At 36.0% G+C, this 57,671-nt stretch carries 31 protein-coding genes and 2 pseudogenes (1 of these 33 running past the window's edge); 11 read left to right on the forward strand and 22 right to left on the reverse strand.

All coding sequences use genetic code 11. The annotated features are described in order from the left end of the window. Positions 1-324: 324 nt before the first annotated feature. Positions 325-1,728 (reverse strand): helix-turn-helix domain-containing protein, encoded by a 1,404-nt coding sequence (locus VKJ25_RS13360; protein WP_324237123.1) that lies wholly within the window; start codon positions 1,726-1,728, stop codon positions 325-327. 816 nt (positions 1,729-2,544) lie between these two features. Here VKJ25_RS13360 and VKJ25_RS13365 point away from each other — a divergent pair. From VKJ25_RS13365 to VKJ25_RS13370, 3 genes and pseudogenes are all read left to right on the forward strand, one after another. After that, positions 2,545-3,624 (forward strand): DUF4347 domain-containing protein, encoded by a 1,080-nt coding sequence (locus VKJ25_RS13365; RefSeq protein ID WP_324237124.1) that lies wholly within the window; start codon positions 2,545-2,547, stop codon positions 3,622-3,624. Positions 3,625-3,644: 20 nt separating this feature from the next. Then, a pseudogene (locus VKJ25_RS24640) lies at positions 3,645-3,731 on the forward strand (hypothetical protein); the annotation flags it as partial. A gap of 15 nt (positions 3,732-3,746) precedes the next feature. Beyond that, positions 3,747-4,862: an FG-GAP-like repeat-containing protein gene (locus VKJ25_RS13370; protein ID WP_324237125.1), complete on the forward strand. Its 1,116-nt coding sequence runs from the start codon at positions 3,747-3,749 to the stop codon at positions 4,860-4,862. A gap of 425 nt (positions 4,863-5,287) precedes the next feature. Here VKJ25_RS13370 and VKJ25_RS13375 read toward each other — a convergent pair whose 3' ends face one another. Both VKJ25_RS13375 and VKJ25_RS13380 read right to left on the reverse strand, forming a co-directional pair. Further along, positions 5,288-6,166, reverse strand: a complete 879-nt coding sequence (locus VKJ25_RS13375; RefSeq protein ID WP_324237126.1) for a hypothetical protein — start codon at positions 6,164-6,166, stop codon at positions 5,288-5,290. A 440-nt stretch (positions 6,167-6,606) separates the two neighbouring features. Then, positions 6,607-6,981 (reverse strand): SH3 domain-containing protein, encoded by a 375-nt coding sequence (locus VKJ25_RS13380; protein WP_324237127.1) that lies wholly within the window; start codon positions 6,979-6,981, stop codon positions 6,607-6,609. 409 nt (positions 6,982-7,390) lie between these two features. Here VKJ25_RS13380 and purC point away from each other — a divergent pair, with 409 nt between their 5' ends. Together purC and VKJ25_RS13390 are read left to right on the forward strand one after the other, a co-directional pair. Further along, positions 7,391-8,131: a phosphoribosylaminoimidazolesuccinocarboxamide synthase gene (purC, locus tag VKJ25_RS13385; RefSeq protein ID WP_324237128.1), complete on the forward strand. Its 741-nt coding sequence runs from the start codon at positions 7,391-7,393 to the stop codon at positions 8,129-8,131. A gap of 66 nt (positions 8,132-8,197) precedes the next feature. Further along, complete coding sequence (locus VKJ25_RS13390; RefSeq protein ID WP_324237129.1) at positions 8,198-10,735, forward strand: BamA/TamA family outer membrane protein; 2,538 nt, start codon at positions 8,198-8,200, stop codon at positions 10,733-10,735. Between the two features lie 1,324 nt (positions 10,736-12,059). On the opposite strand, the gene VKJ25_RS13395 is transcribed toward VKJ25_RS13390, so the two are convergent. The 3 genes from VKJ25_RS13395 to surE form a co-directional block, all read right to left on the reverse strand. Continuing rightward, complete coding sequence (locus VKJ25_RS13395; protein WP_324237130.1) at positions 12,060-12,290, reverse strand: hypothetical protein; 231 nt, start codon at positions 12,288-12,290, stop codon at positions 12,060-12,062. Positions 12,291-13,001: 711 nt separating this feature from the next. Next, entirely contained in the window at positions 13,002-13,208 is a 207-nt protein-coding gene (locus VKJ25_RS13400; RefSeq protein WP_324237131.1) for a hypothetical protein, read from the reverse strand. Positions 13,209-13,750: 542 nt separating this feature from the next. Then, positions 13,751-14,455, reverse strand: coding sequence for a 5'/3'-nucleotidase SurE (surE, locus tag VKJ25_RS13405; RefSeq protein ID WP_324237132.1), 705 nt, complete (start codon positions 14,453-14,455; stop codon positions 13,751-13,753). Between the two features lie 656 nt (positions 14,456-15,111). Here surE and VKJ25_RS13410 point away from each other — a divergent pair. Beyond that, a complete protein-coding gene (locus tag VKJ25_RS13410) occupies positions 15,112-19,485 on the forward strand; it encodes a tetratricopeptide repeat protein (RefSeq protein WP_324237133.1) in 4,374 nt (1,457 codons plus the stop codon). Between the two features lie 162 nt (positions 19,486-19,647). On the opposite strand, the gene VKJ25_RS13415 is transcribed toward VKJ25_RS13410, so the two are convergent. The 4 genes from VKJ25_RS13415 to VKJ25_RS13430 all read right to left on the reverse strand — a co-directional run bounded on the left by VKJ25_RS13415 (position 19,648) and on the right by VKJ25_RS13430 (position 28,208). Continuing rightward, positions 19,648-22,620: an RNaseH domain-containing protein gene (locus VKJ25_RS13415; protein WP_324237134.1), complete on the reverse strand. Its 2,973-nt coding sequence runs from the start codon at positions 22,618-22,620 to the stop codon at positions 19,648-19,650. A 480-nt stretch (positions 22,621-23,100) separates the two neighbouring features. Next, positions 23,101-26,556: a pPIWI_RE_Z domain-containing protein gene (locus tag VKJ25_RS13420; RefSeq protein ID WP_324237135.1), complete on the reverse strand. Its 3,456-nt coding sequence runs from the start codon at positions 26,554-26,556 to the stop codon at positions 23,101-23,103. Further along, on the reverse strand, positions 26,549-27,676 hold the full coding sequence (locus tag VKJ25_RS13425; RefSeq protein ID WP_324237136.1) for a restriction endonuclease-related protein: 1,128 nt from the start codon (positions 27,674-27,676) through the stop codon (positions 26,549-26,551). The genes VKJ25_RS13420 and VKJ25_RS13425 overlap by 8 nt, the downstream gene beginning before the upstream one ends. Beyond that, the gene (locus tag VKJ25_RS13430) at positions 27,660-28,208 is read right to left on the reverse strand and encodes a hypothetical protein (RefSeq protein WP_324237137.1); all 549 of its coding nucleotides are present in this window, start codon (positions 28,206-28,208) and stop codon (positions 27,660-27,662) included. Before VKJ25_RS13430 ends, VKJ25_RS13425 begins: the two co-directional genes overlap by 17 nt. Positions 28,209-28,775: 567 nt before the next feature. Between VKJ25_RS13430 and VKJ25_RS13435 the strand changes: the two genes are divergently transcribed. Then, a complete protein-coding gene (locus VKJ25_RS13435) occupies positions 28,776-29,813 on the forward strand; it encodes a hypothetical protein (protein ID WP_324237138.1) in 1,038 nt (345 codons plus the stop codon). Between the two features lie 650 nt (positions 29,814-30,463). Here VKJ25_RS13435 and VKJ25_RS13440 read toward each other — a convergent pair. From VKJ25_RS13440 to rpsT, 5 genes are all read right to left on the reverse strand, one after another. Beyond that, the gene (locus tag VKJ25_RS13440; RefSeq protein ID WP_324237139.1) at positions 30,464-34,780 is read right to left on the reverse strand and encodes a DNA-directed RNA polymerase subunit beta'; all 4,317 of its coding nucleotides are present in this window, start codon (positions 34,778-34,780) and stop codon (positions 30,464-30,466) included. A gap of 321 nt (positions 34,781-35,101) precedes the next feature. Further along, positions 35,102-37,126, reverse strand: a complete 2,025-nt coding sequence (locus tag VKJ25_RS13445) for a DNA-directed RNA polymerase subunit gamma (RefSeq protein WP_324237140.1) — start codon at positions 37,124-37,126, stop codon at positions 35,102-35,104. A gap of 310 nt (positions 37,127-37,436) precedes the next feature. Further along, on the reverse strand, positions 37,437-40,748 hold the full coding sequence (gene rpoB, locus VKJ25_RS13450; protein ID WP_324237141.1) for a DNA-directed RNA polymerase subunit beta: 3,312 nt from the start codon (positions 40,746-40,748) through the stop codon (positions 37,437-37,439). Positions 40,749-41,136: 388 nt separating this feature from the next. Next, positions 41,137-41,922, reverse strand: coding sequence for a TatD family hydrolase (locus tag VKJ25_RS13455; protein WP_324237142.1), 786 nt, complete (start codon positions 41,920-41,922; stop codon positions 41,137-41,139). 86 nt (positions 41,923-42,008) lie between these two features. Next, a complete protein-coding gene (gene rpsT, locus VKJ25_RS13460; protein ID WP_324237143.1) occupies positions 42,009-42,344 on the reverse strand; it encodes a 30S ribosomal protein S20 in 336 nt (111 codons plus the stop codon). A gap of 621 nt (positions 42,345-42,965) precedes the next feature. On the opposite strand from rpsT, the gene hisD reads away from it, so the two are divergent. Further along, the gene (gene hisD, locus VKJ25_RS13465; RefSeq protein WP_324237144.1) at positions 42,966-44,273 is read left to right on the forward strand and encodes a histidinol dehydrogenase; all 1,308 of its coding nucleotides are present in this window, start codon (positions 42,966-42,968) and stop codon (positions 44,271-44,273) included. Between the two features lie 728 nt (positions 44,274-45,001). Continuing rightward, positions 45,002-45,583: a DUF3747 domain-containing protein gene (locus VKJ25_RS13470; RefSeq protein WP_324237145.1), complete on the forward strand. Its 582-nt coding sequence runs from the start codon at positions 45,002-45,004 to the stop codon at positions 45,581-45,583. Positions 45,584-46,515: 932 nt separating this feature from the next. Here VKJ25_RS13470 and VKJ25_RS13475 read toward each other — a convergent pair. The 3 genes and pseudogenes from VKJ25_RS13475 to VKJ25_RS13485 form a co-directional block, all read right to left on the reverse strand. Next, on the reverse strand, positions 46,516-47,409 hold the full coding sequence (locus VKJ25_RS13475) for an alpha/beta fold hydrolase (RefSeq protein ID WP_324237146.1): 894 nt from the start codon (positions 47,407-47,409) through the stop codon (positions 46,516-46,518). A 555-nt stretch (positions 47,410-47,964) separates the two neighbouring features. Beyond that, positions 47,965-48,123, reverse strand: coding sequence for a hypothetical protein (locus VKJ25_RS13480; protein WP_324237147.1), 159 nt, complete (start codon positions 48,121-48,123; stop codon positions 47,965-47,967). Positions 48,124-48,546: 423 nt separating this feature from the next. Further along, positions 48,547-48,949: pseudogene (locus VKJ25_RS13485) on the reverse strand (Uma2 family endonuclease); the annotation flags it as partial. Positions 48,950-49,101: 152 nt separating this feature from the next. Here VKJ25_RS13485 and VKJ25_RS13490 point away from each other — a divergent pair. Then, entirely contained in the window at positions 49,102-49,689 is a 588-nt protein-coding gene (locus VKJ25_RS13490) for a hypothetical protein (RefSeq protein WP_324237148.1), read from the forward strand. A 249-nt stretch (positions 49,690-49,938) separates the two neighbouring features. Here the strand turns inward: VKJ25_RS13490 and VKJ25_RS13495 are convergent, their stop codons facing one another. Both VKJ25_RS13495 and VKJ25_RS13500 read right to left on the reverse strand, forming a co-directional pair. Beyond that, positions 49,939-50,895: a GDP-mannose 4,6-dehydratase gene (locus VKJ25_RS13495; RefSeq protein ID WP_324237149.1), complete on the reverse strand. Its 957-nt coding sequence runs from the start codon at positions 50,893-50,895 to the stop codon at positions 49,939-49,941. Between the two features lie 479 nt (positions 50,896-51,374). Then, positions 51,375-53,315 (reverse strand): FkbM family methyltransferase, encoded by a 1,941-nt coding sequence (locus tag VKJ25_RS13500; protein ID WP_324237150.1) that lies wholly within the window; start codon positions 53,313-53,315, stop codon positions 51,375-51,377. 531 nt (positions 53,316-53,846) lie between these two features. On the opposite strand from VKJ25_RS13500, the gene VKJ25_RS13505 reads away from it, so the two are divergent. After that, positions 53,847-54,812: a tetratricopeptide repeat protein gene (locus VKJ25_RS13505; RefSeq protein WP_324237151.1), complete on the forward strand. Its 966-nt coding sequence runs from the start codon at positions 53,847-53,849 to the stop codon at positions 54,810-54,812. A 454-nt stretch (positions 54,813-55,266) separates the two neighbouring features. Here VKJ25_RS13505 and VKJ25_RS13510 read toward each other — a convergent pair whose 3' ends face one another. Next, a complete protein-coding gene (locus tag VKJ25_RS13510; RefSeq protein ID WP_324237152.1) occupies positions 55,267-56,472 on the reverse strand; it encodes a glycosyltransferase family 2 protein in 1,206 nt (401 codons plus the stop codon). Between the two features lie 815 nt (positions 56,473-57,287). Next, positions 57,288-57,671, reverse strand: partial view of a class I SAM-dependent methyltransferase gene (locus VKJ25_RS13515; RefSeq protein WP_324237153.1) — the end only. Its footprint extends 540 nt past the window's final position; the window shows 384 of its 924 coding nt (coding positions 541-924); the start codon falls outside the window, past its right edge; it ends in the stop codon at positions 57,288-57,290.

Below are 57,671 nucleotides of genomic sequence, written 5' to 3' on the forward strand. Positions count from 1 at the left end.
CGTTAACTCACTTGTGAAACCCGATTTTTCGGGAACCGTACCCGCCCCTGAGACGGTGGCTTGTATCATCAGGGGGCGGGTTGCTCTGACTTACTTGGAAAACTCGTTAACTCACTTGTGAAACCCGCCCCTACTTGCCGTTCGCCCCTACTTGCCATTTTGCGTAAGTCCTGAAAAAATCGGAAAGTATAGCAATGTGCGCACTTAATTTTTACAAATTGTAGGAGGTTTCCAATAGCCAAAAGCCTTATATTATAAGCCATTCATTTTCCCTGTTCCCAGTTAAGTGTTCCCTGTTCCCTGCGTGCAGCGGTATAGCTATAATCAAGTTGAGAAATTTTGCTCTAATAAATATTCTTGAAAAATTGGTTTAACGGCGAATAAGGTTGAACTTTGGTCTTCGATTTTTTCTAGGAGCGATCGCTTTCTTAAAGACCTAACGGCCTTGAAAATATCGGAGTCGGAGCGCTCGCTATTTTCCCGAAACCAAGATATGGAAACAGGTTCTTTTTGAGAGCTTATTTGTAATAAAATCTGTTTTTCTAACTCAGATAACCGACTTAAATGTTGTTCTAAAATAATAGTTAATTCTTCTCCTAAAAATAGAGGTTTGTATTGCAAATATTCTCCTACTCTACCTTCAAATAAGTCTTTAATTCCTGTGGCTGCAATTTTTAACCAGTGGGGGTTGCCTCCATAAATATGGATTAATTCTGACCATTTTTCTTTATCTAATAAACCTTCTTTTTCTAATATTTTATTGGCGGTTTTTCCTAAGTTTTCTAGTTTTAAACAGGAAATGGGGGCATTTTTATTTTTTAAATCGACTATTTCTAAAGGTAATTCCCAACTGTTAAAAATTAGACAGCTTTTATGGGATAGTTCAGCAATGGTTTGAAAAAGGTTTCTATAGTTTTCGTATCCCGATTGATAATGACCAACTAATTTTTCTTTTTCTAAGATTTGATGGAGGTCATCTAATATTATTAAACAGCGATTATTTCGTAAATATTCTATTAGTAAAGATAGCTGTTCTTCTTGTTTTTGGTTTTTGCCATTTTGGGGAGTATTAGAAAAAAATTGAATTAAAGATTTAAGAGTAGTTTCTAGGGTGGGTGCGCTACGAAAACTCCGCCAAATTATATAATCGAATTTATCTTCTATTTCTGATAGTAACTCAAGAGCGATCGCTGTTTTGCCTATACCGCTCATTCCCGATATTGCTATGAGGCGAGTTCGTTTTTCCAGGAGTAAATTTTTGAGGGTGGCGAGTTCCTGGGAGCGATCGCAACAATATTCTAGGTCTGGTGCTTCCGAGTGATCGATATGGGGTTTGCTGTTGTTTGGGGAAGGAGAACTATTTGTCTGTTCCTGTTTGGGAAGTGCTGACGGTTGTGAAGTGTTTCCGCAGACACTGACATTACCGATGTGTCCGATATGTCTACTGAAGACTGAGAGATTCGAGACTCGCCACCTGTCGAACATTGCTCGCAGATTAGATTTCTTTATTTGTTCTCCATCGTCCAGACTGTGTGAGAGTGTTTTCCACAATCGAGAAGCCACCTTTTTAACATGAACCTCCGTACAATGATAGGAGTTAGCAATATCCGAGTATTTTTCACGCTCCCAGGTACCGCGCAAAATCGACTTTTGCAAGTCATCCAAGGGTTTTCCCGTGTGGGCCAAAACCTGTTGGTCTGCCCATGTTAATAATTCTTGGAAGTCCATGAGAATTGAGTGGGTTTAGTAGATTTAGTAGATAAGGTTACTTTATCCTACTTTTTCCTACTTGGTAAAGACTAATTTAGATATCTCCAGAAAAAAGGGAGTAGGGATGTTGCAACATATTTGTAGGGACGTTCCATGGAACGTCCCTACAAATTAAGGGGAAATAATTGATGATTTCTGTAGGACAATTAATGTTCTTTTTTCCAACATTTTTATCTTAATAATGGCTTTGTTGCATAAAAGTAGGGTTCTTAGCATCCATTCCACATTAAGAGATGAATATTCAGTGAGATGGGCATCCTGCCCGTCCGAAAATATAACTTTTTCCTACTTAGTTATTGGTAGTGGAACGTTTCATCTAAAACGGTGCAATAGTAGGGGCGGGTTTTTGAGGAAATTTCCATGCTTACTCTAAAATTTACATAAACCCGCCCCTGGGACAGCGGCAAGGGGGCGGGTTTATCTGACAAACCCATGAAAACTTGTTGTACGGACGTATCGCTGCGCGACATGAAGCGCATTTTTGTTATGCAACCTCCCTACGGTTAAACCCGCCCCTACATAGCCTGATTTCCTAATGCACTATTTAAGATGAAACAATCCACTACTGGACTAAAATATCACTTTTTCCTACTTAGTAGGGTAAAACTCAACAGAATAAACTACCTACTAAATCCAACTTTTTTTTACTGACAATATTGACTTTTACAAATAAAATTGCTAATAAATTGCGTAAAAAATCCGGTTGAGAAACCCAGTTTCTTTGCGTAAGGTGTTGATGGGGTAATTCCTGTTAGATTATAGATGGAAGAAACTATGCTGAATTTATCGAATAATTATGCAGTCAGTGGCGCTGACTGCGTAACTCCACTACCTGAAACTTTGGTGGCGATCGACTCCAGGGTTGAAGACTCTGAAATGTTACTTACAGGAGTTAAACCGGGGGTTAAGGCTGTAATTATAGATAGCGGGGAAGATGCTATTCCTCAGATTACTTTGGCTTTATCGAAATATTCTGCTCGTAATTTACAAATTGTTTGTCACGGCGAACCGGGTATTTTGTATTTGGGTAAAACTGCTATTACTGCTGCTACTCTGGAAGGATATTCCCATTTATTAGCGGAATGGTGTGTAGAGGATATTTTATTATTTGCTTGTCAGGTGGCAGGTTTTTCTGGGAATAAGGTTAATGGTTTATTGACTCGACTGCATGAGTTGACAGGAGCAAATATCGCTGCATCAACCCGTCGAGTGGGGAGTAAAGAATTAGATGGTAGCTGGGAGTTGGATAGGGCGATCGGTGAGGTTAATTCTGAGTTGGCTTTTTTACCGGAAGTAGTGGAGAGTTATTCGGGAGTATTGGCAACATTTGGTCAAGCTACTACTTATCCTACAGGCGGCAGTGGAGGTGGTTTTCTAGATGTAGGGAATTTAAACGACGATGGCATCCCTGATATTGTTGCTAATAATTTTGAATCAGATAATGTCTCTATTTTTACAGGGAGACGTAATGGAACTTTTGAAAATCCTTTTATTATTCCAGCAGGAGATGCAGCTCACGGTGTCAATATAGGTGATTTCAACAAAGATGGCCTTGGCGATATTGTCGTTGGTAATTTTAATGACGATAGTGTGTCAGTGTTTTTAAATGCTGGTAACGGTGGTTTTCTGACTCCTCAAACTTTTACAGGAATAAATGGACCTACAGAACTTCAAGTAAAAGATTTTAACAATGACAGTAACCTAGATATAGTAGTTACAACCCAATCCATAGGAAATAGTATCATTACCTTACTAGGAGAGGAGATGGTAATGGTGGCTTTAGTCAGCTTACAACTCCAGCAACAGGTGCTATTCTTACGGCTACAGAAGATTTTAATCAGGATTCAATCCTAGACCTTGCCACTACTCAATTCATTAATGGTAGTTTCACTCCTTTTATTTCCATCTATTTAGGCAATGGCACTGGTGGTTTTTCTACTCCTGTTCAATATAATACAGGTGGAAATTCCTTTGATGTGGAAGCAGGTGATTTTAATAATGATGGTAGAATAGACTTAGTTGCCTCTAACCAAGACTCAGACAATATTGCTGTTCTATTAGGCAAGGGAAATGGAACTTTTGGTAGTCCTACCTTACTTGGTACAGGTGATGCACCTACTTGGATGAGTGTAGCCGATCTGAACAAAGACGGTTTTGATGATGTGGTAGTTGAAACGAGCAATAATCTTCTAGTCTTCTTAGGAAAGGGGAATGCTCAATTTGCTTCTCCTATCAATTTTCCCACAGCCGGAGGTACACACTTAGCAGATATTGACAATGACAATGACTTGGATATCATCGTGAACAGAGACTCTTCTGGTCTCTCAGTCATCAAAAACACATCCCTCATCGGTAACAACAAAAACAACACCCTCAACGGCAATAACAAAGCCAACTTCATCAACGGCCTCGGTGGCAAAGATAAATTAAGAGGCAAAGGCGGTAACGATACCATCTTAGGAGGAGGCGGAAACGATCGCCTAGATGGCAACGGAGGTAACGACATCCTCACAGGAGAAGCAGGAAAAGATATCCTTAACGGTGCAGCAGGAAACGACACCCTAACTGGCGGTAAAGGTAACGACACCCTCAATGGCGGCGGTGGACGAGACCGACTCAACGGTGACGGAGGCAACGATGTATTAATAGGCGGTAGCGGTAACGACACCTTAGTTGGTGGCAGTGGAAAAGATGAACTAACTGGCGGTAGTGGCAACGACGTACTCAATGGTGGAGGCGGTGCTGACAAATTTATCTATAACACTGGCAGAGGATTTACCAGAAAAAGTATTGGTCAAGACAAAATAACTAACTTTGTCTTAGGTACTGATACAATAGTCTTAGATAAAACCACATTCCGAAGCTTAAACAGCAGAGCAGGTGACGGTTTTAGCAACGACAGTGAATTTGATGTAGTCAGGAACAACTCCGCAGCATCCGGTAGCAGCGCCGAAATAGTTTATGCATCATCCAGTGGTAACTTGTATTATAACCCCAACGGTAGCGATGCAGGTTTTGGTGGTGGCGGGCAGTTTGCCAAGTTAACTGGCGCTCCCGATCTAACAGAGAGCGACTTCTTGATTCAGAATTAGTTGTTGAGTAGAAACGTAGTAAAAACCCGGTTTTTTAGAAAAACCAGGTTTCTGGGTTGGCATTATACATCAATATTGTAGGGACGTTAGCATTTTTGTTATGCAACGTCCCTACTGTGGTTTACCGTGCAGGAAAACCGCTGTAAGTAACAAGCTAACTTTTTCCATTGAAAAAGTTGACAACTTGCTACAAAAATTAGAAATCAAATAATTATCAATTATCCACGATCAAAGGAACGGGCAAGATGCCCATGGAACAACACTATTAAAATCATCCCGGATTTACTGATAACTGATAACTGACAAAGGAACGGGCAAGATGCCCATGGAACAAAACTTTTTGAATCCAAAAAGTCTTCTATTTAGTACAAAAGTTAGCTAATCAAATAACTATCAATTATCCATTATCAATTATCCATTATCCATTATTCTTCTGCTGCTTGCTGTATCAACTTCCGAGCTACAGATTGAGTACCTGTATGTTGAAAATAATTTGTTGTCTTATCCATAAACGCAGCTACAACATCTAAAGCGTCATCAGAAAAGTCGATAAAACCACCGATACTGTCAAAAATACCTTCTGGCGTTAAACCAACTGAACCGACTAAGTTATCCATCCATCCCTGAACTGCTCCGAAACTTTCAGTAATAAAGCCAAATTTGTCATCTCCAGGAATGGCATCGCTAACTGCACCAAAAACAGGATTATCCGCAAAAGCGCTTTCACCCTCTCCATCAAGGGTATCTTGTACTTTTTGCAGAAAATCTGGACCCAAAGGCAACAAACCATCAATACAAACCAAACCTGCCATTCGCATTAGAGATGGACCATGATACTCCTCTGCCAGGTTGGTCACAAATTCTCCAGGATTAAGAATAGGCAAACCATTGAGTTTACTATAAGCTATCAATTCTGCAACAATTTTTAGGCACAAGTCAACAGATTGAGTTGTATCAGCTTTGGGAGTTAAGGCGCCCAAAAAGCTTAAAAAGGGGATTTTTTCACTAACTATTTCGGCCATAGCTGCTGCTGCCAGAGCGCCATCTACATTATCAACTAGGTTATAATACCACATAGCTCCCTGATATCCATTATCCCCGTCATTGTATAGCTGGATCGCTTTGTTGCCGATCTCTAAAATTCTGTCGGCATCCGACTCTCCTGTGACTACTTCAATAGTTTGGTTAAAACCTACTACATTTTCCCACTCACCAGGAACTACAAAATCTAGGGCATTGAGTGTTTTGACTGTGAGATTATCACTAGGTAGTTCATCTAGTAATTCTTTAATTGAATCGCTCATTTTTAACTCCTTTTTTCAATTATCAGTTATCAAGCAGATGCACTCTACCTTATCAGGACTTATGCACCAAGCACCATATCTAGTAGGGGCAAATGGCATTTGCCCTCTACAGATAGCGTTTTATCTAAGGATTTGCGTAAGTCCTGTTTATAAAACATCATATAGCAGTCCTACTAAATAGGTTGTCAGATTTTATCTTAGGGGTTTGGTTTGCAAATCTTTCGGAACTTGGCTTTGGAGACCAAACCCCTACAGTTTTTTCTCACAAATAATTTCTTATAGCTATATGACTTACGCAGAAACCGGGTTGATATAGAATCCCGATAATTAGTTGATGAAAAACTTTTGTATGTCCTCTCTTGATTTTTTCTTTCTGCCCCCCTTTCAAAGGGGGGTTGGGGGGATATTTTCTACCGCCTTTCTTAGTGTTTATTATACTTCTAACAATGTCTCAAATAATGAGCAGATACATAACCGTAACAAGGATGTGAAATTTTTGCCCAATCCCCGTGGTAAGCAATTACACGAACACGAGTACCTCGATGTAATCTGCCGACAATCTTACCCCAAGGATGTGTTCTCACTCGTAAATTTTTATAACGAGTTGCTACTCGACGACACTTACCATGATATGTATGAGCGAGTTGCTCTTCTCCTTGAGTTTGAGTAGGAACTGTAGTTACTGACTCATCAACAATAAGAGTCTTTGCAGATGATCCTGCTGCTATAGAACTAAGACTAATACTAGAAACAGCAGCAATAGATAATAAGGTACTCATTGCTGCAGATTTCGTCCAAGTTATCATCCGTTTCATTTTCTATTTCTCCACTAGGATTTGAGAACTTCTGATATCTGGTTCATCTTCTCAGAAAATATTGTCTAAGGTAAAACATTTAATATTAATTTTATTTCATTAACAACTATAAAAATTGCCCTGAAAATATTGACATTAAACTAATATTATGATAAGCACAGAGAAGAGTGATTTTGTAAGCAATTAGCGGTCAACTATTTATTTTAGTTTGAGATAAGATAAAAGCTTGGCTTTGTTGAGGTAAATTGAATCTTACTATCAAAACCGACTTGAAAGGTTATATTTATTTAAAGTCATTTTCAGCTCTTAAATAGGGTTTGCTGAATGGGAGCGCATTCCGCAGGAAATGCTTATACTTATATAATTATTGCTCATCAATTTATACTTTATTCTCTAGTTAAAAAGTCTTATGTTATCTAATCAAAAAATCTATGAAGGTAAAGCTAAAATTCTTTATACCACAAACGACCCAGAAATATTACTAACTTATTTTAAGGATGATGCGACAGCTTTTAATGCTCAGAAAAAAGGCAAAATAATAGGAAAAGGCAAGATTAACTGTACTATTTCTAGTTATATTTTTCAAATATTGAAAGCGAATAATATACCTACTCATTTTATCGACTGTCCTCAATCAGATCAAATGCGAGTCCGAAGGGTAAAAATTTTACCCATAGAAGTTATTGTCAGAAATATTGCTGCTGGTAGTCTTTGCCGACAAACTGGATTAACGGAAGGAACTATTTTGAAATTTCCCTTAGTAGAATATTGTTACAAAAATGACGATTTGCAAGACCCACTTCTAACACGCGATCGCCTTTTATTATTAGAGTTAGCTACCCCAGAACAATTAGACCAAATCCGAACCTTGACTTTGAAAATTAATGATTTGCTGACAAATTTATTTAACCAATGTCAAATTACCCTTGTGGACTTTAAAATCGAATTTGGCCTAGATAAGGATGAAAATTTAATTCTCGCGGATGAAATAAGTCCAGATAGCTGCCGACTTTGGGACTTATCTCAAGCTGACCCAAACCAGCGAGTTATGGACAAAGACAGATTTCGTCGCGATCTTGGCAATGTAGAAAATGCATATCAACAGGTTTTGGAAAGAATTTTAGCTCATCAAGGTTCAAATACCCCTTAATATTGTAATATCTTACAATTTATATGAAAATTTCACTGCTTTGTGGATTTTACGGGATGTAATAATATGCGCTTGTCTCCGTTTTTAGTGGCCATTTTTGCTGTTTCATCAACTTTTGGCATCTCAAAGTCTGGTAATGCTCAAATATCAGAAACTGATATAGATAATGATTTAAGTTCTGTATCAGTTATTTCAAAAACAGGGTTTACTCAATTTTCTTCTGCCAAGTCTGTGAATGAGAGTGAAAGTTCACGGTTCCCGATCAATCAGAATTTACTTTTGGCAAAATCAACAGAAATTAAATCTGAACCATCAGTTAATAAACAATTTATTTCGACGATTCCTAATCCAGAAATAATTGTCAATCAGAAGGAAAATTCTCAGAATTTACTTTTGGCAAAATCAACAGAAATTAAATCTGAACCATCAGTTAATAAACAATTTATTTCGACGATTCCTAATCCAGAAATAATTGTCAATGAGAAGGAAAATTCTCAGAATTTACTTTTGGCAAAATCAACAGAAAGTAAGTCGGAACCTTCTATTAATAAACAATTTATTTCGACGATTCCTAATCCAGAAATAATTGTCAATCAGAAGGAAAATTCTCAGAATTTACTTTTGGCAAAATCAACAGAAATTAAGTCGGAACCTTCTATTAATAAACAATTTATTTCGACGATTCCTAATGAAGATGAACTGGTAAAACCAAATAGCAATATCAAACCTACTTCAACAGAATTAAAAGAATATACTGCCCCTTCATCAGAACAAGCACAAACTTCCCCAGGAGAACAAGAACCCCTAGTATTAGTCGCTGAAGTTTTTGTTAGTGGAGTAAATGATCCTGAACTCCTAGATCAAATTTACCAAGTCGTCGGTACTCAACCAGGACGCACAACTACTCGCTCTCAACTACAACAAGACATTAACGCTATCTTTGCCACTGGTTTCTTTCAAAACGTGAGAGCAATACCAGAAGATACTCCCCTGGGTGTAAGAATTACTTTTGAAGTCACACCCAACCCTGTATTGACTGCTGTAATAGTAGAAGGAGCGCAAGTCTTTCCTGAGAGTGAAACCGAGAGAATATTCGGCAAGCAATATGGGGAAACTCTGAATCTAAATGTTTTAGAAAAAGGCGTTGAACAGGTTAACCAGTGGTATCAAGATAATGGTTATGTTCTCGGACAAGTGATCGGTGCGCCCCAAGTTGCTGATGATGGTACTGTCACCTTAGAAGTTGCAGAGGGAGAAATTAAAGATATTCAGGTGCGTTTCGTGAATGCAGACGGCGAAACAGTCGATGAAGAAGGTAACGAAATCGAAGGTAATACCCGTGAATATATAATCACCAGAGAAATTGAGTTGCAACCAGGGGATGTATTTAAGCGAGAGACAGCAGAAAAAGATATTAGAAGAGTGTTTGGGTTAGGAATTTTTGAAGATGTGAGATTGGGGTTAGAACCAGCACCAGACGATCCTAACAAAGCAGTTGTAACTGTGAATATTGTAGAGAAAAGTACAGGTTCTGTAGCACTTGGTGGTGGTATTAGTTCTGCAAGTGGGTTGTTCGGTACAGTAAGTTATCAACAGCAAAATATTGGTGGTAATAATCAAAAGTTAGGTGCTGAGTTTCAGGTTGGTGAACGCATATTTTTAGCGGATGTTAGTTTTACAGATCCTTGGGTTGGTGGCACTGATAATCGACTATCCTACACGGTTAATGCTTTCAGACGGCGATCTATTTCAGTGATTTTTGATTCTGATGAAGATGCTGGTCAGCGGGATGTCGATTTGCCTTCGGATGGTGAGAACGGTGACAGACCAAGGGTTGTGCGGACAGGAGGTGGCGTTAGTTTCACTCGTCCGTTTATTCCTAATCCCTTTGTCGATCCACAGTGGACTGCTTCTTTGGGATTAAAATATGAACAGGTAGAAATTCAGGATGCAGATGGTGCAGTTCAACCAAGGGATGAATTAGGTAATAAAACGACTGTTGATGATTCTGGTAAAGATGATCTATTTACTGTTCAATTTGGTATTGTCAACGATCAACGGGATAATCCTCGACAAACTACTTCTGGTAGTTTACTAAGGTTGAGTACAGAACAGTCTCTTCCTGTAGGTTCAGGATCGATTTTTTTCAATCGTTTACGAGCTAATTACAGTTATTTTATGCCAGTAGATTTTACTCAGTTTACTGATGGACCTGAAGTTTTAGCAGTGAACTTACAAGGAGGTCATATCACAGGAGACTTACCTCCTTATGAGGCTTTTCCATTAGGTGGTAGTAACACAGTCCGTGGGTATGAAGATGGTTCCCTGGCAGCAGCTCGTTCTTTTCTGTTAGCAAGTGTTGAGTATCGCTTTCCTATATTCAAGGTTTTTGGTGGTGCTTTATTTGTTGATGCTGCAACATCACTTGGTAGTCAAAGTTCTGTTATTGGTAATCCTGGAGGTGTCCGGCAAAAACCAGGAAATGGCATAGGTTATGGTGCTGGTATTCGGGTACAGTCTCCTCTCGGTCCGATTAGAATTGATTATGCTATTAATGATGAGGGTGATAGTCGTTTTCACTTTGGTATTGGTGAGCGTTTCTAATATTAGAGGTGTGGTCGTCGTTTCGCGTCAGCGTTATGGAGCAAATAACCGTGAATACCTGTGCATGAGTAACCACTGACGGTAGGGACGTTCTTATGCAATGTCCCTACACATCAATGTTTTAGGTTATGTGACGCTTTGTATCAGTTTGATGAAGCAGCAGATATCTGAGACAAAATCTTTAACTAAGGTTTTTATTTCAATCAGCCACAAAAAAATGATAATCTTGTAGGGATGCTGACAACATCCCTTTTTTATGGTGCTTTAATCAGTATTTATACTGTATTAATTATCTCTATTTAATTTTTTTGATTCGTCAAATTCTCAGGAAAATTGTCAGCGTAAATACTGACTTAATTGGTGACTAATATGACTTTCTCCTAACTTTATACTACATTATATGATGCGGAATGTAGGTTATATAATTGAGGAGTTAAAAGGGCAAAAAATTTAGAACAATTTAGTATAGCTAAACAGTAAAAAGTTTTCTATAGAAAATTAATTAAGCAATTAAGCAGATTTAAGATTGTTTATTGATGAAATGCTAATGCTATGGGAACAAAATTAGTAGATGCACCCAAGATGGTTATTTCAGATGGGGAATGGATAATTTTATTTTTTCTTCCCTTGAAAAAGAGAAGGCTTGAAACCTAATTTTTTTTGCTTAAAACTTATGAGGACTTACTCATGGACGCTATATGTAGGGTGCGTTACTACATATGCAAAGGCACCAAGGCTCTATATATAGTGCCTTTGCGTAAGTCCTGCTTATGTTATAGCAGCTATAGTCTAGAAGTCAAAAGTTTTAGGTGAGCAAAAATTTATCCAATTAGTACAAATGATTTATCCCACATTCAGTACTCAAAGTTGTAGCACCAAAATCATGAAGAGTAGTGCTTGGGTCAGTATTTATACTGTATAAATTATCTCTATCTAACTTTATTTATTCGTCAAATTCTCAGGAAAATTTTCAGTATCAACACTGACTTAATTGTTGATTACTATGACTTTCTCCTGTTTGCTAAGCATTCCGTAGGAAATTATGACTTTTGACCCCGATTACATACTATAATCTGTTATACAAAATATAGGATTTAGACATAATTTAAACACTAATAGTGTATTTTCTCCTATTCAGAGTTTGTATGTGGTGAAAGATATCAATTGTTTGTTTCAGATTTAGCTAGTTTTTGCAGTGATCGCTATCACATAAATAATGTGATTCTCTAGCAATCTATTAAATCAAACTCGAAATTAGTAGATGTAGCCAAGATAGTTAGGTCAGTAAAGATTGATCCAATTACTATGGATGGTTTACTTTATATTACCGTTGTTGATCTGTACGTTCTTGACCTGGTGTAATATTTTCGTCATCCCTTTCTATCTGAGCAGTTTCATCAATCTGAGCAATTAGAACTTCCCATGAGTCTTGTTGACCAAATTGTAATTGTTTTTGAGCTGTAAAATTACTCTTAATTCCTGAAATCATATTGATTTCTGTTGATACAGAGCTAGCAAGAACCATAAAAATAAGTGAGGCTATGTATTTAGACATGATTTAAACATTAATAGTGTATTTTCTCCTGTTCAGAGTTTGTATGTGGTGAAAGATATGAATTATTAGTTTGAGATTTTAGTGGATATTTGCAGTGATAACGATCACATCAATAATGTGATTTTTTAGTTATCTGTTAAATCAAAAACGAAAGAAATTAGTAGATGTACCCAAGATAGTTAGATTAGTAAAAATCTATCCAATTACTATGGATGGTCTATTTTTACTGCGGTTGTTGGTCTCTACCTTCTTGACCTGGTGTAATATTTTTGTCAGAAGACACCAATTATTGTTCAAAAATTTAGGTAGTCTTTGCAGTGATAATGATCACATCAATAATGTGATTTTTTAGTGATCTGTTAAATCGAAGTCGAAATGAGCAGATGCACCCAAGATAGTTAGGTCAGTCAAGATTGCTCCAATTAGTATGGATGATCTTATGTAGATATTAATTATTAGTTTAAGATTTAGTTCCTATATGCCGTGACTACGATCACATAAATAATGTGATTTTTTGCTTAGTCCCTTAAACTAAAGTCAAAATTAGTACAAGATATATTAATTATTAGTTCGAGATTTAGTTACTCTATGCTGTGACTACGATCGCATAAATAATGTGATTTTCTACTTAGTCCCTTAAATCAAAGTCAAAATTAGTAGATGCTCCCAATTATAGTTAAGTTAGTAAAGATTGCTCGAATTAATTCTTTTTTATTCCTGTTGTTCGTCTCCACGAGTTTGACCTGGTGTAATATCCTGCTCCGTTTCATCTGTCTGAGCAATTAGAAGTTCCCATGACTCTTGTTGATCAAATTGTAATTGTTTTTGAGCTATGAAATTACTCTTAACTGCTGAAATTATATTGAGTCCAGTTAATACAGAAGTGGTAAGAATGATTGAAACTATGCACTTAGCCATGATTTAAACATTAGTAATAGTGTGTGTTTTCCTATTCACATTTCGTGTTTAGAATCCGGAAACTATACAACTATGCTTAAATCATGTTTTCCTAAGTAGCATTACAAAAGAAAAGTCTGGATCATTTATATAGAAAATTTAAGTTATAGCAAGATTAAAGAAGTTAGAATGGCAGGAAAATTCTCAAAAATAATGTTACAAAAAAAGCATTTCTACTAAAAATACTTAAAAAGGGTTATAATATAGGATTTGCTTAATTTAATATCAAAAAAAATGTGTAAGCATTCCGCAGTTAGCATTTTCTGCGGAATGGTACGCAAACAGTGGTCAGCTTAAATTTTTAGGACTTATACAAAGGCACTGTAGAACTCCTAACTGAATCTATAAAATTAGGTAGGGGATGAGGTGATGGGGAGGTGGGGTTATTTCACAGGGGTAGGGGTTTGGTCTCCCAACCCTCTGCAAAATATGACTTTTCGCTCTTTATTCTCTATACTTTCCACACTTCTTTGTTTGGGGAGTCTGAGAAGGGTGAGGAGTTCCTAAAGTTGAATCTTGGTAATGGCAATATTACCAGCAAAGCAAACATCTACATCTGTTCCTGGAGTACGGTCGCGTTCATCATATTTCCCTGTATAATAAAAATCTTCTCCTTCTACCTGATAAGCTACTGGTAATGGTTGGGTAGATGGTTGGCAAAATATCATTTTTGGGTCTGGTGCTTCTGCTTCTAAATAGGGGAAATTTACGTTCCAAAAAGCTCCTGGTTCAATGGGGCGGTTAAGTAAATCTGTTAATACTATTTGGGCCAAACGAGTTACTCTTGGCCAGTCCACAGGCTTTTTTCCTTGACGATATTGAGACAAAGCTATTCCTGGAATTCTATGAAATGCTGCTTCTCTTACTGCTGCTACTGTTCCCGATATATAAACATCTATACCCATATTACCACCTGAGTTAATACCAGAAATTACCCATTTGACATTTTGACTTATATGTGATAATGCAATTCTTGTGCAATCTGCTGGTGTACCTGCGATCGCATACTCGGTTTCAGAGAGACGCTGGACATTTATCGGACTATTAGTAGTAATTTGATGTCCACAGCCAGATAATTGTCCTTGGGGAGCAACAATAATACTTTTGTCGAGAGAGCCTAGAAGTAAATCAGCATTATTGAGAGCCTCCCAAAGTGCTTTAATTCCAGGAGCATTAATTCCATCATCATTCGTCAAAATAAATGTCATATTCTTTAATAGTTTAAACTTAGTTAACGTTTTTTTACCATATAATATATCTTTGGTATGTATTAAAAGTAATAGACATCTTCAGAAAAGAGGGAACAGGGAACAGTTATGGGGAAAAAGAGATGATTAATTGATTCTTTATGGATAAGAATTGATTATATTTTGAATTTTTGGAAATATCTAATAAGTACGTAAGCAAAATTAATTATATATTCTATTGACTTCTGGTTATTCCTTTCCTTTTCCCTGTTCCCTCTCTCAACTAAAGTTACTATCAGGACTTACGCAGCCACCCTAGATATAGTGCTTAAAACCCCATACGCAATAGTTTTTCAGATCTATTTATATATAGTACCTTTGTGTAAGTCTTGAGTATAATTAGGTTGATTATTATGAAAAATAGTATTATATTGAAATATTTATAAATGTAAGCATTCAGCTATTAATATCAAATCCACTTTTGGAGAATAAAATTAATATTGGCAAAAACTTAAATATTGGTAAGGTTTGGAGATCAAACCTCTACAATATTGAATTGTACCAATATTACTGAATTTGATATTATTTGTGAAATTTATGCTCTAAAGCTAATAGTTGAAAGCTGAAGGCTGAATGCTTACTAATAAATTCAAAGATAAAAATTGGAAAGTCAGTGTATGTTATTACCCGCAGTTTTACACCCTGATATAGTAGAGTTTCTCCGCAAAGAGGTAGAAAGTAATTTACAAAAGAAAGTTTGGGAATGTATTCAAAGATTGAAGCAGCAAAAATTTAATAGTGGACTGCGGGTAAAAAAGCTCAAAGGAATAAACAAAAGAGTATGGGAAGCTAGAATTAATAGTGCTAGTCGCTTAATTTTCACATACGATAAATCACAACGACCAGAAACAGGAGAAACAGAAGTTTATTTAGTAATTCAAGATATTTGTTTAGACCATGATGATGTATCGCGACGTGCTAAAGCCAGACAAAAAAAACCTGATTATGAATGGCTAGAAACAACAGAATTTGAATTAATTGTAGAGACGAAAAGTTTCCAAATTCAAGATGATGATGCAGATGAAAATGTATCATATTCATCAGCAGAAGAAGCGAATATTGAAGCAGCAAAAGCTTTAGATTTAGAAATAAATTCAGATTTCACAGATGACGAGTTATTAGGAAATGTTGAGTGGCGAGTATTAGAGTCAGAAACAGAATGGCAAAAAGCGATTATTGAGCAAAATACAGATTTACCTTTAAAGCTAACGCCAGAAGAATATAAATTAGCTAAATTGTCAGGAAATTTATTATTAAATGGTAGTGCAGGTACAGGAAAAACTACCATCGCATTATATAGAATGCTGCAAAAAAAACCAGGTAGTAATTTAGGGAAACGTTTATATATTGCCTATAACAATTTGCTAGTTAATAATGCTGAAGAACAATTCCAGAAAATACTAACTACGAATAGTCCATTAGAATTAGAATCAGAATCCCAAGACTCAACAAATAAAATAGTTTTTGAATTTAAAAATCTGCAAAAACTATGTTTAGAAATTCTCAGTAATTGTCAAATAAATTATTCTTCTCAAGATGAAGTAAACTATCAAGTATTCTCGGAAATGTACAAAGCCCATCCTAGTAGAAAACAATATTCAACAACTTTAGTTTGGGAAGAAATTAGAGGTATGATTAAGGGTAAACAACTAGAAATTACACGAAGTATTTTATCAGAAAAAGAATATCAAAAAATCAGTAAAAATAGCATAACATCAATGTATGTTAAGCAGAGAAAAGAAATATATAAAATAGCGGAATGGTATCAAAAAAAGCTAGAAAAAGAAAGATTGTATGATGAAATAGATTTAGTCAGAGAAGTGCTGAGATTAATCAAAAAAGATGCTATTGAACAATATGATTTAATTGTTTGTGATGAAGTACAAGATTTAACAGAAATACAGTTAAAATTATTATTTGATTTAGCTTCTCCTAGTGGAAATTTGTTTTTTGCGGGAGATTCCTATCAAATGATTAGTCCTAGTGGTTTTCGATGGGAAACTCTAAAAGATAAATTTTATCCAGATAGAACAGTAGATGAACAAACTCTGAAATTTAACTTTCGGAGTGTAGGTAGTTTAGTAAAATTAGCGAATCAACTACTAAAATTACGTTCTAGATATTTAGCAGAACCGACAATCTATTATTCAAAAACTAATAGTTTTTATGGTCAACCAGCTAGACTAATTTCCGCAGATAATCAAACATTAGTAAGAATATTAAAAGAAACATCCATAAGTCCTGGCGATGCTATTTTAGTTAGAAAAGAATCAGATAAAGAAAAAATTAGAGCTGAACTAAATTCCAGTTTTGTTTTTACAATAGAAGAAATAAAAGGATTAGAATTTGATACAGTTTTTATCGTAGATTTTTTTCAGACACAAGCAAAACTTTGGGGTAAAGCAATACGGGGTGGGGTACTAAAAGAAAAAGAAAAACCACAACTTCAACTAGAATTAAACTTACTTTATGTAGCAATTACCCGTGCCAGTAGAATATTAAATATTTGGGAATCTAAACTTAGTCAACTTTGGCAAGAATCAGAATTAATAGGTTTATTTCAGTCAATAATTCCCGAATTAGTTACAAGTGATCGTATAGAACCTAGTTTAGAAACATGGCGTAAACAAGGAGAATATTATCTCAAAGCCGAATTTTATCAACAAGCAAAAGAATGCTTTAGTAAATCTGGGGATATAACTTTAGAAAAACACACTGAAGCTAAATTATTAATTCAAAAACAACTTTATAATGAAGCAGTAGAAATTTTACTTGAGTTAACAGAATGGCAAGAAGCAGCAGTTTTATTTGAAAAATTAGAAAAGTGGCAAGAAGCAGGAATATGTTGGGCAAACATTGGGGAATATAATCACGAAAAAATTTGTGAAGCTTATCAACTAGAATCAAGTTCAAAATGGTCAGAAGCAGCTAAAAAATGGGAAGAAGTTTCAAATTTTGCTAATGCTAAACGTTGCTGGATGAATGTTCCCGAAAAAAAAGCAGAATATTCTGCTATGGAATTAGAAGAAAAGGAAGAATGGTTAAAAGCTGCCCTTGAATATGAGGTAGCCAAAATGCCAGACAAAGCAATATTTTGCAGAGCTAGAGAATATCAAAAGAGAAACCGATGGGAAGAAGCTATTAGTCGGTATGAATCAGTTGGTATGGACGAAGAAGCTGAAAAATGTCGCCAAGAAGCAATCAATATACTGTATAAACGAGGATTATTTAAGCTAAAAAACAAAGATTATAATGGCGCTCTAGAAGACTATAATCGCGCTCTAGTTTTAGAGTCAAATAATCATCTGTTATATCAGAATAAAGCTATTATTCTGGCGGAAATGGGAAACCTAAAAGAAGCAGCCAAAAATTTTAAAAGAGCATTAGAAATAGAACCCGAACATGTTCAAAGTTATTATAATTTAGGAGCAGCTTATGTAGAACTAGGAGAGTTTAATCTGGCTATAAAAGTTTTTTCCCAAGCTCTGGAATCAGGTTTTCGAGACTATCAAATCTACCAAAACTTAGGAGTAGCTTATTTTAAAGCAGGAGACCACCAAGAAGCTATAGTAAATTATAATCAAGCTATAACACTTAATCCCCATAAACCAGAAATTTATTATAACCGAGGTGTTGCTCATCGTTTTCATGGAAATAATCAAAATGCAATTGATGACTTGACAAAAGTATTACAACTCAATCCTCAAGCAGCAGATGCTTATACCCAACGAGGTATTGTTAAATGTGACATGAGGGATCTCAAAGGAGCAACTGCGGACTTTGATGAAGCTATTAAACTTAATCCGCAAGATCCTGAACCTATCTATAAGCGAGCTATAATTCGTCGTATGTATAAAGATAATGAAGGTTCACTAGCTGATTTTAATGAAGTTATCAAGATTCGTCCTAAGTATGCAGATGCTTACATTAGACGAGGTAGAGTTCGTTTTGAACTTGACGATCATTTAGGCGCCCTAGATGACTTAGACTACGCAGTGCAACTGCAACCTAAAAATGCAGAAGCTTATTATCATCGAGGTAATACGAAACTTAGTCTGTCTAATTTTGATGGTGCAAGATATGACTTTGAGGTGGCGATCACCTATAAGCATGAATATTATCAAGCTTATAACGATTTGGGTGTTGTGTATCTGAGAACAGGAGATATTTTAGCTGCTATCAGAAACTTTGAAACAGCTATACAAATTAACTCCCATTATGCTGATGCTTATAATAATCTAGGTTATACGAAATTTAATCTAGGGTATTCAGGAGCAATAAAACTTTTAGAAAAAGCTATAGAAATTAATCCTAACTACGCTGAAGCATACAATAATTTGGGAAATTGTCGCCTGAAAACAAGAGATTTTCAGGGAGCAATAAGAGACTTTGGAGAAATTCTACGCATTAATCCTAAGCACATTTCAGCTCTGAATAATCGAGCTTTAGCATATTTGAGATTAGAAGATTTCTCCAAAGCGATCGCTGATTGTCATACAGTGCTAGAAATTGCTCCCAACTATGCTTTAGCTTACTACAATTTAGGCTTAATTCACACTGAGATGGGAGATTTAGAGCAAGCCATTTTAGACTACAATGAATCATTAAGACTGTCTCCCCAAAATATTGACAGTTATATGAATCGAGGTCGAGTTTATTATAAGTTAAACAACTATACCCAAGCAGTTCAGGATCAAACCAGTGCTTTGAGTATTAATCCTAATATTCCTCAAGCTTATCGTTTGCGTAGCGAAGGATATATTCAATTAGGACAATTAAAAGAAGCTATTAATGATTTACAGAAAGCAGTAGATATTTACCAGCAACAAGCAAAACCACAAGAATACAAAAATATGAGCGCTTTAATTGAGAAAGTGGAAATCAGGAATCAAGAGTCAAGATTATTTAGGAGTCGAGACCAAAGAAAATCACCAAGATTTACTGGTTATTTTAATAATCTTGATCCGGACTTTAATAGCAAACCAGGTTGATGAGATAATATTGGTCTTTAGAGGTATTTAATACAAACCTGGATTTTATACTTTTTGATCGGGACTGATCACACGCGCAACCAAGAAACCGGGTTTATCGCTCTGATATTGTCGTTAAAACCACGAAATTCTTTCATAAACCCGGTTTCTGCATAAGCCCTGTTAATCTAACTCAGGTGTAACTCCATTCGTTTCTTGTTGATGCTGGTAATCAGAATCACTCCTAACAATATTTGCATCAGATAACCTAAAGTAATCTACCAGCTTTCTGGGAATATCTAGTATTATTGGAACTTTTAAAGAATACTCATACTGAATAGAGTCCGATCTTAATTCATGTACAACTCGTGCCCATCCTTCTCGTAGATGAGATTCGTCTGTTGGCACTTTCTGTACAATAAGTTCCACAGGTGTTCCTTGATGTGGTCTCTGCGACCACTTATTAGGAAGTTGTTCATAATAAATGGTTTTTCCGTCTTTAATTTTTTGAGCTGAGATGAGAACGACTTTATCAGTTTGATATTTACAACCATTTGCATAATCTGTTCCCATTTTATAAGGTTCAGATGAATATTTCTCCAAGTTATCTATTACCTCTTTCCAAGACTTACTCCCAGGATAATTTTTGAGCTTCTTTTGATCATTTTCATCCTTCCAAGTTTCATCATATTTTACTTCTTTAAAAGAGTCATCAAGCTTGGAAAAATTAGCGTTGTGTTGAACAACTCCACGGTCTCCTAGACTTATGTAAATGAAATTATTAACTGGATAAAGTTCTGCACTTGCATAACCTGGATATAATTCTCTATCAATAATAATAGGGTTTCTTTTCTCTTTCCAAATTTTATATGCTGTAGATACTTCTTGAGTGCTACTTTTGACAATAACTATTCTCAGATTATCAAAAACAGATTTTGAACCAGTCGGAACAAAAGGTAATTCATCTAAACAACATTTTTCTGTAGATAAATTAGGAATTACTTGTCTAATATTGTCTTCTTGTACAACTAAAAGCACATTCTTGCTAGAGTTTTCGCACAAATTTTTCAGATTTTCTACAAAAAAAGTGCGCACTTTTTGTAAAGCTTTCTCTTTTTGATTATCTTTCAATTCTACATATTCTAAATCGTCTGATGCCAATAAAATTTGTGCTTCTTTAACTGATAACCAATTTGTATTATCTTGATTATCTTTTTTATTTTTATTAGCATTCATCAAAAGAAGAGAAATTTTTCCAGTGTCATTATTTATTTGTGTTATGACTGGCATAAGTTTAGCAACATTATTAGATGCAGTTTTGCCTGTTATCCTCAGAACAAAAAAGCTGACAATTAATAGATTCTCTGGCGCATTTAATACTTCTTGATTTGTCAGTTTAACAATTTCAAATTTTTTGTGACAAGGAATATCTAACTGTCTCATTAAGTCACTAATTGCATTATTAACACGACTTACTATTTGGACATCTTTTTCCTCTATAATTTTCTCTTCACCAGTCTTTTTATTGCGTCTTATTTCGTCGTATGACGTGACAATAAACTGACTAACTATATCAAGTTTAGATAGAATTTTAGTATTAATTGTTTTAGGGTCATTTCTGCCATTTTTGTATTCAGGATAATCGGCACCTTGAATGGCAATTAAAGCACAGTCAAATGAACAGTTATATTCATTTTCTACTGCTTTAATCATCTCCATAATTTCTGTTTCCCTACTACTTATTTTTTCCTTGTCATTTTGCTGACAGGAGCTAACAAAGATATTTGCTAAATCCTCAGATGCCCGAATAATATTGATAGGAAGTTTAACTTGACTTTCTTTATAGACTTCATTTTTTAATTCATCAAATCCCTTTTCAACTTTTTTATATAATCTATTAAACTGTTCAGGGATTGATACTAAAATATTTATAGATTTATTTTGTTGTGCAAATTGTCTTAATGGATTTACTTCAGTTAAATGATTTTTATTCCTAGAAACTTTAACATCGCACTCACTTAATGAATTTGTTGGTTCAAATTCAGGGAATTTTTTGAACAAATCAAAAATCAAACGTTTATCATGAGAAAATAAACCTTCTTTAGGAATTTCCATTCTAGTTGGTTTTAGTAATGTTGTTGTTTTTAAAACTAAAACTGTCAAATTTCCAGCATTAAGTTGTTCAGGAATAATTCCATGTTGTGGAATAGCTGAAATAATTTTATCCGGTTCGGGAGTTAAATTGTTTCCTTCCTCCAAACCGTTTAAAACATCTAAAACTTTGTTTCTAAAGATATATTCTCCATCTCGCTTAATTAAACTAACTGCCTGTAAACTTCTATTAAATGGAAGTGTTTTTTTCCAGTAATTTGCAGGTGCTTGAATATGTAAACTAGCAGCACAATTATACTTAGGTTCAAAAGGTTCAGTAATATAACGTCGTATTGAGGGATGAATATAAATCTTGGGCGTTGAATCAAAATAACGGAAACCAACTTTAAAGTTCAAACATAAACTACTTAAACCTTTTAATTGACTATTTTTTAGCTGTTGTGGTTTAGGAGGCCATTCTTGTATTTCTCCTGGATTTGGTGACTTAATAAACTTGTATTTTTCTCTACCAATAAGTATTGGTTCATTTTGAGAATAATTAACAATTTTTACAGCGATCGCATCAGCTACAGCTAGTTTCCAAGATAAACTATTCTTCTCAAAAGGAAGGTCTATTAAATTAATTTTTTGGGATGGTTCTATTGATTCTAATCCTTCTTGAAGTAGCTCATAATCTTCATCTGAAAAATTTTCTCGGTTGCTAAACTCTACACTTAACCAAGATAATAAAACTAATTTTATAGACTCACTATCTATCGGTTCTCCATTAGACATTAACCAATATTGCCTCAAAATTTCATTTTCTTCCTTAGCTATACCTCTACCTGTTGATAACACACCACTAGATGCACGAATAGTATCATTTAATGATGCTACAGGAATGAAATTTTCTCCTGTAGCACGTCTATTTTTTTTCTTAATTTTCTGATAAATCTGATTTAGATTATTGAACAATTCCTCTGGAAAGGATGTATACCAGATAGGCAATGTTTCTTTAATATCGAAACTATAAATTAATTCTTGTAAGATTTTTTTGTCACTCATAATGATTTTGTTCTATGAAAGTAGTGTTCTAAACATCCGTTCTGCTTCCACGGAAGAATATGAAAGGTGGAGCAAGTGCAGCAGCTATATTGCCAGTCTTTGCTATATGGATGTTTGATTTTTCTCTGCTCTGACTTACAGGAGATGTACTATATATAGAATCAAAAAACTATTGTACAAGAGTTTTAAACCTTATATATATGATATATGCCTAAGTCGCGCCACCATAGTTACAGAAGTTTTCCCCAGTAACTATATTGCCAGTCTTTGCTATATGGATGTTTGATTTTTCTATTGTTCATTTCATTTTTCTATTGTTCAATAGTTACAGCAGTTTTCCCCCAGTAGCTATATTGCCAGTTTTCCGAGAAGGATGTTTGATTTTTCTATTGTTCAATAGTTACAACAGTTTCCGTCCGTTGATGAAGTACGTCTGCGCAGCAAGTGTGGCAGTTATATCAATACTTTCATGCAACAAAGCTACTCATAATAGTAATAATTTGTATCTTTAACGTCAACAGAATCTCCCATCATATCAATAAGAGATTTGTCAAATGGTTTGTACAAAGCACTTCCGACAGAATTATCTTTGTACTTCATCGCTTCATCAGCAATAGCTACCAACAAACTACTAGCAGCACTATCATAAGTAGAATCTGTCATACCAGAAATTCTCCTTTGTGCTGTCTTAGGTGCAAATGCGCTATCAACAAAGTAAAGGTGGAAAGAAACACCCCCACGCACCGCCCTTCCTACAACTTGAGTAATCATAACTCGAAGAGTCGAAGCAATATCCGAACGTAGATCGAGTTCTGGAGTTGCTGTCAGTTTTGAGTATTGAATAGGTAACCCCATAATCTTGTCACAATAGTTTTTAGCATCAGTCCGATATTTGTTCCCTAAACTAGCTAAACTAGGATTGTTTGACTTTTTTTCCTTAAATACATATCTAGGGTGTTCCGAATCAAGAGCATCTAACGCCCAAGCATTCAAAAACCCAATCAAAAGTAGAGGATCGTTCGGAACCGGAAAAGGTCTCGCTAAAAATACCACAACCCCAAAAGCTGCAACTCTTTCAGCATTCAGAATATTATGTCCTCGTTCAACTGCCAGAATAGGAGCAATCAAAATTTTAGCGTTCTCTATTTCGGCAAATCGTGAAACATCACTTCTTTGGATAAAATCAATATCATCACCTAAATTATTGCTATCTCTCCCTAGCGCGACAATTTTTACATTTTTGTCATTGTATTCTCTTTGCAGTGCAGCAGCAACTATAGCACTATCTGCATAGGAACCTACCAAAAGTAAAGCTCGTTTTCTATCTCCGGCAACTCGATCTATCCAATTATCTATTTTAGTTTTATTGTTAGATTGAACTTTGCAAATATCTATAGCTATTTGTTCTAATGCCTCTTGTTTATTAGAATTTCCAGATACTTTAATTGGTTGAGATGTATTTGCTCTTGAAGGTTCAAAAGATGTTTTTGATTCATTAATAATAGTATTAATACTTGATTCATCAGGACGAAGAACAATATTGACAGGAATTTGTAAATGATACTTTGATGAAGTTCCAGCCCAGGAAGTTCCTGACATTAATAGTACATTGCAACCAGGAATATTATTCCAAGTAAATAAATTATGGTAATTATATAGTAAATGTCTGCCAACTCCAGAAAAATTTATAACATCTAGTTTACCTGGTATTCTAGGAGATGAAATATCTTTAGTGTATTTAAAAAACTGTCCTGAACTGATAATAGGAGATGAAGGAAGCACTCTAGAAAATTCATCTGAAGATTTAAAGAACGATATATCAGGGTCAATGTCAAAAATTTCTTTGTAGTAAGGAGCGTAGAAAAGTATTGATTGAATACAATCAGATAATTGAGTAAAAAGAATTGCTAAATACAGCTTCTTACTTAAAATAGTCCTAGTTTCTTTATCTATTTTTACATTTTTTAGACCTTTTAAAGATTCAATCCAATCTACAATATCAACCAATCCTGCTTCTTTATCTATGACTATTCTGGCAATATATTTTAATCCCCATAACATTTTATTTAGCAGTTCTGAACTTAAAACTGAACTATCATTTATTGAATCTCCAGTAAAAACATTAAAAATAGCTTCTAGTATTTCTTGATTTTTTAGTTCTCCAGGAAAAAATAAATCTGATAATGTTTTAGCTACATCAGTAAAAAGTTGAGAAGATTTAAAAAAACCAGAATCAACTAACCAATTTTCTAAGGATGTATCATCTAATAAAGGTAAAATTCTGTTAGCTAAATTATCTGCATTTTTAATATCAACCTGCCAATTTTCTACCTGGGGTTTCCGAAAAAGATGTCCGCGATTAGTTTCTTGATTGCGTTTATTTAGAGTTGAAATAAGCCTAGTAATTACTGGTGTTTCTCCTTTGCCAAATAAATGTAAATTCGGACAAAATTCAGAATCAAAATAGACTTGAATATTATCAGATTCATCAAATATTATTAGAGAGCTAGCAATATAAATTAATTCACCATATTTAACCTTATAAAGACCTTTAATAAGTTGTCTAGGTACATTTGATTTCAACAGTGCTTGTGGAGTTGTAATCCAAACAATACTATCAATAACTGCAAGGTCTCCCTGTTTACTAGGACAAACATGAAAAAAAGGACACATCCAATTACTTGTAGATGGTTCCTCTGGATTCTTTCGAGATGGCGATCGCAAGTTATTACAGGGAGCTATAGCAGATTCTAAAACATGAAAATCTTCCTCATCTAAATAGTTATCCAACAAACAAATTGTAGAAAGTGATGCTGCATTTGCACTATCATCCAAAGATTCTTGTCTACGGATAACAGAATTATGGATTTGACTTGTATAAGAATAGCGATTAGAAACACCGATAATAGTTGCTGCCTGTTGGTTAAGTCCTTTTAGGAAAATATTTAATTCCTCTTCTACATCCTTGCATTCCATGACACTGCCAAAAACCAGAGTGGTTCGGAGATTATGCTTTGCTTGATGTACTGCTACAATTTTAGCAAGAGTGCTTTTGCCTGCATTTACCATACCAACTAAATTAACAGTGCCATCTAAATGTAAAGTTTCATCTGGAGTTCCGTCATAACACTGCCAAAATGTTTTATTTAAAATCCTTTCATATTTTCCTGACTTTCCTTTATTAATTAGTTGTTCATCCATCCAACAAGCAGTTTCCATTAATTCTGCTTTTGTATAAGTGACATTCCCTTTTTGATTGTTATACTGAGTTAAATCAGATAAATTAAAACCTGGTAACTGACTCTTTCTTCTAGCTTGTTGTATAGGATTACCTTGTGTTGGATTAATTCCTAATCGGTTTAAAACCAAGTTATAGTCATCTTCTGGTATTTTATAAGATTTGACATCTTCTCCTTTTTGGGGATTTCCCGATAAATAGTGTTGATCAGGACGCGCATATTTAACTGTTGTATCATTTTCTTGATAAATGTCTAAATTTCCATTATTAAATATACGATGATAGTCTTGCTCCCGCGTAGCTAATAAACCACTACCCATAGATTGAATAGGTGCAGATAAAACAGCATCTGGAAACCATCTCAGATATTGTGGGATAATTTTTTGGTAAGCATCTAAACGCTCCGAAAGTATTTTAGTAGAACGCAAAACTGGCAAAAGATACGATGCTTTTCTTACTTTGTGGCGATCGCTTGTTGATAAGTTCTGTAGTCCTTCGTGTGGCAAATCATATAAACATAGCAGGAAACTTAAACTTTCTACAGGTTCATTTGGCATTACCAAGTGTAATAAATACAATCCTGCTTCCAGCTCAATAAACTCTTTTGCTGTTAAATCTCCTAGAGAAAATTGGTTGGAGTTATCAATAATATTCTCTAAATCTGTTATAAGAGGAGTCAATACATTTGTTTCAAACATGATTCTTAATTAAGTCAATTAATTCGCTTTCGTAATAAATTTTTTCATCTGAATGCTCGATAAATACCTCTTTGTAATTTGGTGTTTTTGCTTTCCGTGCATCTGGAACAACAAAACAGTATTCATCACCTTCTATTCCATATTTTTTAATATCGTTCATAGGAAAACCTTTTTCGTCACATTTTTGTGCTAAACCATCAGCACTAACCCAGTCCTTGACATCCACACACAATTTATATTCATCTGGACAAACAATTAGTAAATCGTAAGAATCAAGTCCCGGCCACATTGTCACTTTACATCCGAGTTCTTTAGCTTTATCTCGCAATTTAAGTTCCGGTACTGAAGGCGAAACCAGAAAATATCGAATGTCTGGAGCTGCTAGTTTGACCGTTTCATTAGGTTCTATATAATCAATAATAATTTCCTTATTTTGTGAAGTGTTGAAGTCACATTTATGTACCGCACAAATCATTCTTTCATTATACATAGTCACCAGACTTCCACATAATTTACATCTGGCAATTTTATTATTGATAAATTTGCTAGCAGGAACACAATGAGTATATACCACATCGAAAATTCCCTCTTCTAAAGTTTTTGAATTATCTTTAAATTTTGCTTTAAACTTTGCTTTAAATTTTATCCTTTCTTGCAGAGTTGTAATTGAATGCTTGGCTAAAAATTCTCTAACTTGCCGATAGATAGCATCCTTTTCTTCGATGGTTTTACTGCGTGATATTAGAGCTATAATTTTCTGGTAAACTTCTCTTTGAAGCAGTCCCGACTTATTGCTTTCGATAACATCTTGGGCAAATTCTCGACATTCTTCAGTAATTCTAATTTCAGGAATATTTTCTAGTAGATAAATATCTTCCTCTTGAGAAAAATCAAGAGGCCAGTTGATTAAAGAAGTTGTTTTACAGAGCTTAATAACCTCTCCTAAACTTTGAATAATTGGTTGATTTGCTCTTAAGGATAACAGTGCTAATTGATTTAATGCTCGTTGTAAATTTTTAGGGTAAGGATGAGTAATACCTCCTTCTTGTTCATAAGCACTCTCTAGGTCTACTAATCCAGTTACAAGTAAATCAAAACAGGTTTCAGATGTCACTTTCATCTTTTTGTTCCTCCTCATTTCTATAGAGCGGAATAGACTCTAAAAAATTTTGAATAATTTCCTTTGTGTCAGTGTCACAATTAAAAGTATTTATAGGAGAGCATTTAATCTCAAAAAAAATATCTTCCAGTTCTTCTCTGAGGCGTTCTAGATAGTCAGAAAATAATGGAAGTTTATGTTGTTTTCCTAGAAGATGTAAGTCTATAATTTCTTTAGTTTTCCTTGAATCTTCTCCAGCTTTTTTGTAATATTTTCTAATATCTTCTCGTTCATTTATTTTCAGGATTAAATTCCAGACATCATCTAAAGTTGCCTCGTATACTTTGTTACCAGATATAATTTTTCCAACTTCTGTTAATATTTTCTGAACATTTTTTTCGACAACAACAAAAAACTCTGAATCTGTTAGATGGCTAGACTCTCCTCTTATTGTTGCCAGTTGCAATCCAGATTTTATCTCCTCTCGGACTACATTTCTGATTTGTTCTATTGCTTCCGGTGTTATTGCTGAATTTGTATTTTTAAGTGACATTTGACCCCAACTATAAATAGTAATTTTGCATAGAAAAATTGCTTTCTAATCATCTATAAAAAATGAAAAAGTAAATAGACAGGATTTACACACGCGCAACCAAGAAACCGGGTTTATTGCCGTAATATTGTTGTTCAAACCACAAAATTTTGTTGATAAACCCAGTTTCTGCATAAGTCCTAATAGACTTAACAGACAAATTGAATTAATTTTTCCCAAAACAAATATTTAATTAGTTCTAGTTGTAATCAACTTTTATATACTACCACAAAGAAATTAACTTTTATAGTGACTTAATATTTTAGATACTAATGGGAATAGTGCATAGTTTCAAGAATATTGAGAGTAGCGATCGCTTCCAACTCTTGACTTTATTCCACTAATATAATTTTTGGACATTTAACTATTTTTGCATTGCTCCAGGAGGAGCATTTCCCTCAGAAAAACCCACTCAGAAATTAATTCCAACTTTTGACTTTTGACTTTTGACTTCTGACTTTTCCTTGGTATTATTGACCTAATAATGCAATAATATTTCGGCACTATGAACGATAATGTTATTCTATTATGCCTGAAATCCCCCAGTTTCCCGAAGCTCTTGCTGAGGCCCTCAATAATTTCCCAGAGCTAGATTTAGACTTACCCGACCCAGAAGATGAAGAAATTCCTGACTCTGAGTTTGAAAGTGTAGTCGATACAGCATGGAAAGTTTGCGATCGCTTTGACCTCCAGACCGAAATTTGGCGAGGCCAGATCCTAAAAATTATTAGAGACCGAGAAAAAAAAGGAGGCGAGGGAAGGGGTACGGGATTCCTAAATTGGCTCAAGGAGAGAGAAATTAGTAAAAGCCAAGCTTATGCTTTAATAGAATTGGCCAATAGTGCTGATACTTTAATAGATAAAGGACATTTAGACCCCGACTCCATTAATAACTTTAGTAAAAGAGCCTTTGTCGAAACGGCCAAATCTCCAGAAGAAGTCCAACAAATGGTAACAGATGCAGCCAAAAAAGGCGATCGCATCACTAGACGAGAAGTCAAGCAACTAGCAGACGAATGGACTGCCGTTAGTTCGGATTTACTGCCAGAGGAAATTCGAGCCAAAGCTACCTCTGGTGCGATGCCACCCCGTCATTTAGCTCCCCTAGTCCGGGAAATGGAAAAGTTACCAGAATCCCATGTCAGCGTCATTCAAGAGGAAATAGTCCAAAATCCAGAATTAGATACAATCAAACAGCTAACCTCAGATGCGCGTAACCTATCCAAGTATCTTGACGCTGCAGCCAAAGTCCAAGCATTGAATGAATCATCATTAGATATGGAAATGGTATTAGAAGAAGCTCTCAGATTAGAATGTTTGAATGTAGTTGCTGATTTGGTAAAGCAATCTGCTCAACTAGAGACAACAATAGCCAAACTTTATAGTAGCTGGAAGCGTGTAGGTAATTTATCAGAACGATTATTTGTGGATACTGGAGCTAGCACACCTCATCTCCGACATTTATTAGGGTGTCTGGACAAACTATCAAATAATGTGATTGAAATGAGTTTAAATGACCTCAATAACCAAACAGTTCGTCTACAAATACTCTCGGATGCTGATTAATACAAAATGCGATCAGACTCAGAAACCCGGTTTCTTTTAGGTATTTTCCCAGATCGATAGATAAGAAACCGGGTTTCTTTTGGGTATTTTTAGTGCGAGCATCTTGCTCGCCGACTCATGATTACAGCAGTTTTCAGATTGATCAACCACATCTTCATAACCAGTCAGGAGACAGGAGTTATATCATGTCCGGATAATCAGTTATAAAAAAAGTTTTTGTTTGTGTAGAACTTCATTAACTAGCTGCTGTAGAGGCTTGGTCTCCAAACCAAAGCATATAAGGGGTTTGGAGACCAAACCCCTACTACAGACTTTGATTATTAGGACTTACACATAGACGCTATCTGTAGGTTGCGTTACGAGATACGCTAACGCACCAAGACTCTATATATAGTGCCTCCCGTGTAAGTCCTGATTATAACTATTCAACCGGACATGATATTAGGAGACAGGAGGAGTAGTGCGAGCATCTTGCTCACACGAGTTAGATGTTCACGCGATTATGCTCCCCCACTCCCCCACTCCCCCACTCCTCAACTCCTCCACTCCTCCACTCCCCAGCTAATTTTATAGATCCGGTTAGAGGTTCTATACTCCAGAGGTTTGAGTAACAGAAGCCAGAACTTACCGATCATATTTAATTTCCATTCCTAAATTAAATCTGGTGTATTCTCATCAAAATCATCAAAATCATCAAAACCATCATCACCATCGTCATCATCATCACCATCATCATCATCATCATCTACAAAGTCATCCTCAAGGTCATCAGGTAAATTAGAATCAAAATTATCCTGGAAGAAATCTGATTTATCGAGAATCCTGTCAAAATTACCAAGAGACAAACCTGATTTATCGGGAACCGTATCATCTAAAACTAAATCAGACTTATCTTTAACTGGTGGAAACTGAGACGTCTCATCATCAACAAACTTACTTTCATCCACTCCAACTACTCTAGGGGTTTGGTCTCCAAACCCGTCTCCAAACCCTCTTCCAAACCCCCTTTGAGAATCTATGTTCTGTTGATTTGCAGATCCCAAACCTAGAGTATTTTCCAATTCCAATGATCGCGCTGTCTGGTCATCTAATACCACACTCTGCAAATCATCTTCCTCAAACATATCCATATCATCATCCCAACTCTGTTCCCAACGATTAATCTCTGCATTTAGAGCATCTTCATAAGCATTAAACCCAGTACCAGCAGGAATCAATCGCCCAATAATCACATTCTCCTTCAATCCCCTTAACCAATCAGACTTACCTTCAATCGCAGCCTCCGTCAACACCCTTGTAGTCTCTTGGAAACTAGCTGCCGAAATAAAGCTATCCGTATTCAAAGATGCTTTCGTAATCCCCAATAATATTGGTGTATATTGAGCAGTCGCCCCACCCGTAATAGACATCGCCTCATTCACCTGTTCCACTTGTCGCAACTCTATCAACTCCCCAGGTAACATAGTAGTATCACCACCATCATCAATCCTCACCTTCGCCGTCATCTGACGCACGATTACTTCAATATGTTTATCAGAAATATCAATACCCTGAGACTGATAAACCGCTTGCACCTGATTTACCAAGAACCTCTGACAAGCCTCAAAACTCCTCAGACAAGCCTCATAAACGCTTTCATGTTCCCGGTAATAGTTGAAGAAAGTCTCCAGAATTTCATGGGGATTTTGAGGTCCGTCGGTTAGAGGTTCACCCACTTCCACATTGTGTCCATCAGGAACAATTACATTTTGACCATGACCTATAGGATAATCTGTGATTGTACCATCCATCGAAACCACACTCACCTCTATGTTCTCATCATTAATCTGAACCTGAGCTTGACCAGGATACTTAACTAAAATGCAAGATTCTTTGGGTTTCCGTGCTTCCAATAATTCTTCAATTCGAGGTAAACCCTGAATAATATCCCCAGTCTTAGTCCGCTCAAATACCAGCAATACCAAACTATCTCCCCGTTGCACCAAATCTTCATCCGTAGTCACCAAGACCGCACCGGTAGAAACACGATATGGTCGGCCTTGGCGCAATACCACCTGATAACTTTCACTACCATTCTCCAGAGGTATCGTTTCAACCTGATATACCATACCAGAATTTTGAATAACTGTTCCCGGAGCAATTTCAGTACCAGCAACTAATAAATCCCCTGCTACCACAGATGGTAAAGTATTCACTGGGATTCTAATTAAATCTTCTTCTCGAACTATCAAAACCCGACGAATAGCCTCGGAACCCTCTCGAATACCCCTGACTTCACCAGATTGCTTAGATAAAATTTCTGTACGAGCGACCACAGCTCCAGCTTCGATGACATCTCCATCTTTAACTAATAAGCTAGTATTCGTACTACCATGAGTTGTATCTGCCATCACATCCCGGCGAATGATTAAAGATTCCAGAATCACCAACTGTAAACGCATTACCCCTTCTTCTTCTGGGTCTGGTGATAATTCAATATCAGCAGCTAGTTGTGGTGCTTCTTCTCCAATCTCTAATACTAACTGAGTACGCAACAATTCTATCGCTTCCACAGATTTAACTCGCTCTCCATCCTTAAAAGCAATCCGTTGCACGGCTCGTAACTCAATAGAAGAATTAATTGATTTCTGAGAGGGTACACCAGGTTCATCAGGTACATGAAACTCAGTCACAGGTCGTAACAATAATCCAGGACCTTCTGGGGTTTCTATATATTCAATATATCTTAACTCAGACGTTACCAACCCTGGAATCACCTCTTGTCCTGGTGTGGTAATTTGACCATCCATCTGACTTAAATCCCCTAAGTCTGTATAATAACCTGCATTATGCAGTTCCCCTGGCTTAATAACTATTTCCCTGAGAATGTCATTTTTATGGTGTACTTCGGCAACTCCTTTAGATTGACAGAAAACATCTTTGACTATTTCTGTCCCAGCTTCCACATATTGACCGTCTTCCACCAAAAGGAGAGATATATCCTTATTAACTTCGTGACATTCTTCAGGAATCCATAGCAATGTACCACCTTTGGTGACTTCATACCCTTGTTTTGCTTTACCACGTTTGAGAACTTCCACCCCAGCATATTTAATGATGCCACCTGTAGAAGTTTGATAATTTCCATCTAAAAGTTCAGCAATAACTTCGTGGTTGCTAACTTTGCTACCAGGAGCTACTTTGAGAGCAAATCTTTGATTATTTTGAGTCTCAATGATATACTGCTCGCGATTAGCAATACTTTCTAAACGAATTTTGGCTTGGTCTAATCGCACACTTGCGGTAATCACTTCAATTTCGTGAGGCAAGTTATCGGGAGGAGTTGAGAGTGTGGGAGGAGTGGGAAGTGCAGGAGAAGCAGGAAGATTGGAACTCGGCAATGAGGAATCAGGTATGCGCACCACACCACCATGTTCTGTCACCAACTTAGTTTCAGCAATTATACTGTTAACTTGAATTTTAGTACCATTTTTCACCATTGGTTCTGCACCTGGTGGCAAGTTATATACTTCTCCAGCTAATATCCATATCAGACCACCTCTTTGAGCAATGCGAGTAGTTGTTCCTTGTTTATCTACTTTTTCTTCTTGCACCAACTGAGCAAACTTTACTTCTCCTGCTAAATCTGAAGCTACTTCTTTAGTTACTTTCTCAGTGGTTTTCTTGACCTGACCTCCCTTTGCTACTTCTGCTAACACCGTCCCTTTCAATACTTGCTGATTATCGCGTACCATAATAATCGAACCTTGAGAAATAGGTACACTTTCTTTACGATTTTCTGCACCCAATACAATTAGGTCAAAAGTATTTTCTGCAACCATCGCCTCATCCCCATGACGAGTCCGGAAGGAGCGAGTCCGAACATTAGATGGGTACTTGACCACACCTGCAAACGGGGCGAGAAATTGACGCGCTACTTCCCCAGTAAATACCCCTCCAGTATGGAATGTCCGCATCGTTAACTGTGTACCCGGTTCCCCAATAGACTGAGCAGCAATAATCCCAATAGCTTCTCCCATGTCAACTAAATGACCGTGAGCCAGACTCCATCCATAACAATGTTGACAGACAGAACGAGGTGCTTCACAAGTTAGAGGCGATCGCACGAACACCTTTTCCACATTTGCCTTACCCACTGCCTTCGCCAAATCTTCAGTAAACACTTGATTTCTCACTGCCTGAATACCACCACTACTAATAATTTCTCCTGTTTTTGGATGCTTCACATCAGCAGCAACAACCCTACCCAACAGTCGATCTTTTACCGGAATTAGCACGCGATCGCCTTCTTTCATGCTAGTAACAGTTACTCCCCGCATAGTGCCACAGTCTACTTCCCGGACTATTACATCCTGAGAAACATCAACCAAACGACGAGTCAAATAACCAGAGTCAGCAGTTCTCAATGCCGTATCAACCAAACCTTTTCGCGCACCATAAGAAGAAATAATGTACTCAGTTACAGTTAAACCTTCCCGGAAGTTAGTTTTAATTGGCAAGTCAATAATTTCCCCTTGTGGATCTGCCATCAAACCCCGCATTCCTACCAACTGACGCACTTGAGAAATATTACCCCGTGCCCCAGAAAATGCCATCATGTAGACTGAGTTCAGAGGATTAGTTGCCTTAAAATTACGAACCACTTCATCTTTAAGATTTTCACTGGTACTATTCCAAGTATCAATTACCTTTTGAAAACGTTCGACTTCAGTGATTTTGCCTTTAGTGTAACGATCTGTGGTATTGCGAATTTCTTCCTCTGCTGCATTTAAAAGTTGTCGTTTAGAGGGAGGTACTTGCAAATCATCTACACTGATAGAAACTCCGGCCTTAGTAGCATAACGGAACCCTAAATCTTTCAGCTTATTTGCCATCTGTGATGTTCTGGCCGTACCGTAATTGTTAAAAGACCAAGAAATTAGCTTTTTTAGTTGACCTTTGTTGATAACTCTGTTATGGAAAATCATAATTAAAATAATGAATAATGAACAATGAATAATTAATAACGAAAATACAATGGGGTAGGGGCGGGTTTTTGCTAGAACTTTAACACCTACTCTAGGATTTATACAAACCCGCCCCTAAATCAGTAGTAGGTTGGGTTGAGGGACGAAACCCAACCATATAATCCCCTCTAACCCCCCTTCGGAAGGGGGGACTGCTGGCAACTCTTTCATTATCGGACCTAGAAACCCGGTTTCTTTTTGAAGGCCAACCAATTGCTGCTCCCCGACTCCCCGACTCCCCGACTCCCTACTCCCTACTCCCTACTCCCTACTCCCTACTCCCTACTCCCTAATTGCTGATTGAATTGTTTGATTGAGAATTATCCGACCAGGAGTTGTCACCACAAACTGTGCAGTCATTACTCCATTATTCTCGCGAGTTTGACGAGATTTAATATAAACCTTATTAATATCTCCCTCCTGATTATAATGAACTCGATACAAATGATACATCTTTATCACCTCCCCATTGTTTTGAGTATGTTCAAATTTCAACTCTCCCAAAGTATCAGGCAATATCTTACTATCCAACGGCATCCAATAAGTCTTAATCACCACCTCATCAGACATCTGCTGCATATAAGGATGGGTTTCTTCTGCTTTATCAGTTTCAATTTGCACATCAACCCCTAATCGCAAATAAACATAAGTATGCAAATCGATCTGCCCTTGTTCATAAGCAATAACTACATCATCAAGGTTAGCAAAATAAAGTTCCTCCGCTCTTTGCACCTTATGGTTTTCTGCCGTCAGATAATAACAACCCAACACCATATCCTGAGAAGGAGTAATAATTGGACGACCAGTCGCTGGAGACAAAACATTATTCGATGCCAACATCAATAACCTCGCCTCCGCTTGCGACTCCAGAGACAACGGTACATGAACCGCCATTTGGTCTCCATCAAAGTCAGCATTAAACGCTGGACAAACTAAAGGATGCAGTTGAATCGCTCGACCATTTACTAAAATAGGTTCAAAAGCTTGAATCCCCAATCTATGCAAAGTTGGAGCGCGGTTCAACATCACCGGATGCCCATCTATCACCTCCTCCAATACATCCCACACATTCGGGTCTCCCTTAAGAATCAGTTTTTTAGCCGCCTTAATATTATTCACCAACCCCTGACGAATCAAGCGATGAATCACAAAAGGTTGAAACAACTCAATCGCCATTTCCCGTGGTAAACCACATTGATTAATAGCCAACTTCGGTCCGACAACGATTACGGAACGCCCCGAATAATCAACCCGTTTACCCAACAAATTTTGTCGAAAACGACCCTGTTTACCCTCAATGATATCGCTCAAAGATTTCAGAGGTCTATTATTTGCACCCACCACAGTGCGACCCCGACGACCATTATCAATCAAAGCATCAACTGCTTCTTGCAACATTCGTTTTTCATTGCGGATAATAATCTCCGGTGCCAAAATTTCCTGCAACCGTGCCAAACGATTATTCCTATTAATCACTCGTCGGTAAAGGTCATTCAAATCGCTGGTGGCAAACCTACCCCCATCCAACTGTACCATTGGACGCAAATCAGGAGGAATAACAGGAACTGCATCTAAAACCATCCATTCTGGTCTGGAACCCGTAGCAACAAAGTTATCAATCACCCGCAAACGCTTAATTAACTTGGCTCGTTTTTGCCCCTTAGAATTAGCAATTTCCTCCCTTAGCTTTTCTGCTTCTTCTTCTAGATTGAGATTTGATAATAAAACCTGTAAAGCTTCAGCACCAATACTAACCTCAACCCCTTCTATTTCTGAATCTTCGCTATAGATTTGGTCTTCAATTTCTAACCAAGCATCTTCAGCTAAAAGTTGTTTATAACTTAAACTTTCGTGATTTCCAGGTTCTAATACTACATAAGCATTGAAGTAAACAATTTGTTCTACATCTCGCAATGGCATATCTAACAAAATTGCCATATAACTCGGAATACCCTTGAGATACCAAACATGAGTTACTGGTGCTGCCAATTTAATATGTCCCATGCGATGGCGACGCACCCGTGCCTCAGTTACTTCAACTCCACATCTTTCACAAACGATACCCCGATGTCGGACTCGTTTATATTTTCCACAATGACATTCCCAATCTTTCGCCGGACCAAAGATGCGTTCGCAAAACAACCCATCCATTTCTGGTTTTAGAGTCCGGTAGTTAATAGTTTCTGGTTTGGTTACTTCTCCCACGACAGTACCGTTGGGCAGGGTTCTTTCTCCCCACTTACGGATTCTTTCTGGGGAAGCTAACCCAATTTTTACATAATCGAATCTTTGTTCTAATTTTGCCACGATAATAATTGATAATGAATAATTGAGGTTCTGTAGGGGCGGGTTACGGTTCCCGAAAATCACAAGTGAGTTAACGAGTTTCACATAAACTTAGCTAAACCCGCCCCCCCCGGGTTTCTCTGTCTCTGGTGTAGAAAGGAATCCCAGAAACCCGGTTTCTCTATTTCTGGTGTAGAAAGGAATCCCAGAAACCCGGTTTCTCTATTTTCTCCCCTAATGTTCTAGAAAAGAGGGCGGGTTTAGGTAAATCTCAGATGAACCAGGGAAATCTTTGGTTAAACCCGCCCCTACTAATGCGTGTATCCGTCACCTAATCTGTGTCTGCTCCTTCACTCGACAATGATTCATATACAGGACGAGAAGGCGATCGCTTGCCCGGAATATCCGCCATTAAATCAACTTCCACATCCTGAGTCGTACCATCATCCATAGTCTCCACCTTATGAGCTGCAATATCTAAACATAGAGACTGTAACTCTCGCATCAACACTTTAAAAGACTCAGGAGTACCAGGACGTGGAATTGCCTTCCCTTTCACAATGGCATTCAACGCCTCATTCCGACCTTGCATATCATCAGATTTCACAGTCAACAACTCTTGCAAAGTATAAGCAGCTCCAAAAGCTTCTAATGCCCATACTTCCATTTCTCCAAAGCGCTGACCACCTTGTTGTGCCTTACCACCCAAAGGTTGCTGTGTCACGAGAGAATATGGTCCGGTAGAACGAGCATGAATCTTATCATCAACTAAGTGAACCAGTTTCAACATATAAGCAATCCCCACAGTCACGGGGCGGTCAAACCTTTCCCCAGTCCGCCCATCATACACCCAAATTTTCCCGGCATTGTTCTCATCAAATGCCCAATCTTTACCAGAAGTATCCCTACCTATTTTCAACATTCCATGCACCGTCTCCCTTGATTTCTCCACACCGTGCATCTCATCAAAAGGCACACACTTAAACCTTGCACCCAAAAGTTCACCGGCCCATCCCAACAAACACTCAAAAATTTGTCCTACATTCATCCGGGAAGGTACACCTAATGGATTTAATATAATATCCAGAGGAGTACCATCAGGCAAATAGGGCATATCTTCAATGGGTAAAATTCTGGAAATAATTCCTTTATTTCCATGTCGCCCCGCGACCTTATCTCCTACTTGAATCTTCCGTTTTTGAGCCACATAAACCCTAACCACCATATTTGCTCCTGGTGGCAACTCATCTCCCTTTTCTCTGGTAAAGACTCGGACATCAACAATACGACCTTTCTCTCCATTGGGAACCCGTAAAGAATTATCCCGTACATCCCGTGCTTTCTCACCAAAAATTGCCCTTAACAATTTTTCCTCTGGAGGTTGGTCAGATTCTCCTTTGGGTGTTACCTTACCGACGAGAATATCCCCAGATTGAACCCAGGCACCAACTCTGATAATACCCTGTTCATCTAAGTTCCGCAGACCGTCTTCCCCCACATTGGGAATTTCTCTAGTAATTTCTTCTGGTCCTAATTTTGTCTGTCGAGCTTCAATTTCAAACTTTTCAATATGAATAGAAGTATAAACATCATCATACACCAAGCGTTCGCTAATCAGAACCGCATCCTCATAATTATAACCCTCCCAAGGCATATAAGCCACCAAAACATTCTGCCCCAAAGCCAACTCAGCACCCTCAGTGGAAGAACCATCAGCTAATACCTGACCAGCTACCACTTGGTCTCCCTCATATACCAGAGGTCTTTGATTTAAACAAGTATCTTGGTTAGACCGTTGATATTTACACAAAGGATAATCTGTTTCATTACCTTCTTTATCAATCACAGATATTTTGGTCGAATCTACATAACTCACTTCTCCATCAGTCCGAGTTACAACCACCATCCCAGAGTCCCGGGCAGTTTGAGCCTCCAAACCAGTCCCTACCAAAGGTCTATCTGGTTTTAACAATGGTACTGCTTGTCGTTGCATATTAGAACCCATCAACGCCCGGTTAGCATCATCGTGTTCCAAAAATGGAATTAATGATGTGGCCACCGAAACCACCTGCACTGGGGAAACTGCCACATAATCCACTTGTTGAGGAGTAGTAGTAGTAAAATCTTGTCGGTAACGTACTGGTACACTATCCCCCAATATGTTCCCTTCCGCATCAGTCATAATATCCCCTGGTGCTACCCGCAAATCATCCTCCGCATCTGCCGTCATATATATTGGCTTGCGATCGCGCATCACCCGGCCATTTTCTACTGGATAATAAGGGGTTTCTATGAATCCATAGCCGTTAACTTTAGCATGGTTGGCCAGAGAACCAATCAAACCAGCATTTGGACCTTCTGGTGTTTCAATGGGACAAATTCGGCCATAGTGAGAAGGATGGATATCTCGGACCGCAAATCCAGCTCTTTCTCTGGTCAAACCTCCTGGTCCCAACGCCGATATCCGTCTTTTGTGGGTCAATTCTGCCAATGGATTTGTTTGGTCCATAAATTGGGACAATTGAGATGAACCAAAAAATTCTTTGATAGCTGCAACTAATGGTTTCGGATTCACGAGAGATGTTGGAGTTAATGTATCGGCCTCAGATACTGTCATCCGCTCTCGAATAATTCGTTCTAAACGGTTTAAACCTACTCTAATTTGGTTTTGTAGTAATTCTCCTACACTTCTGACTCGTCGGTTTCCTAAATGGTCAATATCATCTGTCTGACCAATGTCATACTCTAAATTAATTAAATAGTCAATGGAAGCTAATATATCTTCTTTAGTTAATACTCGCATTGTACTTGGCAAGTTTAACCGTAATTTATTATTGAGTTTATATCGTCCTACCCGCCCCAGGTCATATCTTTTTTGGTCAAAGAATCTACTTTGCAGTAATTGTTCTCCTCCAGCTACAGTAGGTGGTTCTCCTGGACGTAATTTCCGATATAATTCTAATAGAGCTTCTTCTTCTCCAAATTGTCCTTCTTTTTCTATAGTTTTTTGGAAATAATCGGGATGTCTCAAGGAGTCAAATATTTCATTATCTCCTAATCCCATCGCTTTGAGCAATACTTGAGCAGAAAGTTTGCGAGTTTTATCTATTCTGACCCAAACTAGGTCATTTTTATCTGTCTCAAATTTTAACCATGCACCTCGGTTAGGAATTAAACTAGCATTATATGTACGTCGCCCACTTTTATCTATCTCAGATTTATAATAAACTCCAGGAGACCGAACTATCTGATTTACAATTACCCTTTCAGCTCCATTGATAATAAATGTTCCCCTATCAGTCATTAGGGGTAGGTCTCCAATGAATACTTCTTGTTCTTTTATTTCCCCAGTTTCTTTATTTATTAAACGGGTAGGAACGTACATTTGCACTGCATAACTGCTGTCCCTACGTTTCGATTCTTCTACACTATATTTTGGTTGTTTTAGCTTATAGTTTTTAGCAATAAACTCAAGTTCTAACTTCCCTGTATAATCTGAAATTGGAGAATAGCTTTCTAACTCTTCTATTAGTCCATATTCTAGGAACCATCGAAAGCTAGCCCTTTGAATTTCTATCAAATCTGGCATATTGAAAATTTGCAGATTACTTTGGGTATCAATGTGTATTTTTTTCTGAATCATTTATTGATAATATATAATGGATAATTAATAATTAATAATTAGGGAGCAGGTAAATGATGAAAATACCAGTGTAGAATCCCCCCTTACCCCCCTTCGGAAGCTATGTTTGATCAACATCTTTACTTAACAACAATGACAACTTATGTGTAAGTCTGGGAGTTGCTTTTTCCGAAGAAAATTGTATTGAGAAATATATTTAGTGAGGACCGTCGCCGGATTTATCCTCCCCATCCTCCCCACCCTCCCAAAATGGTTTCACGAGTTCCTGATCAGGAATAGCTTCGGAAGGGGGGGACTGCTCGCGACTATTTCATTATTATCTGACCTACCCGGTTTCTTTTTGTTGCGAAACCCAACAATAATCTTTCTCCCCTTTTCCACACTCTACCTACTCCCTAATTAAAAAACCAAAAAGTTGACTAGCATTTTTGCTAGTTTGTGCTGCTAGACTCTCATAACTCACACCTCTAAGCTCCGCCACTTTTTCGGCCACATATTTCACATAAGCAGGTTCGTTGCGTTTGCCCCGCTTTGGCACTGGTGCGAGAAATGGACAATCTGTTTCTACTAATAAGCGATCGCTAGGCACTATTTTAGCTGATTCTTGAACTTGTGTGGCATTTTTAAAGGTGACAATGCCACTAAAACTAATATAAAATCCTAAGTCCAAGAACATTTTAGTTTCTTCTGGAGTACCTCCCCAGCAGTGCATAACCCCTCTCACCGCTCCTTGATTTTCTTGAAAATCATACAAAATCTCTGCCATTGAGAATGCAGCATCACGACAATGAATAATTAATGGTTTGTTAAGTTTTTGAGCTATGGTTAGCTGCTGTTCAAAAACAAATTTTTGTTTCTCTTGATTGTCTGCTTTGTAAAAGTCTAGTCCTGTTTCACCTATAGCTACTACTTTAGGATCGGATGTTGCAAGCTGTTGAATTTGATTAGCAGTGCTAGAAGTCCACTTATCAGCATCTAGGGGATGCAAACCAACTGCATAAAAAAGTTCTGGAAAGCGATCTGCTATGGCTTTTATCGAAGAAAACTCTTCTGGTTCAACACAGGAGTGAACTAAGTGAACTACTCCTGCTTGTTGCCAACGTTGCCGGATTTCTTCCAAGTCAGAATTGAATACGTCAAAGTTAATATGGACGTGAGTATCAATTAGCGACATTTGGCTTTCTTGATTAATTTAATTAATTAGGGAGTAGGGAGTAGGGAATAAGGAGGAACAGATGTGCTTTCACACACCCAATATTTCTAAGAAGCTATAGAACTATCTGTCACCGCAGACTCTGGCTGATTTTTTTCGCCTAAATGTCTCTTATAATATCGGACTAACCTGGCCTTTTTCCGAGAACCATTATTCTTATGCAAAACACCACGCTTTACAGCTTTGTCAATTTTACTGTAAGCTTTTGACATTTGTTCATCAACTGCTGCTTTTAATTCCTCTGTGGGATTAGAGGCATATTTTTCTACAGCAGTGAAGTATTTTTTCATTAAAGTTTTAACTGCGGATTTATAACTTTTATTCCTGAGACGGTTCCGTTCAGCAACTTGGATACGTTTAATAGCAGATTTAATATTCGCCATGATTTACTTTATAATGAAATAACTGATTCAATTTAGACTTACTAATATTTCTAGCTTTGGTATAGCCCAAAAGTTCTTACTTTTGTCCAGGTCTCTGGTAATTAGATTGTGAAATCTTCAAGTCTAGGTTTTAGTTTTACCAGAGTACATAAATTTTTTTCTCTAAAGTTTCAAGGTGTCTCTAAAGAAAGTGAGCCAGTAAACTTACGTCAACTTTCTCACAAATATTTCAATTTACAAAACATCCAACCATCCTAGCATTTATTTTGTTATAATGCAATATGTTGTGGCAATTAAAAATCAAGTTACAGACTAGGTATAAATCTTTGGGTCTTTAACCTAGACGAAGATTTCCCGAAAGTAAAGATGTCAGTATTATTACTTCACGCTATAACAAAGAGTATCGGGTTATTTGAAAACTGAGAGAATTGTTTGACTTGTACTCCTAAATCATAGGAGGGTCATTATAAGAAAACTAGCGATGGACATGAATTTTATTTTTTATTTGTCATTGTTTAACATTATAATAATAGAAAGTCTTAATATTTATCCAATTCTTCTGGTTCTCAAACTATCCTCTAAAGCACGAACTCTATTTTTTAGTTGGGATTCCTAATCTCTATGCTACGAATAATTACTCAGTGGGTTGAAGCACAAGCTGAATTGAAAAGGATCGCAGAGCGTACCCACAACGATCTGGCTGTTCATAAAGAAACAACGGTGCGAGAAATTTTGCACTCCGTTAAAGATAAAGGTGATGAAGCTGTGTTAAACTATACTTCTAAGTTTGACCATATCACCTTGACTTCAGAAGAGTTAAAAGTAAGTGCTTCTGAGTTAGATGTGGCTTATCAGCAAGTCAAGAAGGAGTTACTAAATTCAATTCGTTTAGCTGCTAAACAAATAGAAGTTTTTCATCGACAAAGAGTTCCTCAGTCATGGGTTCAATTTGGTGATGATGAAGTAGTTTTGGGCAAACGCTACACTCCTGTTGATAGAGCTGGACTTTATGTCCCTGGTGGCCAGGCTGCTTATCCTAGTACGGTTCTGATGAATGCTATTCCTGCTAAGGTGGCTAAAGTCCCGAAAATTGTAATGGTGACACCTCCTGGTCAAGGAGGAAAAATTAACCCGGCTGTACTTGTGGCTGCTCAAGAAGCAGGTATTCAAGAAATTTATCGGATCGGAGGCGCTCAGGCAATAGCTGCTCTAGCTTATGGTACTGAGACTATTCCTAAAGTAGATGTGATTACTGGGCCTGGTAATATTTATGTAACTTTGGCCAAGAAAAATGTTTATGGTACTGTAGGTATTGATTCTTTAGCTGGGCCATCAGAGGTTTTGATTATTGCAGATTCTCAGGCTAATCCGGTTTATCTGGCTGCAGATATGTTGGCTCAAGCGGAACATGATTCTTTGGCTGCTGCTATTTTATTGACTACAGATGCAGCATTAGCACGTCAGGTGGTGGTGGAGGTGGAACGACAACTCCAGGATCATCCGCGTCGCACCTTGACAGAAAAGGCGATCGCCCATTATGGTTTGGTGGTGGTGGTTGAATCTCTGGAGGCTGCTGCTAAACTTTCTAATCAATTTGCTCCAGAACATTTGGAATTAGAAGTTTCAAATGCTTGGAAACTATTGGAAGATATTCGCCATGCTGGTGCTATTTTTCTTGGTTATTCAACTCCGGAGGCTGTGGGGGACTATTTGGCTGGACCAAATCACACTTTGCCAACTTCTGGTGCGGCTCGTTATGCTTCGGCATTAGGGGTAGAAACTTTTATGAAACATTCGAGTTTGGTTCAATATTCTCCTACTGCTTTACAAAAGGTTGCTTCTGCTATTGACGTATTGGCTACTGCTGAGGGTTTACCTTCTCATGCTAACTCGGTTAGATTGAGGATGAAAACTCAGGACAACGAATAACCAGAGTGGGTAAAACCAGAAAAAATTAGTCAGCCACATGATGGCCAAAGTTTGTAAATAATGTTATGTTACTCCCGTTAGAATCTTTAGGATCGCGGGAGAATATGTCATTTTAGTTATCAGTTACTTATACCAACCTTGATAAATGTTTGTTACATACGGTAGAAGTGAAGAAACCTTTTCGATAATTACTAAGCAAGGTTAAATCAACAAAATTTGACAAAGTAGACATCTCCAAAAATAAAAAGTAAAATCAATTATTATCTACAAATTATCAATTCTTCTTCCCAGTTAAGCGCGGTTGTGTTCCCTGTTCCCTCTTTCCTGGAGATGTCTAGTAGTAGTGAAAAATTAATTTCCTAGTTGAGAGAGAAAATAGAAAACAGGAAGTCAAGGAGTAACAAAATATTTAATTAGTTGGGCATTGTACTTAATGATAGACATGGAAATAAATTATAAAATTTCCACTTAGGTTAAGTGACCAAAAAATTAGGATGAAAGACACACAACCATAGAAATATCAAGGAACAATTACTCCTATTTCCCACATTCTTCACTCTGCCTATTTTTCTGTATCAAATAAATCATAATTTGAAATTGAGATAAATTATAACATCCAAGTGTCAAACTTTTAATAAAGTAAAAAAACAAAATTTTCTTTAAATCTGGTCACTTTGACTATACAGTAAATTAAGACTATTTTTATAAAATTAGACAAAGCAAGACCAATGAAAAATTTTTTCAAGCAGTCTATAGTTACACTTACGACTTTAGGGTTATTGACTTTATCTTCTATCGTTCTGGCGCAGGGTGTAAGGTTTGACAAAAAAGAAGTTGACCAATCAAGATATATTGCAATTGCTATTCCCCGCCGTTCTTTCCCACCACAATTAGTAATAATAGAGCAAAAAACAGATGAGAGGCTATGCTGGAGTGAAAGTGGCGATCGCCCTACATTTGTGGATCTTTTGTTACTAAATTTTAATTTTACAGGTATTTGTGGACGTGCTACGGATAGTAATGGTTATTCTATCCGAATGGCTGATACTGATCTTGCTCTTGATTATGGTTTCTCTATAGAAAATATTGGAGGGGATATGGAACTAAGAGGTGTTCCTCGTGGCAACCCTAATGGACCAAAAATAGCAATTGGCAGAACTTATGGTTTGGCAAATGGACCTACTAAAATTATTCTTGAACCTGGATGGCGGTTTACTAAAAGAACTTTTCAGGGTAAAGAATTAGGGCATATCTATATGACTACTGACTGGTTACCAGAAGAGTTAGAATACCTTAAGCCTAAATATTAATATTATATTATAATAAGGGACTAACCACAAATCTAATCAAAGCGCTTAAGTCGCTTAAATGGTTAGTCCAGCCTACTTAGCAGTAAGTCAACGTCCTGATCGGTAATAATAGGTCGTATGGGGGTGGCCAGTTCTGACCTAAGAGTGTTTGGCATTAAACAGGTAAAGAGTAGGGAGAGGGAGTAGGGAGCAGTTAAGAGTTAGGATTTAGGAGAGTTGTAGTAGAGGTGGTCATGTCCGATCCCCTGTTAGTTTTGCTGTCATAATTACCTCAAAATCCTTACTTTTTCCACTCCATTAACGAAAAATTTGGTACCTTTATGGTTCCCGATAAATCAGTTACCACATATTTTTCAAACCTTTATCTCTCAATGGTTATATATTTAATCAGCAAGCCCTAATTATCAAGATTAATGGAAATTTAAAAAAGCGGTTATTAAAAATAACCGCTTTTTAATACTTCTCAACACCACTTAAAAAGGTTTATGACACAAAAATAATTAGTGTCTTAATTTAACGATACTAGAGATTTTTAACAGAAGTAATAATCAGAAAGAGCATCGACGACTGGCCGTGTTTCGTCTCGATGCTCTCGCTGACTTCGCTCCTCACACCACACATAGTCTAACCTACTAGACTCGTTTTGTCACTACTTTTAGGATTTTTTTTATAAATATTGAAAGTCTTAGATCAGGACTTACGCAAGGGTACTATATATAGAGTTGAAAAACTATTGCACAACAGTTTTAAACGCTACATCTAGGGTCGCTGCGTAAGTCCTGAGATATCAAAAGTTTTGGGTGCATCTCAATATTTGCCAAAATACTTTTTTCCTCCATACCTATTCTCTATTCCCTCCATACCTATTTCCTGTTCCCTGTTCCCACCTTCTGTGTTCCCTGTTCCCTATGAACTGAGATAGACCCAAAGTTTTACTGTTTGGCTAACCAATCTAAAATTAAGGAGTTAACTATTTTGGGTCTTTCGTCATGGGGACAATGACCTGTGTCTGGTATGGATTCAAATTGAAGAGCTTGGCCTTTTGCTGCTAAGTCTTGATAAATTTTGGCTCCAGATATTGGTGTCCAAGGGTCGTTTTCTCCCCAAATTACTAATAATGGTGCTTTAATTTTGGGTAACAATTCTGAGGGGTGAGGGCCGGGAGGGGCTGTGAGAATAGAGGCGAAAACTTTTTGCGCTCCAGTATCGCAGGAGGGACGATGGATTATTTCGACTAATTCTTCTGTGACGGCTTCTGTATTTCTATATACTTGTTTGAGGGTGTTGCGGATACGATGTTTTTGACGGACTTGGTTAAAAATAAATAGTCCTAATGCTGGGGAACTGACTAATTTGGTGAACATTCCCATGATGAATCTCAGGGGTGGGTTGAGTTCTTGGGGTCTATGGTTTAAGCCTCCGGCACAGTTGATGAGGATTCCGCCTCTGGAAATTTCTGGGTGGTCTGCTAGGAGCATTAGGCTGAGTAATCCGCCTATGGAGTTGCCAATAAATATGGTGGGTTTTTGGATATGTTGGTTCCAAAAGTCGTATAATAATTGTTGCCAAAGTTCAAGATGATAGTTTAGGGGTGGCTTAGAAGATGCTCCGAATCCTAGTAAGTCTAGGGCGAATACTTGATAGTTGGCGGCGGCGAGGGTGGGGATATTATTACGCCAGTGGCCGATACAACCTCCGAAACCATGTATTAGGACTAGGGGTTGTCCTGTTCCCATGACGGTATATTGGATTTGGTGGTTTTTCCAAGTCCAGGTTTGTAGCTGTAGTTGATTTGCTAATGGTGGGTTAATTATGGTTTGGTTCATTTTCTAAAGTTTTGTAAAGCTTTTTAATAATTATAAAGGAAGAAGGAAGAGGGAAGAAGGAAGAAGTGTAATTGATGTTTGGTATTTTAATCTGATTAAAGTTTGGGTTTGGAGACCAAACCCCTACGAGAAAATTTGACAATATAAGCCATGATTTTTATATGGAAATAGAGATATAATCATCCTAAATAAAAATAGTAATTAACTCTTAAGTTTACTAACAAATATTTGATATTCTGAAGTAGCTAATCCCTGTTGAAGTACATTTGATAATTTTATTTTCATCCAAATAAATAGACATATACTTACTTTCATTAATTGATAATGGATTATTACCTCTCCCTAAAAGGGAGAGAATTGACTAAAAAGAAAAGATTTATTTTTTTGCTCTTAAAAGGGGAGGTTTCAAGGCGCGAATTATTTAATTATTTAATTATTTAATTATTTCGGCAACTAAAAATTATAATTACAGTGTATTTAATAATTTTTTTGACGTTTAGTTATGGGATGTGTTATGACAAGCAAGATGCTTGTGTTGCTATATAAAAATAGTAATTAACTGTTAAGTTTACTAACAAATATTTGATATTCTGAACTAGCTAATACCTGTTGAAGTACATTTAATACTTCGGCTAAATTTCCGTCTATTAAAGATTTAACTGATAACCATAATCCAGGAAAAACTTGACTCTTAATAATTTCATTTTCATTCATAGAAACAGAAACAGAAATATATTCCCTTTTAGATAATCGAAACTAACTTAATTATTGTTCGTAAACTTTCCAAGCTAAATATTCTTTTTCCTAATCATTCAGCTATTAGCTGTCAGCTATCAGCAATAAAAAACCTCAAGTTTAAGGACGAGATTTAAAGGAATATAGACTTTAAAACTGGCTTTTATAGCAAATAAAATTTCTGATTGATCGGGAACCGTATAATGAAGTTTTTATCAAAAACTAAAAGCAATAGCTGACGGCTGTTTGCGCAGCATTCCCCAGGAAATGCTGACGGTTAAATGCTTGCCTTTTATCGAAAGAAAAATTAGGTCTAAAATCTTTTGCTTTAGTAAGAGGTACTGATAACTGATAACTGATAACTGATAACTGAAATAACTCCATTACATTGATCAACTTTTATTTATCATGTAAATCATAAGCAGCACTACTAGCAGCAACTTCAACAATTAATTCTGGCGCACCTTCTATATAATCATCCTTGCTAATTTTTGCTTGTCCTCCTAAACTTGGTTCAATAAATAGCATGGCATCTGGTTGAGGTTCATTATTTTTGTCTAAACGGGTAAGTAGCATTATCGACACCCTTAACTCCTGGAGTTCCAGCAGTATATACTCCCAACCAACAGTTAATTTGAAAATGAGGTTGTCCGTGGGCAGAAAATCTTAATGGTGAAGCCATATAAACGATTCCTTCAATAAGTTCAGCTTTTTGATGTTTTACCATAGCAAAATAGCGCTTTTCAAATTCATTTCTAGTTAAGCGATCGCCATTTTCTAAAGGTATGATTTTCGTTATGTTCATGGTTTTAATAAAAGATTAAAAATCAGATACCAATCTAAACAGGTTGTAAAATTTTATCCTAGGGATTAGATAATACTAAGTCCCCATATAATAAAAGGTGTTAACTAATTATTTATACGCCTTTTTTAGCCAGGATTTGGTAAGATAATAGAATGATATTAAATCTCACTAAAGTAAATATAAATTGGGAGCAAGCAATGGGAAGTAAATGTGATTTTACTCAGATTCAGGCTGGAGATAACCTTTCTGAAGTGCAGTATTACTCCGTGACGAAAGTGCTAGAAGATGAGTTGGAACTGACAAATGAGAGAGGGTATCCGATAACAGTAGCCAAGGATATCGTAGAAGAAGGTATGTATTCCGCCCAACAATACCAGAAAGAGGAAAAGGTAACTCGTACAGAGTTATGTGAGTTATTGGAAGGTGCAGGAGATACTGTATTTACTGTCAACTTTCGCAAGAAAATTAAAGAAGAAGATGTCTTGGAGGCTGTTTTATCAACTCTGAAAGGACAAGAGTTAACCAGTCCACAGGTAAAAAAGCAGTTGAAAGCTGCTGTTAAGCAAGCGCTTCAAGGGGAGGAACGTACACTTGTTGGGTATCTCTTAGAGATAGAACCTAAGATGGGACGTAGCCAAGTTATCGATCTGGAGGCCAAAGGAGACTATCGCACCCGTCTCGTGGATCATCGGACTATTAACTGGCTCATTCTTAAGAATATCAAATATGTACAAAAGTAAGGAATAAGGCTTATTGCTACTTGAAAATAGCGCTTTTCAAATTTCCCCCTAGTTAAGCACTATTTCATAATAAACTATTTTTTTGAAAGAAGAGAAATGTATTTTTTTCAATTTCATACAAAAGTTTTCTAACTAAATAATTATTAATTATTAATCAGGACTTACGCAAAGGCACTATATATAGATTTTCGGTGCGTTACGCTGGCGCTAACACACCTTACTAGCTAAATAATTATTAATTATTAATTATTAATTATTCATTCTATTTTCAACCATCATCCGTACAACATCTGGCATTTTATAATTTGCTTTCCATCCTAATTTTTGTTCAGCTTTAATTGGATTTGCTCTACCTACAGAAATATCAGTAGGGCGATATAAATTCTCATCTACTTCTACATAATTTTCCCAATTTAATCCTACAGAATTAAAAGCTTCAATGACAAAATTTTGCAAAGGATAGGTTTCTCCAGTAGCAATTACATAATCATCTGGTTCATCTTGCTGCAACATTAAATACATTGCTTCTACATATTCTGGCGCCCACCCCCAATCTCTTTGTACTGAAATATTTCCTAAGTTTAATTTCTCATTACTACCTTGAGCTATTTGACAAACAACTGAGACTATTTTTTGGGTTACAAAACGTTGAGGTCGGAGAGGAGATTCATGGTTAAATAAAATTCCAGAACAAGCAAATAAATTATAAGCTTCTCGATAATTTGCTACTTCCCAAAAAGCCGCAGATTTAGCAACAGCGTAAGGACTTCTAGGGCGAAATGGAGTAGTTTCTGTAGCAGGTTCGCCTTTTGTATCGCCAAAACATTCACTAGAACTAGCATTATATAATTTGATTTTGGCTCCAGTAAAACGAATTGCTTCTAATAAGTTTAAGGTACCAGTGGCGATACTTTCTAATGTTTCTACAGGTTGTTGAAAAGATAAGCCTACGGAACTTTGACCAGCTAAATTATAGACTTCATCTGGTTGATATTTTGTTAATATTTGTAAGACGCTTCTAAAGTCATTTAAAGACATGGAGTCTAACTTTATATTATCACGAATACCTAAACGAGATAGGTTGTTAAAGGTAGACATTTGAGCATCTCTGGAGGTGCCACAAACGTTGTAATTTTTTTCTAGTAATAATTTGGCTAAGTAGGAACCGTCTTGACCAGAAATTCCGGAAATTAATGCTGTTTTCATAGTTTTTAAGGAATTAAGAAGGAAGAAGGAAGAAGGAAGAAGGAAGAAGAAATTAAATAAATTAATCTATAAAATCAATACAGTTCAGTTAAGGATTTTTTTTGGCAGTTCTATAATTTTAATAACTACTCTATCTAGCGGTTCCATCCTATAAAAGTTTTGGTATTATGTGAATCGTATTGAATTATAAGGGATAATTTTATTGGGTGTATCTCAATTTTGAATAAAACCAACAATTTATCGCTTTTAGGGAATAGGGAATAGGGAATAGGGAATAGGTATGGAGGAAAAAAGTCTTTTGGCAAATAATTGAGATGCACACATTTTATTAATGGATAATGAATAATAAATAATAAATAATTACTTCTGGTTAAAACCATTGGATGGAATCTACTGCGGAAATCTTATTTTTTTCTCTTTCAAAGAAGAGATTTTAAATGCCTGGAGGTTAATTATTAATTATCTATTATCTTATTATATCAATCTGGGATTGTTTCTGCCAGAATTTTTGCTAGATTTTTGATATGAGCTGCATAGTTTTTTGTATCTTGATTCGGCAATATTTTTTGCTGATTTTGTAGTTTTAATTTGGTTTCTTCTAGTTCTTTTTTTCTTTGCTGAAGTTGAGATTGAGTAGATGTTAATTTTTGAGAAATTTCGTTTTTCTCAGATTTAATTTTTTCTAGTTCTGAGCGAGTTTGTTGTAGTTTTGACTCAGCATTTTTGGCTTTTTCTTGGTTTTGCTGAAGTTGAGATTGAGATTGTTCTAATTCTTCTGATATTTGGTCTTGTTCAAGCTGACTACTTTTTAATTCTTTTTGGCTTTTCTGAAGTTGAGATTGAGTAGATGTTAATTTTTGGGAAAGTTCGTCTTTCTCAGATTTAATTTTTTCTAGTTCTGAGCGAGTTTGTTGTAATTTTGATTCAGAATTTTTGGCTTTTTCTTGGTTTTGCTGAAGTTGAGATTGTATCTGTTGAAATTGTTCCTCAAATGAAACACTTTTTCCTACCTCATCAATATTTATATCCTGAAAAACTGGGGTACTATTCCAAGGTTCAAAAGGTATAAGTTTTGCTGTCGAAAAGTGGGGGCGAAAGAAATATTTTCCGGTTTCGTTTAAGAGACAAGTAGCAAAAGCAAAAGGAGTATTAGAAATAGCCAGAAAATCAGACTTACTTAATAAGAAAAAGTTGAGATATTCTGGATTAACCTCTACTTCTAAGTCTCGAATAGTTATAGGATTATACTCAGCAAAATAAACTAGGGGTACTTCTTCTAAATTATCACTGGCGATAAATAAAATTGGTTTCTCTAAAGTTTCCCATAAACCATTTAACCAAACTTTATACCATTCACTAGGAGCAACAACAGAATTATTATTTTTATCTGACTGTGATTGTAAATGTAAACCGATGATATTTTTGCCACGAGAGCGCAATTTTTCCCAAGCAACTTTTACTAGAGTTTCTATTTTTGCTACAGGTTGAAATAGAGAACGAAAATATTTTTTGTGCCTGACATAATGCTTAGTATGATATAAAAACTCTCCCTGAATATCAACGTTTTTTCCAACTTCCCCGTTACTAGGAAAAATTTCATTATTATTTTTGATAACTACAGGCAAAACTTCAGAAATTTCTCTATCTTTATGACCAAATAATTCTTGACCTACCCATAGAGGAGTCTCTACAGATAATCCATTTTCTTGAGCATATATTTTTAAGAAAGCATACTGAAACATTTGATTTCCTAAGTTACCTTTTTTGCCGAGAGTAGACATAGTAACTACCTGTTTTTTCACATAAAAAGTGTCTCCCCAAGATGGATGAAAAGGTTTGGCGACTGCTACTCTAGCAAAACCAATATCTGCTAAAAATTCATCAACCTTTTCTGCTAAAGCACAACCTTCATAGAGTTCTTCATAGTTAACTTTGGTGTAAACTGCATCTATATATTTAAGTAAATTAGTTGCTCCTTCTAATGCTAAAAGTTCTGCTCCTTGAATATCTAAGTTTAAGATATTAAAATCTGTTGGAGGAAGTTCTAATTCTTGTAATAAAGTATCTAAAGTTTTTGACTCAACAGTAAGTTGATTAGTTTCTTTAACATTAGGGTAAATATCTCGATAATGTTTCAAAGGAAAAATAGAACTACTTTTCTCTATAGAGTTGACATATAATTTAATTTTGCCGTTTTGATTACTAATAGCAGAATTAACAGCTTGTACATTAAAAGATGCTATAGCGATATTTGCTTTTAACCTTTCAAATACTGTTGGGTTAGCTTCAATGAAGAGAACTTTTGATATGTCTAAATTTTGATAAAGTTTAATATCTTTACCATCATAAGCACCGACATGAATGATACCTCTGGGGGTGACTGAGTTTTGTAAACAAAGGCTCTTTAAATCTAATTTCATTTTGATTAATATTGAAAATTTATAAATAATTTTTAGTAAGCATTTAGCAGTTAGCTATTTTTTAGTTTTACATAAACCCTTTATTAATTTAGTCATAATTAAATCTGACTATCAAAGCTAATTTTAAAGTTTATATAGCAATCCTATTTAAGTTGTAATATTTTGGTCTTCGTTATGAGCCATAATTGATAATTCTGAATTTTCAAAGTTTTCAGATCAAATAAACTATCATCAAAAATGTCACAACTAATGCACAAACTGCTATATTAATTTCAACTTACTTTTTAAAGTTGAGATATAATTGCTCTTTACATAGCATTCCGCAAGAAAAGAAATGCTTAACAACTTTTGAATGTGCAATATATTTTATAGCAATCCTAAATAGGTTGTAATATTTTATTGTCAGGACTTGGTTTCTCAAACAAAGAAATAATGACTTTTGGAGACCAAACCTCTACAGTTTTTTTCACAAATAATTTAAGATTGCCATAGCTTATTATAGTAAACCCTGAAAAAAATACATACTCAATCGTGAATGTCCTAGAAAAACAAAAAAAAGCAGCAGAATATTTGGCCAAAGGTGAATTTGATGGAGCGATCGCTCTATGTCATCAAATTATAGAGGTACAGCCAGATTTTATTCCAGCTTATCAAATTATAGGAAATGTTTGGGAAATTCAGGGAGATTTAGAATCTGCTCTAAACTGGTATACTCAAGCATTAAAAATTCAGCCTAACTTGGCAGAATTATATAAAATTATTGGTAATTTATATTGTCAAAAAAAGCAGTGGGATGAGGCGATCGCTTATTATGAAAAAGCGGTTAAACTAGAACCAAATTTAACGGAACTATATGAAAAGTTAGGGGATATTTTTCAACAAAGTTATCGGGAAAATTTACAATCAGCATTGGGTAATTATCGTCTGGCAATCAAATATTCTTCTTGGGATGAAAGTAATTATCATAAAATATTAGAAATTCAACCATATAATCCGGAAATATGTAGACTTTTGGCTAATCTTTTATTTAGTAAAAATCAATTAGGTTCGGCAATTATTTTTTATCAAATTGCTTTAATAACTGAATCAGAAAATCCAGAAGTTCATTTTAATTTAGGCAAAATATTGGCAAAACAAGGTTATCTTGACCAAGCAATTTCTGAATATCAACTTGCTTTAGAAGTAGACAAAAATAATCCAGATATTTATCTACAACTGGGTATAGTTTTGGCAAAAAAAGAAAGGTGGTTAGAAGCGATCGCTTCTTATCGCCGTACTTTGGAAATTTATCCTAATTCAGATTTTGCTTATAATTATTTAGGGGAAATTTTAACAAAAATAGGAGAGTTGGAAGAGGGAATTTATATGTTTCAGCAAGCAATAAATCTCAATTCTACTTCACCTTTGTTTCATAAAAATTTGGGTGATGCTTTAGCAAAACAGGGAAAAATAAATGAAGCAAGTGTTGCTTATAGTCGCGCCATTGAATTAGAGTAAAAATATTGGTAGAAAGATGGGAAAATGCATAACTATTTGTCGTAGTTTTCTATTCCAACAACTACTTATATATTTTCTGAAGTAGTCGAGTAGGTAAATATTGACTATTTCTGATTTCTCAGAATAATCGAATATTTTTCTGTTTAGCTTTTTCCTATTTCTGCCTTAAATTTTTCTATTCCAACAACTACTTATATATTTTCTGAACAAATAGATTTGCCAAATATTGACTATTTCTGATTTCCCAGAATAATCGAATATTTTTCTGTTTAGCTTTTCCCTACTTCCCACCTAAATTTTTCTATTCCAACAACTACTTATATATTTTCTGAAGTAGTCGAGTAGGTAAATATTGAATATTTCTGATTTCTCAGAATAATCGAATATTTTTCGCGTGAATCTCATATTTGCAGAAATACTTTTTTCCCATTTTCTATTCCCTGTTCCCTGTTCCCTATTCCCTAAATTTGATTTTCTGATAATACTTTTGTGCAGTTTGCATCCAAGCTTTTACCTGAGATTCTAGCCAAGATTTTTCTATCTCTAAAGCAGATTTTTCTGCCTCCAAAACAGAGTTTTTTTGCTCAAGGTTATCCACCCAACAACGTAATTTATGAGAATCTTTTTGTAGCTGAAACTTACCTTTTTCCAAATCTTGCACCCAAACATTATATTGATAAACCTCCGACTTAAGACGAGAATTAACTTGCAATATTTCCTGTATTTTCGTGCCTAACTCCTGCACAAAAATACCTAATTTTCCTGACTTACCCCGCCAATTTTCCAATAATTCAGATAACTTGAATGCCTCATCAAAATTCCCCATTTCCAAATAACGATAAATTCGATAATAACTCACCCATTTAACAGTTCGAGATAACACTTCGGTCTCCCAGTCATTTAATTCTGATTCCGATAAATTTAAACTATCAATTAAATTACTACATATTTGTAAATGTTCCTTAACCTGATAAAAATCATCAAAACTATGAGTTTTATTTCCTTCATGCCATCGATAATATCCTAAGATTTCTTTAACAAAATATAAATCAGCAACCAAAGCAATTTTTAACCATAATTCTAAGTCCGCAGCAAAAGCAAAATTGTCATTAAATTTCCCTCCAACTTTCTCTAAAACCTCTCGTCTAATCAATACAAACGGGCAACAAATAGGATTAGCTTCTCCCAAATTTTTCCTTACCCATTCCTCACCATTTATTAAACTATTTTCAGTATAATTTGCCCAGTCCCAATGAAGGTAATTATTATCACTATCGACCACCATAATAGAGGAAGTAACTAAACCGACATTTTGATATTTATCTAGAATTTTTACCTTTTGCTCTAAATTTTTTGGCAACATTACATCATCCTGAGCAAAAACAGTAATATATTCTCCAGAAGCAGATTCTAAACAACGATTCCAGTTAGGAAAAAGTCCTATATTTTGGGGATTTTGTAAGTATTTAATTCTACTATCTTTTTGTAGATAACTATTAATAACTTCTGGAGTATTATCAGTAGAGGAGTCATCAGAAATAATTAACTCAAAATTTGTAAATGTCTGTTTAAGAATACTGTCTATTGCTTGAGTGAGAAATTTTCCAGAATTATAAGTAGGTAAACAGACAGTGACTTTGGGAAAATTGTTTATCGGCATTTAATCTAATGGTAATATTCCAGGAATATTGAATTATAGCAAAGGTTATTTCAGTTATCAGTTATTAGTATCTCTGCTTGAACTCAGAGACTTGAAATACTGAAGTTTATTTTTTTATTCCCTCTCTCGCTTAAAGAGAGTAAACAGTCAAGAACTCTATTTCTTTGATTAATCCTAACCCTCAAAAGTACCAAAAAAAATCTCTGATACTAAGGAAGGTGGGGTTGTTTTTTCCAAAAATTTGTGATATCATAATATATGATATATCTATTTCATATTTATGTATGATTTTTTATTCAACGTAAAAATTTTAAGCTGATAAACAAGCTAGCATTTTCTGAAAACTAATTTAAAATATAATAACTGAAGAAAGGGAAAACTTATTTTCAGTTAAACAATTGAAGTTTTCCTTAGCTTCAAACCTAATAAATTATTCAGCAAACTCTAATTACAAATATAGCAATCCTAAATAGAATTTGCGGAAAAAGCAGTGTATGGAAAGGGTGAGAAGTGTGGGAAACAGAGTAAAGTGGAAGAAATAATTGCCCCTTAATTTTTTTTACCATAGCAAGCTAAAAATTATAAATTTTTGAACAGGAACGATAATTGACTCCTGACTTCTCCCCCTCTCCAAAAGACTTTTTCAGCAAGCCCTAATTAATTAGCCTTTCTTATAAATAAAAGGATTTGGTAAAATTATTTTTTTCTTTATTTCTCCATAAAATAGAGAAGCTTTATAGCTTAATTAATTTTTTTTCAATAATTAATAATTAGAAATAATTATTCATTATTCATTATTCATTATTCATTATTCATTATTCATTACAAGGAACCTTCGCAATAACAGTCCGGTGACGATGAGTATTGCAAATTATTTTGGGAACTGAAAAACCAGCATCAATTAATTCCTTTTCAATATCCAAAGAAAAATATTCATCCAAATAAGGTTCTGTACTCTTCAACAAAGTAAAAATATGAGGAGCCATTGTTGCATAAACTTCTGACTTAGGATTCATATCCATAATAGCAATATTACCATTTGAACGTAATAACCTTCTTGCCTCCCGAAATATTTTTCGAGTAGCAAATTGTGGTAATTCATGGCATACTAAAGAGATAGAAATTAAATCAAAAGAATCATCAGGTAAACCAGTTTCTTCGGCAGCAGTATGAACCCAATTAATATCCAAATTTTGCTG

Source organism: Okeania sp., assembly GCF_035285525.1.
GTDB lineage: Bacteria > Cyanobacteriota > Cyanobacteriia > Cyanobacteriales > Microcoleaceae > Trichodesmium.

Bases quoted from the DNA above. Each gene is read 5' to 3' on its own strand.
- VKJ25_RS13435 (WP_324237138.1), top strand. From the start codon at position 28,776: ATGCCTGAAATCCCCCAGTTTCCCGAAGCTCTTGCTGAGGCCCTCAAT.
- VKJ25_RS13410 (WP_324237133.1), top strand. From the start codon at position 15,112: ATGTTATTACCCGCAGTTTTACACCCTGATATAGTAGAGTTTCTCCGC.
- VKJ25_RS13495 (WP_324237149.1), bottom strand. From the start codon at position 50,895: ATGAAAACAGCATTAATTTCCGGAATTTCTGGTCAAGACGGTTCCTAC.
- rpsT (WP_324237143.1), bottom strand. From the start codon at position 42,344: ATGGCGAATATTAAATCTGCTATTAAACGTATCCAAGTTGCTGAACGG.
- VKJ25_RS13440 (WP_324237139.1), bottom strand. From the start codon at position 34,780: ATGATTTTCCATAACAGAGTTATCAACAAAGGTCAACTAAAAAAGCTA.
- VKJ25_RS13415 (WP_324237134.1), bottom strand. From the start codon at position 22,620: ATGAGTGACAAAAAAATCTTACAAGAATTAATTTATAGTTTCGATATT.
- purC (WP_324237128.1), top strand. From the start codon at position 7,391: ATGTTATCTAATCAAAAAATCTATGAAGGTAAAGCTAAAATTCTTTAT.
- VKJ25_RS13500 (WP_324237150.1), bottom strand. From the start codon at position 53,315: ATGAAATTAGATTTAAAGAGCCTTTGTTTACAAAACTCAGTCACCCCC.
- VKJ25_RS13395 (WP_324237130.1), bottom strand. From the start codon at position 12,290: ATGTCTAAATACATAGCCTCACTTATTTTTATGGTTCTTGCTAGCTCT.
- VKJ25_RS13365 (WP_324237124.1), top strand. From the start codon at position 2,545: ATGCTGAATTTATCGAATAATTATGCAGTCAGTGGCGCTGACTGCGTA.
- rpoB (WP_324237141.1), bottom strand. From the start codon at position 40,748: ATGATTCAGAAAAAAATACACATTGATACCCAAAGTAATCTGCAAATT.
- VKJ25_RS13455 (WP_324237142.1), bottom strand. From the start codon at position 41,922: ATGTCGCTAATTGATACTCACGTCCATATTAACTTTGACGTATTCAAT.
- hisD (WP_324237144.1), top strand. From the start codon at position 42,966: ATGCTACGAATAATTACTCAGTGGGTTGAAGCACAAGCTGAATTGAAA.
- VKJ25_RS13490 (WP_324237148.1), top strand. From the start codon at position 49,102: ATGATATTAAATCTCACTAAAGTAAATATAAATTGGGAGCAAGCAATG.
- VKJ25_RS13400 (WP_324237131.1), bottom strand. From the start codon at position 13,208: ATGGCTAAGTGCATAGTTTCAATCATTCTTACCACTTCTGTATTAACT.
- VKJ25_RS13430 (WP_324237137.1), bottom strand. From the start codon at position 28,208: ATGTCACTTAAAAATACAAATTCAGCAATAACACCGGAAGCAATAGAA.
- VKJ25_RS13470 (WP_324237145.1), top strand. From the start codon at position 45,002: ATGAAAAATTTTTTCAAGCAGTCTATAGTTACACTTACGACTTTAGGG.
- VKJ25_RS13425 (WP_324237136.1), bottom strand. From the start codon at position 27,676: ATGAAAGTGACATCTGAAACCTGTTTTGATTTACTTGTAACTGGATTA.
- VKJ25_RS13390 (WP_324237129.1), top strand. From the start codon at position 8,198: ATGCGCTTGTCTCCGTTTTTAGTGGCCATTTTTGCTGTTTCATCAACT.
- VKJ25_RS13475 (WP_324237146.1), bottom strand. From the start codon at position 47,409: ATGAACCAAACCATAATTAACCCACCATTAGCAAATCAACTACAGCTA.
- surE (WP_324237132.1), bottom strand. From the start codon at position 14,455: ATGACATTTATTTTGACGAATGATGATGGAATTAATGCTCCTGGAATT.
- VKJ25_RS13380 (WP_324237127.1), bottom strand. From the start codon at position 6,981: ATGAAACGGATGATAACTTGGACGAAATCTGCAGCAATGAGTACCTTA.
- VKJ25_RS13480 (WP_324237147.1), bottom strand. From the start codon at position 48,123: ATGAATGAAAATGAAATTATTAAGAGTCAAGTTTTTCCTGGATTATGG.
- VKJ25_RS13360 (WP_324237123.1), bottom strand. From the start codon at position 1,728: ATGGACTTCCAAGAATTATTAACATGGGCAGACCAACAGGTTTTGGCC.
- VKJ25_RS13420 (WP_324237135.1), bottom strand. From the start codon at position 26,556: ATGTTTGAAACAAATGTATTGACTCCTCTTATAACAGATTTAGAGAAT.
- VKJ25_RS13375 (WP_324237126.1), bottom strand. From the start codon at position 6,166: ATGAGCGATTCAATTAAAGAATTACTAGATGAACTACCTAGTGATAAT.
- VKJ25_RS13510 (WP_324237152.1), bottom strand. From the start codon at position 56,472: ATGCCGATAAACAATTTTCCCAAAGTCACTGTCTGTTTACCTACTTAT.